Source organism: uncultured Amphritea sp. (assembly GCF_937127095.1).
Lineage (GTDB): Bacteria > Pseudomonadota > Gammaproteobacteria > Pseudomonadales > Balneatricaceae > Amphritea.
The window spans coordinates 173,014-230,684 of sequence record NZ_CAKZLP010000054.1; the positions used below are offsets into that span (position 1 = coordinate 173,014).

Sequence of the window (57,671 nt, forward strand, 5' to 3'; positions counted from 1 at the left end):
TCACTGTGATAGCTGTTAAATGTCGGATGGCTCAGAATCGCATCGCTGCGACGCATCTCCGGCGCGATGCCCGTTACCGCACCCGCAACAATCGCGGCATCCAGATCAGCCACGGACAAACCGTGACCCGCCCCCAGAACAACGTCAAACAGTTCGGCAATATCAGCAGGCCGGGTGGTTTCATCCAGCGAGACGCCCAGCTTATCCACTGCGGTCTGACGCAGGTTGCAACCGGCATCCAGTGCCCGCTGATAGACCTCAGCAGCCGTTTCTGGCAACGTCAGTGTCAGGGTATCAAAGTAGCTGTCATTCACCATCACGCCTTTAGACTTCAAACCGTTGGCAAGAATAGCAGTCAGACGGTGTACCCGCTCAGCGATGGTTTTCAGACCGTCCGGTCCGTGATAGACACAGTAGAACGACGCCATATTCGCCAGCAGCGCCTGAGCAGTACAGATATTGGAGGTCGCTTTCTCACGACGGATATGCTGCTCCCGGGTTTGCATCGCCATCCGCAGTGCCCGGTTACCATTGGCATCAATAGAGACGCCGATAATACGGCCAGGCACTGAACGCTTGAGCTTTTCACTGGCCGCAAAAAAGGCAGCGTGCGGGCCACCAAAGCCCATCGGCACACCGAAGCGCTGGGACGATCCTAACACGACATCCGCTCCCAGCTCACCAGGGGATTTCAGCAACACCAGCGCTAATGGATCCGCTGCGACAGACACCATCGCCTGCTGCGCCCTGGCTTTTTCGATCAAAGTCTTAATATCGGTAATATCACCGTAGGTTCCCGGATATTGCAGCTGAACACCAAAGGCATCACAGCTATCCAGATCGGTCAGAGGGTTGCCGACAACAATTTCAAAGCCAAAATACTCGGCCCGGGTTCTGATCACATCAATGGTCTGGGGATGCACGTCATCGGCAACAAAAAAAGTGTCGCTCTTTTTACGATTTGAACGTTTACACAGCGTCATCGCTTCAGCAGCCGCAGTTGCCTCATCCAGAAGTGACGCATTCGCCAGATCCATACCGGTGAGATCCATCACCATCTGCTGGTAATTGAGCAATGCTTCAAGACGGCCTTGTGAGATCTCTGGCTGGTAGGGTGTATAGGCGGTATACCAACCGGGATTTTCCATCACATTGCGCAAAATAACATTGGGGACCAGGGTATTGTGATAGCCCATACCGATATAGGATCGGTTCACCCTGTTCTGATCTGCCAGACTGCGCAATAGTGCCAGCGCATCGGCTTCAGACACGGCATCCGCCATATCCAGCGCATCATCCAGCCGGATTGAGTCCGGCACTGTCTGTATCATCAGTTCCTCTATAGAACTGATACCCAGCTCAGCCAGCATCGCTGCGGTCTGATCGGTGTCCGGGCCGATATGACGACGGGTAAAGTCAGTCGTCTGCTGAAGAGTGCTTAGCGGAACAGGAGAAGATATCTCAGTAGCCATTACAATAACCTGTTTAAACGGACCAGCAACGCAAGCGGCTGATCATCAATCAAAGAGTGCGGGATGGTTGTGCATACCAGCCCGCGTTGGCGAAACGACCTGATCGGAGTGCAGTCATAAACGCTGTCTCATACGACAATAACGCACCCCCACAGATCAAATCTATTCTGCAATCGTAGCAGCATAAGCTTCAGCGTTCAGCAACCCATCCAGTTGAGCGGCATCAGAAAGCTTAATTTTAACAATCCAGCCGCCATCATAAGGTGCGTTATTAACGGTTTCCGGCTCATTCTCCAGCGCATCGTTGATCTCAACCACTTCACCACTCACCGGGGCGTAGATATCTGACGCCGCTTTTACGGACTCAACCAGAGAAAACTCTTCACCGGCGGTGACTTCACGGCCAAGTTCTGGCAGCTCAACAAAAACAACATCACCCAGCAGATCCTGGGCGTGATCGGAGATACCTACAGTGACGGTACCGTCACCGTTATCCAGAACCCATTCATGACTTGAGGAGAAACGGTAGTTAGATGGAATGCTCATAATTGTATTTCCTTTAAAAATTAACTCCGGCAGATCTCATAGACTCAGCACCGGATTAGCGTTTGTTGAATGACAGGGTTATTGCTGCAGAGCAACGGGTTTAACCTCAACAGGCAACGACGTTAACCGCCAGCCCCCCCTGTGAGGTCTCTTTATATTTATCCTGCATATCGACACCGGTCTGGCGCATTGTCTCAATCACTGAATCAAGAGAGACGTGATGCTTACCATCACCCCGCATCGCCAGCCGCGCGGCATTTATCGCTTTAACCGCCCCCATGGTATTTCGCTCGATACAGGGCACCTGCACCAAACCACCAATGGGGTCACAGGTCAGCCCAAGGTTATGTTCCATACCGATCTCAGCAGCATTCTCTACCTGTTCAATGGTGCCACCCATCGCCGCACAGAGCGCACCCGCCGCCATTGAACAGGCCACACCGATCTCTCCCTGACAACCCACCTCGGCGGCCGAGATAGAAGCGTTCTTCTTATACAACATGCCAATGGCGGCAGCCGTGGCGAGAAAATCAAAAATACCCTGCTCCGTCGACCCATGAACAAAGCGGTCGTAGTACGCCAGTACCGCCGGGATAACGCCCGCCGCGCCATTTGTCGGTGCAGTGACAACACGGCCCCCGGCGGCATTCTCTTCATTCACCGCCATGGCATACAGGTTGATCCAGTCCATCACCGTCAACTGGTCTTTAAAGGAGGCTTCCGGGCTGTTGCGCAGCTCTTCATACAGCTCACGCGCGCGACGCTTAATCCGCAGACCACCGGGCAGCTCACCCTCGACCCCACAGCCACGACGGATGCAGCGATCCATCACCTGCCAGATGTTACGCAGCCCTGCGCGAATCTCTTCGTCACTGCGCCAGGCACGTTCATTCTCCAGCATGATCTGCGCAACACTCAAACCACTCTGCTGACAAAGCTGCAGAAGTTCTGCGCCACTATTGAAGTCATAGGGAATGCTCACACTGTCGTCACTGAGCGGCGGCTCACCGGCTTCGGCATCGCTCAGAACAAAGCCACCACCGATGGAATAAAAAACCGCATCATGCAGCACAATACCCGCAGCATCAAACGCCTGAAAACGAATACCGTTAGGATGCTTAGGCAACGACTGAGCAAAATTAAACTGTAGATCTGTATCCGGGCAAAAAGGGATCATCCGCTGAGCGGCAAGATTAAGCTGCCCACTCTGTTTTATCTCAGCGATAAACAGCGGAACACTGTCAGGGTCGACCTGGTCGGGCTGCTCGCCCAACAAACCCAGCATCACCGCCACATCGGTTGAGTGACCTTTACCGGTCAGCGCCAGCGAACCATAAAGACCCACTTTAACCTGATCAGCCTGATCTAACTGGCCGCGCTGTTGTAGCTCATCAGTAAAGCGGTTAGCCGCCACCATCGGACCCACGGTATGCGAGCTCGAAGGGCCAATACCTACCTTAAAGAGATCAAAAATACTCAACGCCACTGACAGCTACTCCAGTCTTATATGTAACGATTACTCTGATCCTCCGCTGAATTCTTGAACCCGAACATCAACAGCGAACACATTAATAGCTAATTGTGGCCCAGACTAGCAGCGCATTTTCCTAAAATCAACACAAAGTTTCTTTTAGGAAACTTTTCCATAAAAAATTATAAAACTGTAAAATATTGCATTCTTTCAATGCCATGAGCGGTTGTGTACTATTATCGGAAACAGGGAGTGCCTACCCCCTGAACCATGAGAACTAACCCCTAGCGACAGGTTTCAACGGAGCACCCGATGCCAGACAAGCCCTCTTTTCTCAAAGAAGATCAGCAGTTTTTCTCGGTCACCCGGGATAATGCTGACGCCGTCGTGGAGCCGCTTGAGCTGGGTAAGCGGGTGCGGGAGATCCGCCTGAGCCAGAAACTGACGCTGGAGGAAGCCAGTAAACTGACGGGGCTTGCCCGTTCTACACTCTCAAAAATCGAGAATGAGCAGATCTCACCCACCTTTACTGCGGTTAATAAGCTGGTTAAAGGGCTGGGGATCGATATCCCGCAACTGTTTACTCAGCCGAAAAAGAAAAGTCCCAGCAGCGGCGGCCGCCGGGATATAACCCGTCGCGGGGAAGGCAAGCCCCATCCGACACCCACCTATGAACACGAACTACTGGCAACGCAACTGTCCAGCAAGAAGATGATCCCGTTCAAAACCACCGTCCGCACCCACTCATGGGATGAGTATGAAGACTGGGTCCGACACGATGGAGAAGAGTTTCTCTATGTTCTCAGTGGCAGCCTCATGTTCTACACCGAATTTTATGAACCGATTGAGTTAGTTGCCGGAGACAGCGCCTACTACGACTGCGAGATGGGCCATGCACTGGTGTCCACTAGTAAGAAAGATGCTGAGGTGCTCTGGGTTACGGCTTAAAAGCTGAACACCGCTTGCGGCTGCCAGACACGACTCGTGATTCGTGGCGGACAGTTTTATCAGTCTCTACACAACCACTCAACAACCTTCTTACAAAGTATTTATTCCCTAAATGCCCCTGCCCTTAATAAAGAAGGCTGTCGCGAGCAACGAGCAAGTCACGTTTTTTGTGACGTTCGAGCTACGGCTCTTAATAAGTCACGGCTTTAAAAAAGCGCTAAATACGACACCGACGATCCTTTTCACGTAACTTTGTTCTTGCAAACCATTCCCCATTCGATTAACTTTGTTTCCTATAGGAAACTTAATCCCCAATCAAAAGCCGTCATTCGCTATTTTTCAGACTACACTATCAGTCCCGGATAAACAGCACTGACGTTGACCGAACATAACCAATGGAGACTCCCATGTCTGAACTGAACAAAACACCCCTCTACGCTCTACACCTGGAACTGGGCGGCAAGATGGTACCTTTTGCAGGCTTTGAGATGCCTGTTCAGTATCCTATGGGGGTAAAAAAGGAACATATCCACACCCGTGAACATGCCGGTCTGTTTGATGTTTCCCATATGGGCCAGGTAAAACTGACGGGAGCCAATGCGGCAGCAGAACTGGAAAAACTGGTACCGGTCGACATTATCGATCTGCCGATTGGCAAGCAGCGCTACGCCCTGTTCACCAATGCCCATGGCGGCATTATGGATGACCTGATGGTCACCAATTATGGCGATCATCTGTATGTTGTCGTCAACGCTGCCTGTAAGGCTCAGGACATTGCACATATGCAGGCAAACCTCGGCGAAGGCGTCGAACTGGAAGTGCTGGATAATCGGGCACTGGTCGCATTACAGGGTCCTGAAGCCGCTGTGGCACTGTCTCGCATCTGCCCTGAGGTGAACGATATGGTGTTTATGGATTCCCGCCATATCACCATTGATGGGGTTGGATGTTTTGTCAGCCGCTCCGGTTATACCGGCGAAGATGGCTATGAGATCTCTATCCCGGCTGACCAGGCAGAGCGTCTCTGTCGCCTGTTTATTGCGCAACCGGAAGTTGAGTTTATCGGCCTCGGCGCGCGGGACTCTCTGCGTCTGGAATCAGGCCTGTGCCTTTACGGTCACGACCTTGACCCGAACACCACACCCATTGAGGGCAGTCTGATCTGGGCGATCAGTAAATGCCGTCGTGCCGACGGCGAGCGTGCCGGGGGCTTTCCCGGTGCCGATAAGATCTTTGACCAGATCGCCAACAAGAATTGCACCCGTCAACGCGTGGGCCTGATCGCCCAGGGTAAAGCGCCTATCCGCGAAGGTGCTGAACTGTTGAATGCCGATGGTGTGAAGATTGGCGAAGTCACCAGCGGCAGCTTTGGCCCAACCGTGGGTGTCCCCATTGCGATGGGATATGTCGCTTCTGAGTATGCGGCGCTGGAAACAGAAGTATATGCTCTGGTTCGCGGAAAGCAGTTGCCAATGGTGGTGTCAAAAGCCCCCTTCATCGAGCAACGCTATTATCGCGGCTAACCATCCGTTACAACGGCCCGCAAAAAGAGCAAAGGAATCAGGAGTAAAGGAGCTGAGATGTCTGTTTACACACCCGTCACCCGGGAACAACTTGAACGCTACCTGCAGCAATACAGCGTTGGACAGCTGCTCGATTTTCAGGGCATTGAAGCCGGTGTGGAAAACACTAACTATTTCGTCACTACCACGGTGGGTCAGTTTGTACTGACCCTGGTGGAATCGGTCAGCAGTGAACAGCTACCCTTTATCCTTAATTATATTGAGCACCTGACCCAGCATGGTGTTGCCTGTGCTAAACCGATCCATCTGAATGACGGTGGTTTGTCCAGTCATCTCAATGAACGTCCTGCAGTACTGATGTCACGCCTGGCAGGCAGCCCTCTGCACACACCCAACGATCAGCAGGCGAGCATTATCGGCCTTACCCTGGCAAGGATGCACCGGCTGTCAGAACAGCTCAGCAATGAACAGCCGGTGCATATCCATCAGTGGTGTTCAGATCTGGGCACCAGGCTGGCACCTCTGCTGCCGCAAGAGGACCAGCAGACCCTGCAAGACAATCTGACGGATGCGGCACAGATCCCCTGGAAAACCCTGCCGGGTGGCCCCATCCATGCAGATCTGTTTCCGGACAACGCGATGTTTGAAGGTGATAGATTGTGCGGCCTGATCGACTTTTATCACAGCTGTTCCGCGCCCTATCTGTATGATCTGTGTGTCACTCTGAACGCCTGGTGCTATGACGAAAGTGCTGCTCAGTATGATTTCAATAAGGCGCTGCTGATACTCGATAGTTACCAGAGCGTCCGTCCGCTCAACCCTAATGAACAACGTAGTTTCAGCAGCATGTTGCAGGTGGCCGCGATGCGCTTCTGGTTGTCTCGCCTGCGGGATATCCACTTCCCTAAAGAGGGCGAAGTGGTCACCCGCAAAAACCCTGATGGCAAACTACAGCTATTGAGGCTGCTGGGCGAGAATCAACGCCTACAGATGGCAAGCTAACGGTTTAAACCGCGTTAATTACTGCAGCGGCTCAACCTGATAGCCACGTTGTTGCAGCTGATGTATCACGCCCTCATCACCGGCCAGGTGGCCACTGCCCACCAGCACAAACTCCACCGGCCGGTCACGCAACATCGTCTCTATCTGTGGCAACCACTTGCGATTGCGATCAACCATCAACTGACGAAACTCGGCGGGAGAATCCCGGCGCATATCCTCAAGCACTAAATGATCGAGATCGGCCAGGTTACCCCGCCGCCATGCATCCACCATTCCATCGACAAGCCCGCCTGACTGCTTCAGTTCATCCAGTGACGTACTCATAAATTTCTCTTCATCACCGGCGCCCATACCGGACAGCAAGCGGATCTGCTGATCAACCGACTCCAGCCCGCCAACGGGTTTAGCATCTGCGAGCGCGCGGCTGTGATAAAAATCATCAATTCCCTGGGCATCCACACCTATCTGCTGCAGATTCAGCATCGTCAGGGTGATAACGATACCGGATGGACGCAATCCGACCATCGCCTCTGGCGGCAAACCATACTGCGCCCAGACCTTCTCTATACGCTTATAAAGTGCCGCCGACACCCGCTTATCCAACCCGCTAATACCAGCGGGATAGCGCACCGCCTGCTGCATCCGCTGCATCACCTCAGGTGCATGTAGCTGCTCCAGATCTGTTTCAAAATACAACCGGTCCGCTCTGAGATATGCCCGATCAAACTCAACAGGCAGAGGATAATCACTCTGACGCAGAACATGTATGGTGCCACCGACATACAGCACATTATCCCCAGAACTGACCTTCCAGACGCTGGTTGCTGCGGTAGCCGTCAGTGTGACAAAAGACAGGGTTATCAGTAAAACCGACCTGAGCATTCTCTGGGCAAACTTCATCATAATCGTCTCCTTTACTGCACCCTTAAGCGCTGTATTCCCGCACCACTTCAACAATCTGCACCCGGTATGAGCGGTACCATTGTGAGCGACCTTTTGCCTGCGCCGCCAGATGCTCGGCATTCTCTTTCCAGGCACGGATCTGCTCCATACTATCCCAGTACGAAATAGCAATCTCATTGGCGCCCTCGACCACCGCCGTAAACTCCAGACAACCATATTCCTGCAGCGCCAGCTCACGCATTCTGGCGGCCATCTGACTATACTCTTCATCTAACTGAGCAATCTCTGCCCGAAAAATCACCGCATACATAATCAACTCCCTGCTATGCTGCTCTACTTATCTGTTTATCCGTCTGTATATCATCTCCTGTTGAAGATTACCGTAGTCTGAATAAAACAATACAAAAAAAACCGGCACAGGGCCGGTTTTTAAAAGGTTTAGAAAATACGCGCTTTATTCGTTGATATAACGTTTATGCACCCGCGCGGTAATCAGGGTAAACAAGGTGTAGGGAATCGTACCGCAGTACGGAGCCACCTCTGCTGCCGTCACGTTTTTACCCCAGAACTCCACCTCAGTACCCACATCAGCATCGGGAATACCGGTGATATCAATACCCAGCATATCCATCGATACCCGACCAATAATGCGACTGCGATGGCCATTGATCCACACCGGTGTACCGGTCACCGCATGACGGGGATAACCATCGGCATAACCCAATGCAACCGTCGCCACGCGGGTCGGTTCCTCGGCACAGAAACTGCTTGCATAACCGACACACTCACCTGGCTGAACCTCACGCACCGCGATAATTTCAGAGGTCAGGGTCATTGCCGGTATCAGTTTATCCGCATTTTCCTGAGCATCCGGAAACGGAGTTGCACCATACAACATCAGACCCGGACGCATCCAGTCACGCCGGGCATCGCTCCAGGCCAGCACCGCAGCAGAGTTTGCCAGACAATGCGGCGCATCCAGACCTTCAGCGGCCTTATTGAATACCGCAAGTTGCTCATCAGTGGTGCTTTTATCCAGTTCATCAGAGCTGGCAAAATGGGTCATCAGCACGATATCAGAAACATTATCCAGCTGTTTAAGGCGTTTAAATGCAGCCTGATAATCATCCGGATGCACCCCTAAACGGTTCATACCCGAGTTCATTTTCAGCCACACGGTGATCGGTTTACTCAGGGTCGCTACAGCAATCTGCTCAATCTGCGCCAGACTGTGTACCGCGCACCACAGACCATGCTCGCTGATATAGTCCAACTCGCTGGTTTCAAAATACCCTTCAAGCAGCAAAACCGGTTTCTGAATACCCGCGTCAATCAGCTCAACCGCTTCTTCAATACAGGCGACACCAAAGGCATCAGCTTCAGCTTCCAGCGCTTTAGCAACCTTCACCGCATTATGCCCATAAGCGTTTGCCTTAATAATGGCTACCGCGTTACCCGCGGTATTCAGGGAACGTGCTAATCGGTAGTTATGCCGGATCGCATCCAGATCAACCGTTATTTTTGCTGCTCGACTCATTCTATGTTTACCTTACACTTACTGTAGATCGGCTATCTGCGATGATGCCGCAGATAGCTGAATCCCTGAACCAGGGTCTTATGCAATGACCATCACCGCTTCAACTTCGATATCCGCATCCTTAGGCAGCGCTTTGACGGCATAGGCAGCACGGGCTGGATATGGCTGCTCAAAATAACGCGCCATCACTTCATTTACCGTGGCAAAGTTTGCCAGGTCAGTCAGCAGAATAGTGACTTTAACCAGATCATTCATAGAACCGCCTGCGGCTTCAGCAACGGCTTTCAGGTTTTCAAACACCTGCACCGCTTGTGCTTCAAACGACTCGGTAACCATCTCCATGGTTGCCGGCACCAGCGGGATCTGACCAGACATGTAAACAGTGTTATCGACTTTGACAGCCTGAGAGTATGTACCGATAGCAGAAGGTGCATTTTCAGTGGCAATAATAGTCTTAGTTGGCATGGCTTAAATTCCCAATAATAAATTCTTAATAGTGTATGTGTGTGTCGGCGAACAACAGACTCAAATCACCGGATCAGCGTACTTTCCGGCATCAGAGGCTGTTGATTATATCCTGTAAAAAAAAGTGAGCACAGGGGCATGACAAGGTGTTTACGTGGTGCGTAAATTAAGCCCCGGTGCTCAAAAAACCGTTATTTCCTACTTCTGGCCATAACGGGCGACGGAAAGTCCTTCCGGATCAATATCAGTTTTATTACCACTAATAACATCGGCAACAAACTTTCCAGATCCCAGAGACATGGTCCAGCCTAGCGTGCCGTGACCGGTATTCAGATACAGGTTCGGGTAGCGGGTGCCCCCCAGAACCGGAGTGCCGTCCGGCGTCATCGGCCGCAGACCGGTCCAGAACTCAGCTTGCGCAATATCGCCACCACCCGGGAACAGGTCACTGACGGTAAACTCAACATTCTTACGGCGCTTTTCCTGCAATGAAGTATCGTAGGAAGTGATCTCAGCGGTCCCCCCCACACGGATGCGGTCGGCAAAACGGGTGACGGCAACTTTATAGGTTTCATCCATAACCGTAGACACCGGCGCTTTGGTTTCATCAACAATCGGCAGTGTCAGTGAGTATCCTTTAATCGGATAGACCGGCACCACAACACCGACGTTGGCCAGCAGCAGTGTGCTATAGCTGCCCAGACACATCAGATAGCGGTCTGCGGTAAAGGTGCCCTGTTTAGTCTTAACCCCCACGATCTGACTGTCATCGCTGATCAGCCCCTCGATGTCGGTATCAAACTTAAACTCCACCCCCAGCTTTTTACACTCGTCAGCCAGCGCGTTAGTAAACTTAAAGCAGTCGCCGGTTTCATCACCCGGCAAACGCAGGCCACCGACAATCTTCTCTTTAACAAAACCCAGTGCCGGTTCGCGGGATACACAACCTTCGCGATCCAGCACTTCATAACTAACGCCGCACTCTTCCAGCACAGAGATATCTTTGGCCGCCGCATCCACCTGTTTCTGGGTGCGAAACACCTGCAGTGTGCCACCGGTACGACCTTCATAATCAATTTCGATCTCAGAACGAAGATCTTTAAAGCAATCACGGCTATACTCAGCCAGACGCATCATTCGCGCTTTATTGGTGTGGTATGAGGACTCGGTGCAGTTGGACAGCATCTTGGTCATCCACTTCAGGGTGTTGGCATTCACCTTAGGGTTGATCATCAGGGGCGCGAGATCCTGCATCAGCCACTTAATTGCTTTTAAAGGAACACCCGGAGCGGCCCAGGGAGCGGAATATCCAGGCGAGATCTGACCTGCATTGGCAAAACTGGTCTCCATCGCCGGAGCACTCTGGCGATCAATAACGGTAACCTGATGGCCCTGTTTAGCCAGGTACCATGCGCTGGTTACGCCGATAACACCACTACCCAAAATCAAAACTTTCATTAAGCGATACCTATCCGTTTTTATACTTATCATAAACAAATGATTTGCCTAGTGTATTGTATCTTTGACAGATTATTTTTTTGTATTTAAACTATTTTCAAAACTATTACCCTGCATAATCAAACCAATAAAAAAATTTACCTCTTTATGAGATGATGGGCGAAGTAACGTTATGAATAGTAAGCAAAAACGTAAGCTGGATAAGATCGACCTGAACATTCTGAAAACCCTGCAGGAAAATGGCCGCATCAGTTATGTCGACCTGGCAGACATTGTCGGCCTCAGTACTACCCCCTGTATGGAACGGGTTAAGCGGCTGGAAAAAGATGGGCTGATTCTGGGTTACTATGCCCGCATTGACCCCCAGGCGATGGGTTATGGGATGCTGGTGTTTGTTGAGATATCCTTGTCCTATCAGTCACCGGATGCTTTCCTTAAGTTTAATAAAGCAGTTGCCTCCCTGCCCTATGTGCTGGAATGCCACCTGGTCTCCGGCGATGCTGACTTCCTGATTAAGGCACGTATTGCCGATATGTCGGAATACCGGGCGCTGCTCGGAGAGATGCTGCTAACACTCCCCGGGGTGAAAAACTCCAAGAGCTATATCGTCATGGAAGAGGTGAAAGAATCACTCAGTCTGCCGATCAATCCAAGCCAGCCCAGATAGTCTAGCCTGGCTATCTGCCGATTTTAATCAGGCTGCGCATAAGCAAAGCTCAAATTAAAAAGCTCACATAAACAAAGCATTCAGAGCGATCTATGGGTCATATTATCGATACACCGCTAGGACAAACACTCAGTGCCGGCAAACCAGTCCTGTGGCTGAACCCTTCCTTTCAGGCAGAAAGTACAGGGTTTAAAAGCATGGAGGGCAAAGACACGCTCAGCCTCGCCGACATCCATCAGGCTGACCAGCGGTTGCGGCGTTTTGCTCCGCTGTTACAAACGCTGTTCCCGGAACTGCACGATAGTCACGGGCTGATCGAATCAAAACTCCTGTCAGCCGCTAATCTGCACCGGCAACACTACCCGGAGCTATCCGGCAAACTGATGATCAAAGGGGACCATGCTCTGCCAGTGGCCGGATCGATCAAAGCCCGCGGGGGTATCCATGAGGTGCTCTGCCATGCGGAAAAACTGGCACGGCAACATGGCATTATCAGCGGCCCGGATGATGACTACCTGAAACTCCTCAGTCCAACGACGAAAGCACTCTTCAGCGCCTATGAAATTGCCGTCAGCAGCACCGGCAACCTGGGGTTGAGTATCGGCATCATCAGTGCAGCACTGGGTTTTAAAGCGGTCGTGCATATGTCTGTAGAAGCAAAACAGTGGAAAAAACAACGCCTGCGTGACCGCGGCGTGACTGTCGTCGAACACAGCGAAGATTATAGCTCCGCCGTCGCCGCAGGCCGGGCCGCTTCGAACGCCGATGCCAACAGTTATTTTGTCGATGATGAAAACTCTCCCAGACTGTTTCTGGGCTACGCCGTTGCGGCGTTGCGCCTGGAGCAACAACTGATTGAACAGCAGATCAGCGTCGATGCCCAACACCCGTTGTTTGTCTATATCCCCTGCGGTGTCGGTGGAGCCCCCGGCGGCATCAACTTTGGCCTGAAACAGGTTTTCGGACAACATGTTCACTGCTTCTTTGCCGAGCCGGTTCAGGCTCCCTGCGTACTGATTGGCATGCAGGCGGACAATACAGATCAGCCGGAGTCGGTTTATCAGGTCGGGCTTAGCGTCGACACTGAGGCAGACGGGCTGGCCGTCAGCCTGGCATCCGCCTGGGTATGCACGGTCATAGAACAGCTGCTCAGCGGTATTTTCACGGTCACCGACGATGAACTGTTCCGCCACCTTTACCAGCTCAGCCAGAGTGAAGGACTTGAGATTGAACCGTCGGCGGCCGCCGGATTTTCCGGCCCATCCTGGCTGACCGATACAGAACCAGGCAAAGCCTACCAGCGCCAGCAACAACTTGAACCGGTGATGCACAACGCAACGCATCTGCTGTGGACCACGGGCGGTTTGTTTGTCCCGCCAGCGGAGATGCAAAAGTTTCAACAACGCGGTGCGCTGCTCGTGCCTGCCTGAAAGCGGTCATCCTCAACCGGTCTCGTGAGCGGACGGAGTTATCGAGAAAAAAGTCTAACGATCGTTCTATCTGATCCGCTATTTCCGACTACACTTTAAGCTGAATTTGAGTGGGGATAGAGTCGATGACAGAACTAGGACAGCCGGCAAAATTGTCATCTGAGCTGATGCGACGGGTCAGCCCCGATTTTACTGCCCGCTGCCTGCCGGAAATGGCTCAACTGGAACAGCTAATCCACACCCATGCAAAACAGTTAACCGTCAGAACTCTGGCCTTTGTCGAGCATCAGGCCTTACAGCTCACAGAAAGCCAGAGCGAAACTCAGTTATATAAACTACCCATCTACAGCCTGCGCCTCGGCTCAGATGACCCGGCCGCGCCGACACTGGCGTTTGTCGGCGGCGTGCATGGCGTCGAACGGATCGGCACCCGCTTGTTACTCACCTTTCTCAGCTCACTGTTGCAGCGGTTGCAATGGGACCGGGGGCTGAGTCATGAACTGCAACACCTGCGGCTGGTCTTTTGCCCGCTGCTGAACCCTGCCGGCATGGCACTGGGTCAGCGCAGCAATGCCAATGGCGTCGATCTGATGCGCAACTCTCCTCAAAACGCTACCGACAAAGCGACCTGGATGGTGGGGGGGCACCGGCTTAGCAACCGACTCCCCTGGTACCGCGGAGTGAAAGACAGTCCGATGGAAACCGAGGCTCAGGCGCTATGTGACTGGGTGCGGGATGAACTGTTTGACTCGCCGCTGAGTATTGTACTGGATTGTCATTCCGGTTTTGGGCTGCGCGACCGAATCTGGTTTCCGATGGCAGGCTCCCGTGCGCCATTGCACCACCGGGCAGAGATCGCCGCTCTGATTCATCTTTTTGAAACAACTAACCCCCATCATAATTACATTATCGAACCCCAGCACCACAGCTATCTCACCCACGGCGACCTATGGGATTACCTTTATCATCAGTCGCTCAGTCTGGAGGGTAAGGTATTTCTGCCGCTGACACTGGAGATGGGCTCCTGGAGCTGGGTAAAGAAAAATCCCCGACAGTTGATCTCATTTATGGGTCTGTTTAATCCGCTGGTACCGCATCGGGAAAAGCGTACGATGCGCCGCCATCTGCTGCTACTGGAGTTTCTGATCCGCAGCAGTTGCGCCTACGAAGCCTGGTTGCCGGGAACCCCGATGAGCCGACTGCGCTATGAACTGGAGGCTAAGCAACGCTGGTATGGCTGAACAACACTGGATATTACTGCGTGGGCTGTGCCGGGAAAGCCGGCACTGGGACTCCTTCCCACAACAACTACAGAAACGGCTGCCAGCCACCCGGGTTAGCTGTATCGACCTGCCTGGCAATGGTAAACGTCATCAACACCCTACCCCCACCTCGGTTCAGGAACTGATCAACGATCTGCACCGCCGTCACCGCCCTGAACAACCCGTTTATCTGCTGGGTCTGTCACTGGGAGGGATGATCGCCTATCACTGGATGCAGGAATATCCCGACGACCTGCAGGGTATCGTGATGATCAACAGCAGTATGGCCCCCTGGAACGCGCCTCATCATCGGCTACAGCCGGGGGCCCTGCCAAAACTGATGCGGGCGATGCTCACCAAAGGTTACCCCCGGGAAAAAACCATCTTCGATCTGACCTGCGAATCACAGCATTATCGTGAAGAGACGCTCTCATTCTGGCAGATGTATCAGCTGGAATATCCGGTCAGTTTCAGTAACTTCCGCCGCCAGATGCAGTTAGCCGTCACCTGTGAGGGACAACCTTACCCACCGAAAAAGCCGGTTCTGCTGGTGAGCGGTGGCAAAGATAAGCTGGTGAATCCACGCTGCTCTGAACAACTGGCCGACGCCTGGCATATGCCCCATATCCGCCACCCGGAGGCGGGTCATGACCTGCCCCACGACCAGCCGGAATGGCTAATACAGCAGATCAATCAGTGGCTATTGAAGTAAACCGGTTCATTCACGCTCCTGAATATGCGCGCTCAGAAGCTCCATAAACAGATCTCTGGGCTTATTCAGCGGCCCGGAGCGACGACTGATGGCTGCCACCTGAAGGTTGTAGAAACGCTGCTCAGGCAGTAAAGCACGCATCCGCCCTTGCGCCACCCACTGCCGGGCAAATTTTTCTGCCAGAAACCCCACATATACGCCGGACAGAATCATGGTCGCCCGGGTTTCATAATAATAGGCTTCGGCGGCTTTATTCATCTCCGCCAGCTGCAGACTGGCCTCCTGGCTGGTCAACACCCCGGCATGCACCAGCTTACACTGCTTCAGCGCATCATTCAGCAGCCGCTCATCCTGCTCATGAAACAGCGGGTGCCGATCACCGCAATAAAGCAGTGATTTATCCTTATACAGCAACAGGAAATCTAGCCCCTCAAGATCCCGGTGATGGGGAATAAAGCCTACATCCGCGTCACCGTTGATCACCCGCCGCTCGATCTCACCCAGGGGGGCGGTGTCGAAACTGATATACACATCCGGTGCCAGTGCCGCAAATTCTGCCAGCACATCGTCCAGACCGCAGCGCTCATCCAGACTGATGGTATCGGAGGTGAGAATGCGTACCTCACCGGTCATCTGCTGATGCAGCGCATTAACGGTAGAACGAAACTCGGCCAGCCGGGAAAACAGCTGCCGGGTAGCGTTATAGATAGTCAGCCCCTCCTCTGTCAGCGCAAAACCAGAGCGTCCCCGCTGACATAGTTTAAGCTTCAGCCGCGTTTCAAGATTAGACATATGCACCGAGATAGTTGAACGACTGATATTCAGCTCAACCTCGGCAGCCGAAAATCCACCACACTCCACCACTGTTTTAAAAACCCGCAGCAGGCGGATCTCGTAATCCCCTACCTTGCCCATACTTTGCAGCGCTTTACCCGCCATATCACTACCTTGCATTAAGTTTGAATAACATCAATGTAAGCATTCAATGTTTATTATTTATAAGACTTTAACACTGACGTTACTATGACTCCATAAGGCCATTACTTAAATGTGACTGTTCTATGTTGAGCTAACTTCAGCAACTGGCCATTACTAATAACTTAAACAGGGTTTTCCCATGAGCACTAACATCAATATGGATGCGTTCTGGATGCCGTTTACGGCGAACCGGGACTTCAAAAACCAGCCGCGCATTATTGAGCGCGCCGAAGGTGTGATGTATTACACCAACGAAGGTCAGGAGATTCTGGACGCCACTGCAGGCCTGTGGTGCGTTAACGCGGGCCATGGTCGTACTGAGATCGCGGATGCGGTAAGCCAGCAGCTGCGTCATCTGGACTATGCTTCACCGTTCAATTTTGGTCACGAGATCGGCTTTGAGTTTGCTAACCGCCTGATTAAGCACACGCCAGCAGGGTTGAATAAAGTATTCTTTGCTAACTCCGGTTCCGAAGCCGTTGAGTCTGCTCTGAAGATCGCGCTGCAATACCAGAAATCACGCGGTAAAGGTGGAAAAACCAAGCTCTTCGGTCGGGAGATGGCGTACCACGGGGTTAACTTCGGTGGTATATCCGTGGGCGGCCTGACATATAACCGCAACGGTTTTGGTCCTCTGCTGCCGGTTGATCATCTGCCCCACACACTGGATATCGCTAACAACGCGTTTAGTAAAGGTCTGCCTGAACAGGGGATCGATAAGGCTGAAGCACTGGAACAACTGATCCACTTTCACGGCGCAGACAGCATCGCGGCGGTTATCATTGAGCCGATGAGTGGTGCCGGTGGCGTTATTATGCCTCCTCAGGGTTACCTGAAACGGATGCGTGAGATCTGTACACAATATGACATTCTGCTGATCTTTGATGAAGTGATCACTGGCTGGGGACGCCTGGGTTCAGCTTTCGCCTCAGAAGAGTTTGATGTCATACCGGATATGATCACCTCGGCTAAAGGTATCACCAACGGTGTTATTCCTCTGGGCGCGGTCTTTGTTAAAGATGAGATCCATGATCAGATCGTCAATAACGTGGCTGTCGGCGGTATCGAGTTCTACCACGGCTATACCTATTCTGCTCACCCGGTTGCCTGTGCTGCCGGTCTGGCAACCCTGGATATCTATGAGAAAGAGGGTCTGCTGACCCGTGCCAGCGGCGAGATCGGTAAATACTTCGAACATAAACTGCACAGCCTGAACGACGCGCCAAAAGTGATCGATGTACGTAACTACGGCCTGGTCGGTGCACTACAGTTTGACCCATCGGTGGCGGCCAACGGCCCGGTCGGACTGGACTTCCAGAAAGGCTGTTATAAGCGCGGCGTGATGGTGCGGACGATGGGTAACATTGTTGCATTCTCTCCACCCCTGACCATCGAAGCCAACCATATTGACCGTCTGGTCGGCGTTCTGCGCGAGACTGCAGAGGATATGTTCGGCTGAGGGCAGCACTGATCAAGTTTTAAATCTGCCGGAACCGGGGAGTCGTCCCCCCAGCTAATCCGGTCTCTTTATACGGACCTTCTGTTACAGAGGTCCGTTTTTTTTCGCTCGGAGGTGCGCTAACAACGGCCCTACAACACGCAACCCATTTAACCGCCCTAACGACTAGCCGCCAATAGCACCGCGCTGCTCATGCAGCAACTGCTCAAAATCTCCCAGACTGACCGGTTTAGAATAGAGATACCCCTGGCCATAATCACAACCCAGCTCCTGCAGCAGCCGTTCCTGCTGTTCAGTTTCTATCCCCTCCGCAATCACTTTAATACCCAGGTTATGGGCCATCATAATGATCGCTTTACAGAGGGTGTAAGCATCAGACGTAATAGAGAGATTACGCACGAAATACTGATCAATTTTGAGATAGTCGATATCGTACTCACTGATATAGGCAAGACTGGAATAACCGGTGCCAAAATCATCCAGCGAGACCTGTACCCCGGCATCTTTGAAGGCGATCATTTTTGCCCGAACTTCTGCAGAGGAGGTCATCATCATCCCCTCGGTAATCTCTGCAACAATCGAATCTCCGGATAACCCCATCGACTCAAGCTGTCCAAGCCAGTCAGAGATATTGCTATCGAGACTATCAAACTGAATCGGTGACACATTCACACTGATCTGAAAGCGCGAATCATAGCGGCTCTGCAGCATCAGCACCGTTTTCGAGGCTTCTTCAAGCACCCAACTGCCAATCCCGGTGATCAGTCGGGTCTCTTCGGCGATGGCAATAAAATCTCCCGGGAACACCAGCCCCCGATGCGGATGTTGCCAGCGGATCAGCGCCTCGGCCTTAAAGATTGAACCGTCATTAAGAGATATAATAGGCTGATAATACAAAACAAACTGCTGCTCGGTGATCGCCACACGAAGGTCGCTAATCAGTTGCATCCGCTCGATCGCTTCCTGCTGCATCGCCCGGGTAAAATACTGAAAACGGTTGCGCCCTTTCTCCTTAGCAACATACATCGCCTGGTCTGCTGACTTTATAAGGTCAGCCGCATTATCCGCATCATCAGGATATAGGGTAATGCCAATACTACTGGTGATATACGCGGTTTCATCATCCAGCTGATAAGGTTCAGCTAAACTATGAAGTAACTCTTCACAGATGGAATCAACCACATGGGGATTTTTAATCTGGCTGAGGATAATGGCAAACTCATCACCGCCCTGACGCGCGACCGTATCAACCGAGCGCACACAATGCTGGATCCTCACCGCAGCCTGAGCCAGCAGTTGATCACCATATGCATGGCCAAGGGTATCGTTCACCTCTTTAAACAGATCCAGATCTAAAAACAGGATTGCGGTTGGCAGGCCGCTCCGGTCAGTGTGCTGCATCTCCTGCCTGATCCGGTCATTCAGCAATTTCCGGTTGGGCAAGCCGGTCAGCGAATCCAGATTCGCCTGTCGCCAGATAAGATCTTCCGCATTTTTTTTCTCGGTAAAGTCGATAAACATCGCCACCCGCTGCTGCGGATTACCACTACTATCAAAGACAGTATTAACGGTTAACCACTGAGGGTATATCTCACCATTCTTGCGACGATTATAGATCTCGCCCTGCCACTGACCGGTAGTATTCAGCTCGTCCCAGAAAGTCTTATAGAATTCAGGAGACTGATGGCCGGATTTAAGTACTGACGGGCGCTTACCCTGTACCTCCTCGAGGGAATATCCGGTCACTGTCGTAAACGCTGGATTTACCCCGATAATATGACCATTAGCATCGGTCACCATCACCGCCTCACTGATCGAGCTGTAAACGATAGCCGAGAGCAGCAGCGACTCCTCCGCCAGTTCTTTCTCAGTAATATTTCGTACGACCATAATAGACTGAGTGGTTCCGGCAACCTGACTCAAACGTGCTTCAAAGTATTTCACCCCCTCAGGAAACTCGTGGCTGTATTCCCAACTCTGATAGTTTCCATCCTGTTTCATCTGGGTAAAATGGTGCTGAAATACTTCCCACTCAGCTTCAGGTAAAAGGTTGCGTATATTTTTTTTCAGAAACTGACTCGGCTGGAGATACAGATCAGATCTCTCGTTGGCTCTGAAATCAATAATCAAACCATCATTATCCAGCCGGAAATAAAGATCCGGCAGGGCATTAAAAATTGAATTAAGCTCTTCGTTTCTGGCGTTCGAAAGCTGTTCTGCGGCCAAACGTTTATGGGCCATATCGACAAACTGGTTTTGCAGCTGAAGCAACTCAGATGCGCCCTCGGCTTTAGAAAAAGCTGTGAGCTGCCCCTCGGAAAGTAAGCGTGTTGCCTGCATAAGCTGAGCAAGCGGATTAAGGATACTGCGGTTCAGCCCCTTTATCGCCACGATCAGCGCACCGCCTATCAACACAGATACAAACAACAGCGTCAGGTAAAACTGCAGGTTTGCTGCAGCGATTGCATCTCCCACCGGGATCCCGACACTCATAGAGACTGTCCGGCCCGCAGAGGTTGTATAAAGCGGAGCCGTATAAAATATCCGTCGAACTCCATCGGTTCCAGGAACAAGCAGATCTTCAGTTTTCATCCAGTCATCAGCATACTCATTTGCAGATAGCCCGAGACGATCAGGCCGGGGTGGAAAATTAGCAACCACGTTACCGTCGGCATCCAAAATAGTCGCTATAGACTTATCCGGCAGGTTTGCTTTACTTAACTGTGTACTCCACCAATCCAGTGAGACAACGGCGACGACCGCTCCCAGAACTTCGCCCTTGTCGGAAATGACCGGATAAGAAAAGTTGAGGCTCACCATCGCAGCTGCCCGATCGGTTTGAAACTCACCGATCGCAAATGTCCGGTTATTGATAGTTCTTTGAAAATAACCTCTGTCAGCAACATTTACCGCAGAGGTCAAGGGAGATGCGTTGCACAGTAGTTCACCGTCAGCCTTCGGCACCCCCAGGTTTACATAAACTGAATTGAGTCTGAGAATATCAGCTAAATATTGAGAACAGGCTGGATCTGCTGGGTTCTTGACCTGTGTATGACTGGCTAGTTTAATCAGATAAACACGCGTATCGTCAACAAGCTTCTGCTGATGAGCCACTGTATGATCAACGACTAACGCGGCATGGGCACGGCTCTTCTCAATGACGCTCTCTCGTTCCTCCTCAGCATGATAAAAAACCACAACTAAACCGGGCAGTGCTACCAACAAAAACAACCCCAGAATGCGGTTTCTCAACGAGTTGAACATTGATCGTTTTTCCATGTACAAGAAACACTCTTAAGAGTACAAATTTTCACATAGCGGTTAACTATTTTTTACTATCAGTTTAAGGATACAAGCTATCGACAAACAAGCAGGCAATTTTTCAGGAAGAATCCGTTATCATGTGATCTGCATCATGGCTCAACGGCATGAAAGTCAGATAAGACAAACTGAAAAGCCTGGATCAATCATTGGAAACCCCTATGAAACGCTATTTTGAAAATCTGGCAAAAGCACTGCTGGGGCAAAGCTATAGTTCGCTGGCCGAAAATGAGCAGAAAGTCATCAACAGTATTGCCGAGCACACCACTGTTTCTGAAAACGTCAACCACGCCTACAGTGACAGTCTGACGACCGGACAGAAAATTGCAGATATGGTCGCCCGTTTTGGGGGCTCCTGGTGGTTTATCAGTCTCTTTTTTTTGTTTATCATCGCCTGGATTGCCACCAATACCTTTCTGTTGATGGATAAGCCTTTTGATCCCTACCCTTATATATTGCTGAATCTCGGGCTATCAAGCCTTGCCGCATTTCAGGCGCCGATCATTATGATGTCGCAAAACCGTCAGGCCGCAAAAGACCGGATCAAGCAGGACGCCACCTATGAGATCAACCTGAAACTTGAATTGCAGATCATGCGCCTGCATACCAAACTGGACGAGCTGAGTGTAGCCGTCGAAAAAACAGCCGTTCAAAACCCGGAGACCAAAGAGGAATGAAATACCTTATTGTCTTAGCACTGATTATCACCTACACCATCGCACTCCGTTTTATCAATCGAAACATCAATCGATTAGGGGAGCTCAAAGGTACAGATCAGTACCGTATCAAATACATTGCCAAAACACTCAATATCGCCCTGACACTGCTGTTTTTTACTTTGCTGGCACTGCTGCTGGGTATCCACTACACCCAGCTATCGGTATTTCTATCATCGGTATTTGCCGTTATCGGTGTGGCTATGTTTGCGCAGTGGTCAATTCTGAGCAACATCACCGCCAGCCTTATTATCTTCTTTGGCTTTCCCTATCGGGTTGGCGACTATATTAAAATTGTCGAGAAGGACGAAGATATCAGCGGCATCGTCGATGAGATCACCCTGTTTCATGTCATAATCCGCAGGGATGGCGAGATAATCACCTACCCGAACACACTGATTCTACAGAAAGCGGTGATCAAGTTTGATGATAATGTCGATCCGGATAAAACGTTGCCAACCAAAGCAGCTCCCTCAGTCAGCGGAACAACGCCGGCAGACACTATCTCAAAAGAGACTTAAACTGAGGGATTAGCGCTGATTATTTCGCACACCTCAGCAGAGATATTACGAAAACGATGGGGGCGGTTACTGTTGAAATAGTAACCGTCTCCCGCTTTCAGGTGGTACACCTGAAAACCAACGGTCAGCTCGATCTCACCACTGATCACCACACCACCCTCTTCCCCCGGATGCTGTAACATCTCAGGTCCGGTTTCTGCTCCTGGCTCATAACGCTCTTTCAACAGATCCATGGAGCGCCCCTTATTGCGGGCACCAATCAGCTTCAGGCTAAGGTTATTTGAGCCAATGTCAGGCATCTCTTCTGCCTTATATACCACGCTTTCCGGCTCCATATCCTCAATTTCCAGGGTGAAAAAATCACCAATAGAGATAGGAATACCGGACAACACTTTCTTCAATGAACTAACCGAGGGGCTTACCCCGTTTTTCTCAATCATTGAGATGGTACTGTTAGTCACGCCCACCCGTTTAGCCAGCTCCCGTTGCGAAAGCCCTTTCAGCTTACGAATCGCTTTTAAGCGCTCACCCACATCCATCTGTTCCATATCCATTTCCGCCGTCTTGTTTCATTATTAGAGTAATCATCCGCACCAGAACACCACAAGGTGTGCGAAATATTTTATAGAAAGAACAGAGGGGAGTAAAAGAATCGCTCATTGCAGGTCGTTAGAACGTCGCTAGGCGACTCGTCAGAGGCGGCTTCGCCGCCTTGCCAGATGCTAGAAAAAGCATGGTGCGTCAGAATTCAATTTTACAGTTGACCTATCGCGACGAGGGCGTCGCTCCCACAAAAAATGACAGTCTCAATAAAATCCTTGATAGAGGGCGCCGTTCAAATAACAAGCGACGGCTTTCAGATCAAGCCGCCGCTTCAGTTGATACAGGTAAGTTTTACATTAACCCCAGCAATTTTGGAAAAAACAGTGACAGCTGCGGTACTAAACTGGTTACAACCATTACCGGCAGACCGACAAAAGCCATCAACGCTATCGCCGGCATGACTGCTTTGTGAATTGGCACCTGCCCAATACGACAGGCCATATACAGAATCGGCGCCACTGGCGGACTATTGGCTCCGATCACCACAGAGCAGGCAACAATCGAGGCGTAATGAATCGGGTCGACACCACTGGCCACCATTAGCGGCAGAAACAGAGGCGCCACCACAACAGTCACTGAGACATCATCCATAATCATACCGGCAACAATCAAAAAGATGTTTACCGCAATCAGAATCATCAGCGGGTCTTTCACCAGCCCGGTAATCACCTCGGTCAGCTCCTGAGGAATTCGCTCAGATGCCAGTATCCGGCCAATCATAAAACTAAATAGCAGGATAAGAATAACCGTCCCGGTGGTTTCTGCAGCCGCGATCACACTCGCGCTTAAACGCTTGATAGTCAGATCACGATAGACAAAAAAACCGATCACGATAGCCACAAAGGCGGCAATCGCGGCAGCTTCAGTCGGCGTACAGACACCCCCGTAAATCCCCCCCAGAATAATCACCGGCAGCGAGAGAGCCGGCAGCGCCTGAAATGCAGCAGTTCCTTTCGATGGTAACTTTTCCAGACCATCCTGAGCCCCGGCAGTCACCTCCTGAAACAGGCGTCCAACGCTGAACCGATTTGCCATTATCAACCCCGCAATCAGCAGTAAAGCAGGTCCGATTGAGGCCGCAAAACAGGCTGCTACCGACTGCCTTGTTACCACTGCGAACAAAATCATCGTGATCGATGGCGGGATGAGAATTCCCAGAAGTGAGGATATCCCCAACAGCGCAGAAGAATACCCTCGTGGGTAACCCCGCTTTTCAAGGGGACCGATCATAATAGTGCCAATCGAAGCAACTGCGGCGGTTGCAGTACCGGCAATCGCGCCGAAAATACCAGACGCCAGGACCATTGAAGCCCCCATTCCGCCTTTACGCTTACCCACCAACACTTCAATAAAGTTCACCAGCCTCAGGGCTATACCGCCACTCTGCATCAGATAGCCGGTGAGCACAAATAACGGCAGTGCAATCAGAATCACTGAATCAATCGAGCGGTATCCCTGCAACATCAGGGTATTAAAATTAGCGTCATACGCGAATGCCAGATATGCCAGTACGCCGGCAAAAGACCAGGCAACCGGCACCCCAACAATCATCAGGAACAATAAGATTCCTACTGCGATTAAACCTTCCATCAGCGAATATCCTGCTGGTTTGCTTCGGCGATAATGACCGGTTCAGGGTGATAGCCGATCAAACATTGAATAAAGTCCCTGAGGGCATATAGGGAACAGCCAATACTGGCGAACATAATGGCACTCTGAGGTATCCATAGAGGGATCGATAATCCCGGAGTATGTTGCGGTCTACGCAACCCCCAGCTGAGCATCCGATAAGCAAGGAAAACAAAGAAGCCGGTAATCACCAGCGTCACCAATGAGATGAAGCACTGATGCAGCCGACGAATCTGTCGGTCACGAATACTGGTCTGAAGAAAATCCACGACCAGATGTTCCCGTTTACGGCTGGCAATCAGGCCACCCACCATATACAGCCACATACCGAACAACATGATCAGCTCCAGCAGTCCGATAATCGACCAGCCGAATACATAACGGGCCACAACCAGAAACAGCATCAGGCCCACCAGCATCAGGCTGCTGATCAGAGCAACGGTATTGAGCAACCATCCGACCTTCTGGTCTAATCCAATAAAGAAACGCATAATCATGGTACTACCTCAAAAACAAAAACGGCGGAACAATCTCTGTACCGCCGTCCGGGACTTTAAACCTTACAACGGGGTCGCGTTCGCCCGAATGGTGTCCATAATTTCAGAGCCAATCTCCTGATCCATCAACGGCCAGACTTTCTCACGGGCAGCGCGGGCAAACTCTTTTATCTGCTCGTCTGACAGCTCGAAGTATTTCATTCCCGCTTTTTCAGCTTCTGCTACGTAGTGCTGATCCTGCGCCTGCGCTGCTTTAAACTGCGCCATCATCACTTCATTAGCGGCATCAGCTACGATCTTCTGTTCAGCTTCAGTCAGTGCATCAAACGACTCCTGATTCATACTCAGAACACCGGTCATGAAAAAGTGCTTAGAGCGAACGTAGTAATCGAGCAGATCACGGAAATATTCATAGTCCCAATAGATCACGTTACCCGCTTCACCATCGACAACACCGGTTTGCAGTGAGGTGTAGACTTCGCCCCAGTCGATTGCAGCAGTCTGGTAACCCAGTGCCTGCATTGTCTGAGGTGCTGGGAATACGGTCATAGTACGCACTTTAAGCCCTTCTGCTTCGGCAATAGTGGTCGCGTATTTACCCCGGGTTGCGACACCGTTGAAACCTTCAGGCCAGGGGCCAAAGAACTTCAGACCAATATCAGAGTAGATACCACCGAGCATATTATTAACCCAGCCACCCGGACTGTAGGCGGTGAGCGCCTCATCCCAGGAAAGGGTCATATAAGGGGTGTAGATAACACCGATGCGCTTATCATATGAGGTCATTGGCCAGTTAAGCATCACATCAACATCACCGGCAACGTGCAGATCAAATACTTCGTTCTGACTGCCCAGTTCATTCTGATAGAACACTTTAACGTCGATATCACCACCAGAGTTTTTCTCAATCAACTCCGCCCAGTGTTCCAGCGTATCACCCGCTGGAGAACCCTTTGCTCCCGAATCGGTCGCCATTTTCAGCGTCACTGCCTGTGCTGAACCGACCATCAGAGCACTGGTCGCAACCAGGCTGGTCATGAATGAAAGTAAGCCTTTCCGATTAAAGACTGACTTTCTCTTCGGCGTATCTATTCTGCTCATCTCTTTTACTCACCGCTATTCTTATCGTTTGTATAACCGCTGCATCACTGCGGCAGCATCCTGTTTTTTTCCCCGGGAACACATAGATATCAGTAATAAAGATCGATGGTCAATTACAGCTAATACATTAAAATATAACTACATTAATCAAAAAAATAAGTGAATATTTATGTAAAAACAAATAAATTCAGTTTTATAATTCACTTATTTAAATTATGGCAATCTGTTTCACTTAAACTGATTTTGCAGACGCTTCGCAAACAGATAGATAAGGTGTCGTTTCTAAAATAGTTGAAAAAGCAGATATAAAAAAACGACCGTAAAACGGCGGAAAAAGATAAATGTAAAAATGGCGATTAAAACAGCATCGAAAGCGTTAGAACTGAAAGCTAAAAAAGAGCCCTGCGGCTCATTTGAAAAAAGACTGTCGGGGTCGCCCCGGAGAAAGGCCGACTAATAGAGGCCCGCCGGATAATGAAGGTTGCGGTTAGCACAATACGATAGCCGTGTGCCAACTCAACAGATATAAAGAAGGGAGCAGCCAGACAGGGATCTGGCTGCCAGGGGTATGTCAGATAGCTATGGAACCAAAACTGGGCTCTGCCTGCGCCGAATGCAGCACCGCAACAGACCGCTTCATGCTAGCGAAGAAACCGTTTTCCTCCGGCGATTCGATGATGCCGTTCTGTTGTTGCGAAACAGGTAGCCCGCCTTTGCGCTCATCTCGGGGGGAGATTCCGATATGTTTACGATAACAGCGACTGAAATGCGGTGTTGAGACAAACCCGCAGGCAGTGGATATCTCCACAATCGCCATACTGGATTGTTTTAACAACTGCCGTGCCCGATCCAGCCGCAGCTTGAGATAGTAACGCGACGGCGAGCAGTTGAGGTATTTAAGAAACATTCGTTCAAGCTGACGGCGTGAAACATCAACAAATGCAGCCAGTTCATCAAGCCCGATGGGTTCCTCCAGGTTGTTCTCCATCAGTTCGATCACATCCACCAGTTTCGGCTTACTATCACCGCAGTTATGTAACTGCCGCAGAGGCACCCTTTGCTGGTCAAACTCAGTGCGTATGCGGTCGCAGATAAACATATCGGATACCGCCATCGAGAGTTTCGGCCCATGCTGCAGGGTCACCATATGCAGGAACATATCCATTGGTGAAACACCTCCGGATGAGGTCATACGGTTCTTGTCGATGGTAAACAGGCGACTGTTGCAGTTCACTTTAGGATAATGTTCCTGCAGTGACGCCATACACTCCCAATGGGTACTACAATCATAGCCATCCAGCAAACCCGCATGGGCCAGCAGATAAGCACCGGTACAGATGCCACCAAGCGTCACGCCACGACGGTTCATTAACTGTAACCAGCTAACCTGCTTTTGCGTAAAGCTACGGGTGATATCGACGCCACCGCAAACAATCAACAGATCCAGTTCCGGCATATCGGCGATAGAAAAATCAGGCGTAAAACTTAAGCCGTCACTGGCACTGACAGGGGCTCCGGTTTCGGACACCATATGCCAGCTGTATAGCTCATGGCCAGACAACTGATTCGCCATTCTAAGCGGCTCAATCGATGACGCCAGCGCAATCATAGTGAAGTTATTCAGCAGTAAGAAACCCACACGGGTCACTTTTTGGTAATCCTTAATCGGATCCAAAGCCGTAGATGATATAGTCATGGTAGCGCCCCCTTTATAACGCGTACAAGCAGTAGATGCAAAGAGCCAAGCAACGTCGCACCGGTGCTACTCACGTTCGTTTTCTTATTTTTTAGGACAATTTAAAATGGCTGATGAAAAACAGAGCTCTGCTATTTCTTCCGCCGGCATGGTCGTTTTTATTCAAGCATTTTATTGACTAAAGTCTTATCGTTTTGCTCAACCACTGATTGAATATTATTTGATTTAGATCAAACGCAGAATATCTATAAACGACCACGCTCCAGCATTGCTTACCCCTAAGCGACACCATTAACGACATTCATTGATTTACAACAGTTTTCAACCTGCTGCCAACCCACCCAAAAAACACTTTAGCAACGGTATTTTTATCGAATAATCACCTTATGAAGAGGATTAGCATGTCGGTTCTGAACAATTCCAGCGCGGTAGCAGACAGTCGCAGTCAGATACGACAGCCTATGATAGCCATACACTTGTTCGCAGGTGGCTGAATAGCAAAACACAATATTGGATACATTACGGCGGTTTTAAAATACCAAAAAGCCATATTTATGGACTATTGTATCCAACACACCAATCCTAAGGTGTTCCTATAATAATATAACAGGAGTATTACCATGAGTAGCAATCATGCCAACCGTGGTGTTGTCTATAAAGGCCCGGGTGAAGTCGCTGTTGAGGCAATCGCCTTTCCAGAGTTATCACTGGGTAAACGTAAATGTAATCACGGTGTCATCCTGCGAGTGCTGACCACCAATATCTGTGGTTCAGACCAGCATATGGTGCGCGGTCGTACTACGGCCCAATCCGGCCTGGTGCTGGGCCATGAGATCACCGGACAGATCATCGAGTGCGGCAACGATGTCGAGTTTCTCAAGCCAGGCGATATCGTTTCAGTCCCCTTCAATATTGCCTGTGGCCGTTGCCGCAACTGCAAAGAGGGTAACACCGGCATCTGCCTCAACGTTAACCCTGCCCGCCCGGGAGCCGCTTACGGTTACGTCGATATGGGCGGCTGGGTCGGTGGCCAGGCAGAGTATGTGATGGTGCCCTATGCTGACTTTAACCTGCTGAAATTCCCCGACTCGGATCAGGCGATGGAGAAGATCCGCGATCTGACCCTGCTGTCGGATATCTTCCCAACAGGCTTCCACGGCTGCGTGACTGCCGGAGTCGGCCCGGGCTCAACTGTCTATATTGCCGGTGCAGGCCCTGTAGGACTTGCAGCAGCAGTCTCGGCACAGCTACTGGGTGCTGCCTGCGTTATCGTAGGGGATATGATCGAAGACCGTCTGGAACAGGCACGCAGCTTTGGTTGCGAAACCATCGATCTGCGTCAGGAAGGCGAGATGGCCGATAAGCTGGAAGCGATTCTGGGTGAGCGTGAAGTGGATGCATTCGTCGACTGCGTTGGCTTTGAAGCCCACGCCTGTGGTTGCAACCACGGAGTAGAAGCACCGGCAACCGTGCTTAACTCAGCGATGCAGATGACCCGTGCCGGGGGTTCTATCGGTATTCCAGGCCTCTATGTAACGGAAGATCCCGGCGCGATGGATGATGCCGCAAAACACGGTGCTCTGAGCATGCGCTTTGGGCTCGGCTGGGCGAAATCCCATTCCTTCCATACCGGCCAGTGCCCGGTGATGAAATACCATCGCCCACTGATGCAGGCAATTCTGTTTAACAAAGTAGATATTGCGAAAGCGGTTAACGTGCAGATGATCTCCCTGGATCAGGCACCAGAGGGTTATGCTGACTTCGATGGCGGTGCTGCTAAGAAGTTTGTTATCGATCCCCATGGTTCAGTAGCCGCTTAACAGGCCTGCGGTTATCCTAATAAAAAAACCACCGGCCACCCGGTGGTTTTTTTGTTTCAACACAACTAAAAAAAGATCAAATCCAGAGGTCACTGATCGGGGTTGTCTCACTATAGCGATGGCGGATCTGTGCCTGCAACAGCTCGGCAGTCGCAACAGCATCCGTCAATGCATGATGCTGACCATAATGCGGCAGATTATAGCGCAAGCGGCTATCCCCCAGCCGGATGGATTCCGGCTTAAGGCCAGCCAGACGTTTAACTCTGCTAACGATTCCACGTCGATACAACATCGCTTCCTGCTCCATTGTATCGACTACTGGAAAACAGATCCCCTCTCCCAGTCGTCTTTTAACCGCCGCATCAAAAAACTCCCGTTCAATATAGCGGTAATGAACCACGACAATCTTACCGGCAATCTCATCCAGCACCTCATCCAGTATCTGATTAAGATCAGGTGCATCATTTAACTGTGAATGGGTAATCCCATGAAAAGGTACCGAGGTTTCTGTTAACTCCCGGCGAGGTTTAAGCAGCCAGTAGCGACTATCTCGTAGTCGGATCCGGTTCAGGTCAAAAGGAACCAGACCAATACTGATAATCTCATCATGCTCGGCATCCAAACCTGTGGTCTCAAAATCCAGCGCCACGAAAGACACATCTGTAAGCGGTGTCTCTACTCCAGGCAGCCCCTGCTGATAGAATCGCCGGAGCCGCTCATCACGTACATTGAGCGCTAATTTCTGATACTGCACTGCCCATCTTTCCATAGTGTCAGCCATAGTAACCTCTACCGGCCGGAGTACGGATAACGGAACCGCAGAAATCGCTGACTGTTGCTCAGCACCTGAAATGCTTCCTTAAGATTTCGTCGATCAAAATCGGTCAGCATTTCCGGCTTAACATTGTTAGAAGGCTCCTGCCCTGCTTCCAGATCCGCAGCCTGATGACGAATTCTCACCATCGAGATAAATTCCAGCGCATCCCGCAAATCCGCAGCTTTACCGGTCGGCAAAATATTTTCTTTCTCCACATCATCCAGACGTTCAAATGAGTTTTGCACTTTTGAGCCAACCGCCAGTGCGTGTACCCGAATAAGATCCGCCACTGGCGCAGTACCGCGGCGTTTAAGATTGATTGAGTTACGATGCTGCCCATCCTGTTCCATCACAAAGTTTTTAAAAAAGCCCAGTGGCGGGGTACGATTCAGGGCATTACGGGCCAGACTGGCAAGAAATTTTGGCGAGCGCTGAGCCTTGCGGGCAATAAAGGCGTTGAGCTGTCCTGCCCAGTCAGTTTTCCCCCAGACGCCATCCAGATCAAAGAATATTGAACAGTTCAACAGTGCCTCAGGCATAGGGTTCTCAATCCAGTCTGAAAAAGTAGCTTCCCACTGCCGTCGGGTTTTTCGCCATTGAGGGTTTGTGGCCATAATATTGCCTGCACAGTAGGTATAACCACATCTATCCAGACCGTCACTGACAAACTTTGCCAGCTGCGCAAAATACTCGCCGTGCTGTTGTGGCTGATAACTATTATCGAGAATCAGCGCATTATCCTGATCGGTCACCACTAACTGCTCATCCCGGGCCATCGAGCCCAGTGCCAGAAAACAATAAGGCAGCGGCGGAGGCCCCAGATGCTCCTCAGCCAGCTCCAGCAAACGCTGCTTAAAGGTTCGCCCGATAACCGACATCGCGCTACCAATCATATGAGAGTTTGCGTCTTCACTGACCATACGGACAAAACAGGCACTAATCTGCGGCTGCAACTTCGCCAACTCTTCTACATTGGGCTGGCGCATAATATTGCTGACCATATAGAGACTGCTTTGCGACTCATAGCGCACGATATCAGATGTTGCCAGCACCCCAACAGGACGATCCTTTTGCAGGATAGGCAGATGGTGCAGATTAAAGCGCAGCATCGTCAGCATCGCCTCAAAAGCATAAGCATCGGCATCCAGGGTAACAGGGGCAGCAGTCATAACCGCAGTTACAGGGGAGTCCAGATCAAGACCGGGGGCCACCACCCGGGTACGCAGATCCCGGTCGGTAATAATTCCAGCAAGAGACTGGGCAACTGATTCATCAGCGCCTTCCCCTTTTTTAACAACATCGCTGTGCATGATCAGCAGCGATGAGACCCCCTCTTCGGTCATTTTCTGCGCCGCCTGACAAACGGTTGCGGTGGTATCTAACCAGACCGGCGGTCGGGCGATCAGCGCGGTCACTTTAGACACCATCAGATCACTGCTTTCATGCTTACTGGAAACTGCTTGATGCAGACGGTTATCATCCACTTCGACAAAGTAAGCAAATGAATCAAAGCGCTCACAAAGAGAGCTGAACACCGCTTCGGGAATAAAATAAATCAGTGAATCTTCGATCGTTCGGGCCGGAAGCCTCACCCGCTGACTCATCAGCAGACTCAACTGACCAAACAACTCCCCTTCACTCAGGCGGTTATAAAGGTCACCATTACGACGGTAGATCTCCACTGCGCCGCTGCGGATAACACAGAGATCACTGATCTCATCCCCGAATGTAAAAATATCACTATCGGCACGGAAATAACTGATCTCTACCTCACAGGCAACCTCGTCCACCACCTTTTCCGGCAGACTACTAAATGGAGGGTACTGCTTCAGAAAGGTTGCAATTTCTATCTGCTCTGCTTGCATCATAATGTCCGGCTAGTGTTTCGTTAACAACGAAGTGTTACACGATAATCGTTCGAAGCGAAAAAATCGCCCGCAGGCGATTTTTTAATCATCACAACAGCCTGTCAGAAATCAATTACAACATCTGTTTTTGGCACACTACAGCAGGACAAAACATAACCTGCTGCAACATCATCATCCGTGATACCACCATTATGGGACATCTCAGCTTCACCCGATTTAACCAGCACTTTACAGGTGCCGCAGATGCCCATACCGCAGGCTTTCGGGATCAGCAAATCAAGTTTGGCGGCGGCAGTATGAAGTGTTTCACCGGGAGCAACCTGAATGCTCTTACCCTGCCCCTTACCCAAAAACTCTACCCGTAGCATATCTTCCTGGGTAAGTGCATCGGCTTCTTCCTGTGCGATTTCAGCGTTTTCTATCGCTTCTTCTTCGATCTCTACGGGAGTCGCGCCAAAAGACTCTTCATGATAACGACTCATGTCAAAGCCGTTAGCCTGCAGCAGATTTTTAATAGCGTTCATATAAGGCGTCGGGCCACAGCAGAACACTTCACGCTCAAGAAAGTCCGGTGCGATCAGTTCCAGCTTAGCCTGATCCAGATAACCACGGTAACCATGCCATGCTTGACCGTTTTCAATCTTTTCACAGATCAGATGCAGACCAAAGTTACTGATCCGGGAGGACATATGGTCGAGCTCACGTGCAAAGATAATATCTTTTGGCGTGCGGGCACTGTGAACAAAAGCAATATCGACGTCTGCATTAGTATCAAACCACCAGCGCGCCATCGACATCACCGGGGTAATCCCTACGCCACCGGATAGCAGCAACACTTTGGGTGCAGGATAATCGATGCAGTTAAACAGCCCTACCGGACCGTGAACGGCAAGCTCATCACCCTCTTTAAGGTTTTCATGTAACCAGCTCGAAACCTGACCATTAGGGTCTTTTTTCACTGTAATAGAAAAGCTGTAAGGCACCGAAGGAGAGCTTGAGATGGTATAGGATCGCATCACCTGCTGCCCCTCAATCTCAAGCTCCAGGGTGACAAACTGCCCCGGTTTGAAGAAGTACATCACCGGCTGCTCAGACATAAAACAGAAGGTACACACATCCCAGGTTTCATGGATCACTTTGACGCAACGGACATTGTGGCGACCATTGACCCAGGTCTGGGTATTGACCGGGATGAAGCTTTCGGAGCCAACGGTGGCAGGGATGGTATTTGTCATAGCGTATCTCTCATTTGTGCACAGCTAAAAACGGTTCATTCATCTGACTGAATAGCGTATCCCACACTGGGTTTTACTAAAATCAGCCCATTAATCATACTCAATGAATGCATTGTCTGCCCAGCCGGTTTTCAAATATTAACCACAAACGACATTAATTTGCTTATTGCGACCATCCCACTGTCTATGGGCAATACAGGTCGATTTATGTACTCATTCATGTCGTTAATGGTCAATCCTGTAAACGTACCTTGGAGGAGGATTAGCTCGTTCAATACCACAATTCAGGTCAGGGTTATTCCTGATCAACTATAATAAACAGCACAGCAGTGCCGTGAAGGAAGATCCACTGATGAACCAAAATGATCTATTAAACACCACCTGCGCGACTATCCATGATGCGCGACAGGAAATGGCGACCATGCTTGAGGCCCGTCCGGCAAACTACTCCCTGCCTCAGCCCCTGTATAACGATCCGCTGATGTTCCGGATTGATGTGGAAGAAGTCTTCCAGAAAGAGTGGCTGTTTGTCGGTATGACCAGCGAGATTCCAGCCAAGGGCGATTACTTTACAGTCGAGATTGCCCAGAACCCGGTACTGGTAGTACGGGACGCCGATGGCAGTGTCAATGCGTTCCACAATACCTGCCGCCATCGCGGTTCGCGCATCTGCTCTGAACACCGCGGCAAGGTTGCCAACCTGGTCTGCCCATACCACCAGTGGACCTATGACCTGAAAGGCAACCTGCTGTTTGCCGGTACAGAGATGGGCGCATCATTCGAGACCAAAGAACACGGCCTGAAAAAAGCGTTTTGCAAAACTGCCGGAGGTTTCATCTTCGTTTGCCTGGGTAAAGAGGAACCGGAAGGTGATTTCGACGAATTCCTGACGACTCTTGAAGAGTATATGGAACCCTACGATGTTGAGAACACCAAGCTGGCGGTGGAATCCAACATGTACGAGCAGGCTAACTGGAAACTGGTACTTGAAAACAACCGCGAATGCTATCACTGTGTTGGCAACCACCCGGAGCTGCTGAACACGCTACTGGAGTGGGATGACACTAATGACCCGCGCGCTTCTCAGGAGTTTAAAGATTACTGCAAAGAGCAGGCCGATCAGTGGGACGCTGAGGGCATTCCCCATGAACACCGCAGCTTTGGCCCTGGTCTGCGCAACCGTATCGTCCGCATGCCCCTAAAAAAAGGCACCAAGGTAATGACCCTGGATGGCGAAAGCGGCAGTAAGAAGCTGCTGGGGCGCATTAAGAATCCACAGCTAGGCTCCATGCGCATTCTGCACCTGCCTAACTCCTGGAACCATATGCAGTCCGATCACTTTATCGTCTTCCGGGTGCTGCCGATCTCCGCCCAGGAGTCCATGGTAACGACCAAATGGTTTGTGCATAAAGATGCCGTTGAAGGGGTTGATTACGACCCAGAACGCCTGCGTCAGGTCTGGGATGCCACCAACGATCAGGATCGCATTCTGGGTGAAGAGAATCAGCGCGGTATCAACTCTGTCGGCTATCAGCCAGGTCCATACTCTGAAACCTTTGAGTTCGGTATAGTTAACTTTCTGGAGTGGTACAGCGATACCGTGCAGAAAAACCTGAAGGCGAAATAAACATTTTCCATTAAGGCAAAAAAGGCTGATGCGTCATAACATCAGCCTTTTTATTTGCCTGAATTTTTATTTGCCTCAAGCTCTGCGATTCGCGACTGCCTATCCCGGCTGATCTGCCTATCACCCGTTATATACCCGACTACCAATCTGCAGAAGTAACAACATCTATGCTGCTCGGTATGCCATACTTCCGGCAACCTTTGGGACATTCATTTAATCACTGACTGATCCTTTACCCGCAGCACTGTAGCCCCTTTACTTATGATCGAGAGCTACTCCCCTCAGTCAGAAGAACTGCAAACAGAGCGCACTCCACCTGATCTATAATAGCCACTCGGGGAAAACTTTCTGAACTTGTTCGAGATACGCCCCCCAATAAACCAGCTGAGCACTACCCGCCTGCTTGGCGCCCGCTTATTACCGTGAACCTCACAGTAGCCACCAGATAGTTCTACCGCAGTTTGTCTACAGGACATAAAAAAGCCGACGAGCAGCTCATCGGCTTTATAGTGCATCATTTTCAAGCCTGCCAGCAGTTACCTATAAAGCATCTGCCAAAACGGCTAATGCCTCCTGCACCTCAGGCAACATCACCGGTATCTGTTGCTGCAACAACGCAACAGACTCAGCGAACTGAACGCGCACCGGCTCATCCTGAGCGGACAACCATTGCAATGCCGCCTGACTACATTGTTCAGGCGACAGACCCGGCTCAAGCGGCACACCAGCGCCTTGTAGATACTCATAGAAATCATCCTGATCAATCAGGTCAGTAATCATCATCTTGACGTTCTCACGCTCGCTATCCAGAATCACCGTTAAACCATATTTAAACAGAGAAACCTAAACAGTAAAAATTAAACAAAAAAAGCTGGCACCAGGCCAGCTTTTCCTCAACCATAAATCTCAGACTGAATTATAACTCAGTCTTCAATCCCTTGTAGATACTGATACACATCAGTAACAGGATAATGGTGAATGGCAAGCCGGCGGTTATGGCACCAGCCTGCAACGCTTTCAGCGCTTCGGTTCCACCACCATACAGCAGAACACCCGCAATCAGTCCCTCCAAAACCGCCCAGAAGACACGCTGAGGCACAGGTGCATCAACCTTACCACCGGAAGTAATTGAATCAATTACCAGCGAGCCAGAGTCGGATGAAGTGATAAAGAAAACCAGTACCAGCACAATCGCCAGCGAGGAGGTAATCTCCGCCAATGGCAAATTCTCCAGCATCTGGAACATCGCCAGAGACACATCACCCAGACCATTCGCCAGGGCACCAGTGCCACTCTGAATCTGATCCAGCGCCTGCGCACCAAACGCAGCCATCCAGACCGCCGAAACCACGGTTGGAATCAACAATACTGCGATCATAAACTCACGTACGGTACGACCCTTTGATACCCGGGCGATAAACATACCAACGAAAGGCGACCAGGATACCCACCAGGCCCAGTAGAACACAGTCCAGCCACTGTAGAATTTTTCATCTTCACGGCCAACCCAGTTACTCAGCGGCAGAATATCGGTTGCATAGCTGGTAACGGTGAGCAGCAGGTTGCTGAAAAAACCTGACAGCGAGCCAACAACAATCACAAACAACAGTAATACTCCGGCAAGAGCCATATTGATATTACTGAGTATTTTTACACCGCCATCAAGCCCGCGAGCAACAGAGAAAATTGCGATTGCGGTGACTACGACAATAACTGCGATCTGGGTAGCGATAGTATTCTCCACACCGAACAGGAAGTTCAGTCCGCCTGCCGCCTGAGAAGCCCCCAAACCGAGCGAAGTCGCCAGACCAAAGATGGTTGCCAGCACCGCAATAATATCGATAACGTGACCGATCGGCCCCCATACCCGCTCGCCCAGTAGCGGATAAAAAGCAGAACGAATGGTCAGCGGCAGCCCTTTGTTATAGGTAAAGAAACCTAGTGCCAGCGCTACTACACCATAAATGGCCCACGGATGTAATCCCCAGTGGAACATTGTCGCACCCATTGCAGCTGCTTCTCCTGCGGGAGTATTAGCTACCGCGTTCAGCGGCGTTCCCCACCAGTCAGTGTAATAGGCTACAGGTTCTGCGACACTCCAGAACATCAGTCCAATACCCATACCTGCAGCAAACAGCATTGAGAACCATGACATGCGGCTGTAGTCCGGCTTTGCGTCGGCTCCGCCCAAACGAATTTTACCCACCGGAAGAACGATCATTAACAGGCAGAACAACACAAACACGTTGCCTGCTATCATAAACAACCAGTCGAAAGTATCAATTGACCAGGTTCGTGCCCCCTCAAGCATCACCTTGGCGTCAGCCGGGAAAACCAGTGTTAGTGTGATAAAAGCCAGAATGGCCAGTGCACTGGTGGTAAAAACAGGGTTATGGATATCCATCCCCAATACCTGAATATTGTCCTGCCCGGCTTTGTAATCGGAGGTATATTCCTCGGATTTAGGGCGGAAGTGAACGTCTTCATTCATAGAACTACTCCAGTTTCTTTTTATATAGCTATCAAGACTTCGTGCAGATCACCAAAGAATCGCCAGACCAATGGTAAGGAAACCTGCAACCTTTCTGACAGTTCCTGCATCAATCTTTAACTGCTGTAGCCAGAAAGACTCCGGTTAATTATTAAACAGGTCGTTTAGATTCTACGATCAAAGACAGGTTAACAGCTGACTTATAACGACAAAAAGAATCACAAAATACCCATTCTCGACAGACAGTTTTTAATGCAAAAAAAGAAACTAAAGCGACAATACAGACCATAATCACGTAATTAAAACTCATCCACTCATATGTAAGGCTAGCATATAACCGAAGACCTGATACTAGCTTGGCCCTATTAGCAGTTAATTCTGAATAAGCCTAACAAAACAAGAGGAAGCTGGCCAATGCGCCGGAGACAAAGCAAAGCCCAAAAAAAACCACTCCGAAGCCGTGAAACTCGGGAGTGGTAAACAATTGCCTGGTGAATCGGATTAGAGATTCAGTTTTTCGGGTCAGGCTGTTTCACATAGAAACAAAGTGCAAGAAGCAGTGTTAATACTACAGAACTCACCCAACACCAACCCAACTATTAGCGGCAATTCCCATACAATTAGCGACAATTAATCGGATTTAAACCTATTATCGCCAGTATAAATCAAAACTAAATAGCGACCCGGCCGGCTGAAAATCAGCGCAGCACCCCTTCCTCTTTCAGCAGATCAAAAATCGCCTGCGCCTGTTCAACAGCAGACTCATTCTTCATCACTTTACCCCCCTCTCCCTGGGATTTGGCGGTAGCGGCTTTAAAGCGTTCAGCGGCCGTTTTAGCTTTGACAACTTTCAGACGCTTCGGCCGTTTACGGGCCGGAACCTCCTCCCAGGACTCACGCGTCATATCGACTGAGGCGCTGACGACTTCAATATCCATCAGCGCGCGACTGGCAGGGCCGAAGGCGCTTTGGCGGGCCTCAGGCGCTGCAGAATCGACACTGGCGATGAAAGGCAATTGCACCATAACCGATCGTCTCTGACCGCGCGGTAGTGCCTGCAACACCTCTGCAACACCCCCTTCAACAGAAACGATATTAGCCACCCGTGGCACTATCGGCCAGCCGAGTTTTTCTGCCAGCTGGTAGGGCACCATCCCGGAAGACTCTCCGCTCTCAGCCCGCACACCGGTCAGCACAATATCGGCACCGCACTGCAGCAGATGCTGACCTAACGGCAGAATGGCATCGGCGGACGGATCAAGTTGTAACACCCGCACCGATTTTAATCCCATACCCGCATAGCTTCTCAGACTCTGTTCTCTGGGATCACCTGCATGCAGTACAGTCAGGCTTTCGCCTGAGCGGTTATCACCGGTCAGTTTAAGGCCCAGCTCTACAGCACGACTATCCTGATCAGACCGGCGCACCCGACCAGACTGAGGATGTTTACCCACCGATACCAGCGAAACTATTTTCAGCTTGCTGGCCACGTCTACTTTGAATTGATTAGGCTGCATCCCGATCACCTCCGGCAGATTGCTGGGCACGAAAATCCTCTGCCAGCTTTATCAGTTCACCCAGTATTGCTTCACTATCACCAATAACACTGAGCGCGGCACGCTTAACCATGTCGCAACCCGCATCAGTGTTGATCGCGATAACCTTGTCGCATTGGCCAATACCCTGCATATGCTGAATCGCACCAGAGATGCCCACTGCCAGATAAATCCGCGCGGTCACCCAGGTGCCGGTAGCACCCACCTGACGGAAGCGCGGCATAAAGCCATCATCGACTGCCACCCGGCTGGCCCCCTCAGTCGCCCCAAGAACCGAAGCCGCCGAGTGGAACTGATCCCAGTTATGGATACCGTTACCCGCTGAGAGAATAAACTCAGCCTCGGCCAGGGAAATTGCATTCGGATCAACCGCAACCTGCCCCCGATCCCTCAATTGAGCGACCACAACAGGAGCCGCATCAAGTGTCACCGACTGCGCTTCGTGACGGGTTTCATCGATCGGATCAGCGCACTCCTCAGCCAGCATCAACAGCCGAGGCGTGTTTCGGGTTATATCAGTTGTCCCACCGGCACCACGACACACAACAGTCTGATTGTCTGCCTGCCAGACCTGCACAGCCGGACGCTCGCCAATGCGGGCAGCCAGACGGGAACCCAGATCGGAACCACCATTAACACTGTCCGGGAATAACCAGAACTGCGGCTTATAAGCAGATTCAACCTGCACCAGTGCCTCCAGTCGCTGCTCCGGGCAGTAACCTTCATAGCTCTCATCATCAAGCAACAGCAAACGATCAACACCGGCGGTATCGAAATGCTCCTCTTTACTCTGACCAAAGCAGACCGCCAGAACAGCGCCATTACCGTCAATACCGCTAATCAGTTTATGCGCCTGACCAATGATATCTTTATCATGCGCGGTCAGACGTCCACCTACCATATCCGGCACCACAACGATATAAAAGTCTGGATTTTCAACTTTATGCAGTGGCAGCTGTACATCTTTTGCCGCGCCACTACGACGACCTTTACCGGTTGCGGCGGCGTTACCTTTCAGACGATCAATCCGCTTAATGCCATTAGGTCCGATAAAGCCAACCTTGTGCGGGTTTTTGCGCAACAGCCCGCTCGGCCCGCGCACCTCGGCGGTCTCGCTGCTGGCGACAGTGCCATGCAGTGGATGCAGACGGTTACGGGCGATCCACTCAGCCCGGGGATCACGGCGCAACACATCGTTTGAGTTATGATCGGACATCAGTGCACCTCCCGGGCCAATTGACCTACACTTGAATCAGCTGTCGAATCAACGAGCTGATCAACCAGAATCTCGGCGATATCTTTTACTTGCGGACGCGGTTCAACCACCCCCTCAAGCATCGCAGTACACTGCTGGCAACCCACAGCCACCAGCTCAGCACCAGTACTGCTGGCATCCTCCATCCGCATATCGGCGATACGGCGTTCGCCCGGAATATCGGTGATCGGGGCACCACCACCACCACCACAGCAACGGGAACGGAAACCGGAACGTTCCATCTCAGCGATCTCGATACCCATCGAGCGCAGCAGTTCTCGGGGCGCTTCATACTCACCGTTATAACGGCCCAGATAGCAAGGATCATGATAGGTCACTTTCGCGCCAGTAAAAGGACTCAGCTTCAGACTGCCCAGCTGCACCAGCTGATTCAGGAAAGTAGTGTGATGTAACACTTCAACGCGATTCAGCGCATCGGAGCCAAAATCGTTATATTCATTACGCAGACAGTGATAAGCATGAGGATCGGTAGTGACGATCTTACTGAACTTATACTGTGACAATACGTCAAGATTACGCTTAGCCAGACTTTGAAAAGTGGCATCATCACCCAGACGACGGGCAACATCACCACTGTCCAGCTCTTCATCACCCAGCACAGCAAAATCAACATTGGCGGCTTTCAGCAGTTTGACGAAAGCACGCAGGATGCGCTGACTGCGCATATCGAATGCACCATCAGAAACCCAGAACAACACCTCCGCTTCTTTAACATCACGCATCAGTGGCAAATTCTGATCCGCCGCCCAGTTAGTACGGCTAGCCGGGGCATAGCCATTAGGGTTATCAGTGGCGATGATATTATCCAGTACTTCTGCCCCCTTGTTCGGTGTCTTACCCTTCTCCATGGTCAAATAGCGGCGCATATCGACAATCGCGTCCACATGCTCGATCATCATCGGACACTCTTCAACACAAGCACGACAGGTTGTACAGGACCAGAGGGTTTCAGGATCGATCAGGCCATCGGTAATAATATGATCCGGACCGCCTTTAGCATTACCAATCGCTTTACCCGGATATGGACTACCGGCGTAGTTGGCATCGGTGCCACCCGCCAGACCCACCACCATATCCTGAATCAGTTTCTTTGGATTCAAAGGCTGACCCGCAGCAAAGGCAGGACACATCGCTTCACATTTACCACACTGAACACAGGCATCGAATCCCAGCAGCTGATTCCATTTGAAATCAGTCGGTTTCGCCACGCCCAGCACACCACCAATCTCTTGAGCCAGCGACAGATCAACCGGCTTCAGACCGGTCGAACGACCGCCACCAAAGCGTTCCTGACGGCGATGAAACGCCAGATGCAGCGCGCCAGCAAAGGCGTGCTTCATCGGTCCACCCCAGGTCATACCAAAGAACAGTTCGCCCATACCCCAGATAATCAGCGCCGTCAGTACCACGGTCAACAGCACGCCACCACTACCCTCTGGCAGCACGCCAGCAGCAGGCAGTGTCAGCACAAAGAACGCGCCAGCAAACGCCAGCAGACTCTTGGGCAAGCGCATCCATGGACCTTTAGAGATCCGACTAGGGGGATTAAGACGACGCTTAAATACAAACAGCGCTCCGACAAACATCAGCGCCAGCGCTGCCAGCAGCGCCCAGGCCAGAATCTGGCTATCGATACCCAGCAGATGCACCAGGATGACTAATAGCGCAGAGAGGACGAAACCACCACCGGTTGCGGCGTGGGTTCGGGACATATATTTGCCACGCTCGACAATATCATGCAGATCATGCAGATAACGTCCGGGCATCGCCATGAGACCCGCGATCAGATTAATCTGATCCGGTTTACCGGCACGCCACAGATTCACCCGGCGCACAGCACCGATCACCGCCAGCGCCAGGGCTGTCGCAATCAGTAAAGGATGTAACCACTCAACACTCATAGGGTACCCCAACAAAAAACAGCTATCGGGCTGTTACGTCAGCCCTGTTATTCTTACCAGCCCGGTATCACCGTGCTTAATAGTTTTCAGGCTTTGCACAGACTAACAGCGTTACCAGCACAGACAGGGGCAGGAAAAAGCCGACGGGAGACCGGAGCATAGCAGTGCTATGCGAAGTCACCCGGCAGCGTTTAACACCCCTGGCCAAGCGCAGTCGCCTTATAAGTCTTTGCAGAGTCGCAACGCGTCGTACATCGCTGCATGTACGTTACGCTGCGATACACAGTCACCCAGACGCCACAGAATCATGCCGTCACCAGATTCACTCAGCACTGGCTGCGGTTTGATATCAAACAGTGCTTCGTTGTCGATCTGGCCATTATTACGTGACTCACCTTTCAGAGCGTAATATAGCTCCTCATTAGGGCGGGTGCCGTTTTCAACCACCACCTGATCAACCACACGCTCTTCACGCTGGCCGGTGTATTCGTTCTCCAGAACCGCCACCAGACTGTCACCTTCACGGTAGACTTTTTCCAGCAGGAAGTCAGAGGTCATGATCACCTCTTTCTCATACAGCGAGCGGTAATAGGTTGGGAAGGTAGTACCTCCGATACCTACACCCGGCTTAATATCATCGGTAACGATCTCTACCAGTGAACCTTTCGCTGACAGATAATCCGCTGCTGAAAGACCAGAGAATTCACAGATAGTGTCATAGATCAGCACGTTTTTGCCCGGCTCAACCTTGCCGCTGAGAATATCCCAGCTGGAGATAACCAGACCTTCTTCAGCACCCCATTCAGGGTTCTGATCGATAAACGGACGACCACCGGTAGCGATGACACAGACATCCGGCTTCAGTTCACGAACCAGCGCTTCATCGGCTGCAGTACCCAGACGGATATCAACACCCAGACGCTCCAGTTCCATCGCCAGCCAACGGGTGATACCGGCAATCTGATCACGTTGCGGTGCTTTAGAAGCCAGAGTAATCTGCCCACCCAGCTCTTCCTCTTTCTCGATCAGTACCACATTGTGGCCTCGTTCTGCAGCCACACGTGCCGCTTCCAGACCACCAGGGCCGCCACCGATAACAACCACCTTGCGAACCTGTCCGGTAGTTTTTTCAATAATGTGCGGCAACCCCATATACTCGCGGGAGGTCGCTGTGTTCTGGATACAGAGTACATCCAAACCCTGATACTGACGGTCGATACAGTAGTTGGCGCCAACACACTGACGGATCTGATCCACCTGGTCATTTTTGATCTTGGCGATAATATGCGGGTCAGCAATGTGTGCCCGGGTCATACCGACAAAATCTACATAACCGGCTTCAATAATACGTTTAGCCTGGTTAGGATCCTTGATGTTCTGGGCATGGATGACCGGAACAGAAACTACTTCTTTAATACCCGCCGCCAGGTGCAGGAACGGCTCTGGCGGATAACTCATATTCGGAATAACGTTTGCCAGGGTATTGTGGGTATCACAACCAGAGCCTACCACGCCGAAGAAATCCAGCTCACCGGTGGCATCATAATACGCGGCGATCTGCTTCATATCTTCATGGTTCAAACCATCAGGATGGAACTCATCACCGGTAATACGCATACCGACAACAAAGTCACGGCCGACTTCAGCACGTACCGCTTTCAGCACTTCCATACCAAAGCGCATACGATTTTCAAAGGTTCCGCCCCACTTATCAGTGCGCTTGTTCACCCGCGGCGACCAGAACTGATCAACCAGATGCTGGTGTACTGCTGACAGCTCCACACCGTCCAGACCACCCTCTTTAGCACGTCGTGCGGCCTGAGCGAAATCACCGATAACGCGCCAGATCTCTTCCTCTTCAATCACTTTACAGGTAGCACGATGCACCGGTTCACGGATACCGGAGGGAGACATCAGGTTCGGCCAGTTCTCACCATCCCAGCGGGAACGGCGTCCCATATGGGTGATCTGAATCATGATCTTACCGCCGTGTTTATGCACCGCATCTGCCAGATTCTGGAAGTGAGGGATAATCCGGTCGGTAGACAGGTTGACTGAACTCCACCAGCTTTGCGGACTGTCGATGGACACCACACTGGAACCACCACAAATACAGAGGCCACAGCCACCTTTGGCTTTTTCCTCGTAATATTTTACATAGCGATCAGTGGTCATACCGCCGTCGGTAGCATACACCTCGGCGTGAGCCGTACTGACAATGCGGTTACGAATAGTCAGATTGTTAATCTTAAGTGGCTCAAACAGAACATCAAACTGGGACATAGTCACTACCCCGATACATTTTAAATGGGAGGGATTGTTAAAATCTTTACGTTTTTAACAATCTTCTCTGCCGATTTTTAAATTTATTATTTAAGTTTTTACAGTGGAGTTACTTCAAAGTAACCCACCTCACAGCCGTCCTCTGCAGCACACTGAGTCTGCTCAGCTTTAGTCCGCACAGGGTATCCAAGGCTTTCAGCAATCTGATCCAGCGCACCGGCAAACCAGCCAGTAAACATGTAATCTACTTTGCGATTCACCTTGCCATACTGGTAAACAAAGGCAGAGTTTTCCAGACGAACTTTAGCGGTACCGGCTTCGATATCCAGCTCTTCAGTAATAAAGAAACCCCAGCCACGCTGAGACAGACGCTTCATATAGTGATCCCAGACATCTTTACCGGAAATCCCATGCTCAGCCGCTTCTTTTTCACACCAGTAATGTGCTGATTTATAACCTGCTTTGTAGAGAATATCGGCATAACGTTCAGCCCCGATCTCCTCTTCAATTCCCATATGATTATTGACAAAGAAGTGACGCGGCACATACAGCATCGGCAACGCATCCGTGGTCCATACTCCGGTTTCATCATCTACTACAATTGGCATTTCTGGCGCATGTACACCCATCGTCTCTACCTCAAAATTCTTTATGTTTTGTACTAAAAAATATTATTTACTTTGTAAAGCGTTACGAGCGCCGATGAGACAAGGCATCAGGACAGTGAGCGAGCGGAGCTTAGTTTACTAAGTGAGCATCGCGAGCTGGGCTGATAACGCCGTATCATCGAGCGCAGTAGCTTTAAGCGCCCCAGACATCCTTCAACAATGTCACCCAGTTATCACCCATAATCTTGCGCACCTGGGTTTCAGAAAAACCACCCTTCAACAACGCTTCAGTCAGATTGGGGAACTCACCTACGGTACGAATACCCTTCGGATTCACGATCTCACCGAAACGGGTCAGACGACGGGCATAGCCTTTATCGTGGGTCAAGTATTCAAAGAAATCGTGACCGTGGCCCTGGGTGAAGTCAGTGCCGATACCGATAGCATCTTCACCGACGATGTTATAAACGTATTGTATCGCTTCTACATAATCTTCAATGGTCGCATTAACGCCGGCACGCAGGAACGGTGTAAACATGGTAACGCCAACAAAACCGCCCTTGTCAGCAATATATTTCAACTCTTCATCACTACGGTTACGAGGATGCTCTTTCAGACCAGATGGCAGACAGTGGGAGTAACAGACTCGCTGCTTAGATTCATCGATCACCTCTTTCGCGGTGTTCGGGCCAACGTGGGACAGATCACACAGCAGACCATGCTTGTTCATCTCAGCAACGATCTCACGACCGAAACCGGACAGACCACCATCCCGCTCATAGCAACCGGTACCCACCAGGTTCTGAGTGTTGTAACACATCTGTACGATGCCCACGCCCAGATCCTTGAAGATCTTCACATAGCCGATCTGATCTTCAAACGGGTTGGCATTCTGAAAGCCCATCATCACGCCGGTCTTGCCTTCACGCTTGGCGCGCTTGATATCTTCAGTGGTGCGCACCTTGATCAACAGATCACTGCTCGCTTCGATCAGCTCGTTCATCTCGACGATGTTACGCACAGTGCCTTCAAAGTTTTCCCAGAATGCAACGGTGCAGTTAGCGGCAGTCAGACCACCTTTCGCCATATCCTCAAACAGAGCGCGCTCCCATTTGGCGCAGATAAGACCATCAATAACGATGGCATCATTGTGCAGATCAGCTGCATTCATTGTTGTTATCCTTCTGAATCAGAGTTAGCAGCACCCGTTTAACACTCAGGCCTGCAAGAAAAAAAGCCTACATCAGACCTTTTCATCATTAAAGCCAGTGTAGTTATTCAGAAAAATGAAACGGGGCTGGAAACGACTTACACACTACTAAAAGCGACGACAGGAATAAGATTTAGACGGAAACCCGTAAATAGGCTTTAAAGCGGGTCAGATGTTCAAAAAGGGGCATGATTTTGATAGTAGATAGACCGGCATTAGAACTGAAAAGCTGCAGGTATATTTTCTTTCAGCCGCTGCTGCGCCTTCTCAATCAACCCTGTGCAGCATCTCTATTCGCTGAAGCCAGGCGTCTCAGCCTTTAACGGGCAGGGTAATTTTCATGACGTTCAAACGCAATTTGTATATTTTCAACAGCCAGATCCAATGCAAGCGATGGAGACATGCCATTCAGGATATCGTTCATGGCTTTTTTATAACTGGCTGAAATCTCTAAATATGCCGGTGTTTCGGGCCGTAACATAGAAAAACGATTATAAAAATCAAACAGCATGCGCCACTGCCCCTTTTTAGAGTAAATCTCTATCCGTTGGGCGACCTCGGCATCGGAGGGAAAGATACCTACGACAGTCGATATAGCAGACTGCTCTTCTGCTGACATTAAAAAAGTGAGCAGCGCTTTTACACTTTGGGGATACTGACAGCTTTCTGTCATCGCCCAATGCCAGGCTCCGCCACCAGAAATAGGACCATGACCAAAATCTGGCACGGGAAGTACAGCCAGGTCATCTTTAAAAGCACTGTAATAAGTACTTAAAGCCCATGATCCACCATACTGAATGCCGACATCTCCATCAATAAAGCCATTATCGTCCTGTGGCTGAGCGTCCATATAATTCTGACTCACCAGGAGTTGAATCCACTGACCAAACTGAACGGCTTCTTTTGAGTTTAAAACACCCTCTACCGTCTGGTTGTCGCTTCGATCAATCAGGTCTGCCCCCCAGGAGATCATAAAAGGCAGCCAGGCGTAAGGTATCCATTCGGTTGTATCCTGGGCTCTCATATCAAACGGATATTGATATTCACCGGTCGCTTTGACCGCATCCAGAAATGACATAAATTCATCTTTATTCCATGGATGTTCGATCGTTGGATAACGCGCCCCGATTTTTTTTATCAGCGACTTTCGCGTAAACAGGGCTAAAGAAACATCATACGACCCCACAGAATAAACCCTTCCCTGATACATCCCTTTGCCTGACCTGTTGATTGACGCCAACAGATCTGCATCGAGCAGCTCATCCAAAGGTTTGATATAGCCACTCCAGGCGAAATTAGGTACCAGAGGTTGATCAATTTCTATAATGCAAGGCAGCTGTTCCGCCTGAGCTGCAGCCTGTATCGATAAGCTATAGGATGCTTCCGGAATAAAATCTGGCACGATATTCCACTGATCCTGACTCTCATTGAATCGCTTGATTGCCGCTAAAGATGCCTGTATCTCAACATCACTGGCCATATGACGCCAAAGTGGAACATCCCGAGGCGCGCCCATCAGGTTTCCTGCAAAAAAACTAAAGACTATTAGCACCATCGTCGAAAGCTTCATAAATACCCCTAGCCACAACTATCATGGATCACTGGAATTCATAATTCTGGCTTCGCTTACACTTTGCAGGTCTGCATTTTTTCAGACAGCTGTTCTATGGTTAAAGGGCGATCAAAGTAATACCCTTGAACCAGATCGCAATCATAGTTTAGCAGCTTATCGAGCTGAGGCTTCGTTTCTACCCCCTCAGCCACGACCACCAGGCCACACAAACGGCCAATGCCGACAATCATTCGTACAAGCATGTCACTTTGATAAAAATCTAAGAACTTATTAATAAAAGAACGGTCAATTTTTATCTCTGTCAGCGGCAGACTGTTTATATAACTAAGGGAGGAGTAGCCTGTACCAAAATCATCTAGCGACAATCCAAATCCGTGTTGTCTTAACTTAGAAAATAATGGCTTCACGACATCAAAACCATGAATGAAAATATTCTCAGTGATCTCCAGAGTAATCCGCTCAGGGGCAATACCAACACTCGTACAAATATCGACTAAATTACTAAAAAAATCCGGCTCGGTTAATTGTACAGGGGAAATATTAACTGACAATTTCAGCGCACCTTCACCATTAGCAGAAAGTGCATAGATATCTTCACATGCCCTTCTAAAAACAAAAAGATCGAGGTCATGAATCATTCCCGACTCTTCCGCTACAGAAATAAACTCGTCTGGAAAAACATTACCTAAAGATGGATGAAACCAACGAGCCAGGGCTTCGACGCTAACAAGCTTCTCTTCACGTGTACTCATTTGAGGCTGATAATGGACCGACAACTCCCCTTTTTCAAGCGCACGGGCCAATTCATGCTGAATTTCCATTTTCCGCATAATCTGCACACTGATAATACTACTATAAAAAAGATACTGGCCCTTTTTATCAGCTTTCGATTTATATAATACAGTGTCTGCATTTTTTATCAGTGTTTCAGCTGTAAGACTATCATCAGGACAGATAGATACCCCTATACTGCATGCGATGGTAAGTGTTCGACCCTCGATTACAATAGGCGAGTTAAGGGCATTGCGTACCTGCTCTGCTTTATCCTGCGCTGCTTTTTTATCCTTCAATTGAGGAAAACAAAATACGAACTCATCCCCCCCAAAGCGCGATACACTGTCACGCCCGCCCATCAACTCTTTGAACCGCTGACTAACAGCTATGAGCAACAGATCGCCAACATAATGACCATATAGATCATTGATATTTTTAAAATTATCTAAATCAACAAACATAACCGCTAACTTTTCATTTTTTTCCTTTAATAAGTTAATATTCTCCTTAATCTCCTTCAACATCAAAATACGGTTAGGCAGTCCAGTCAAAGCGTCATGCAACGCCATATATTCCATTTTATCTTTTGTATTATTAAGCTCATCAAAGTCGGCATTTATTTTACTTTGAAACATTTCAAATCGTTTGGCGATTAAATTCCCAACATATAAAGAGGACAGCGTCAGCAATATCATCGAGGCAATTGTCAGATAAACCAGACGCATTAGGTTTTGGTAGTTCAATTCATTAATCTGTTCCTCTTTTAGCCTTAAATTCTTTTCAAAGGCCTGAGAGCTGAATCCTGTACCAATAATCCAACCCCATTCACTAACCTCTTTAACATAACCAACCTGATCCAGGATAATCATTCCACTTAACGTAAGTGGCTTTGAGTAGCTGATATAACCGCCACCTCCGTCCTTAACCTTATCCTTAACATCTTTTATAAGATCAATATTAACCTTTTCTCCTAAAACGAAATCCAGACCTAAAAAATCATTTATATGATGCGCTAACAACACACCATTTTCATCCAGCACAAAGAAGTATCCACTTTCCCCATACTTATATTGAGAAAACCATTTTAACAATTCTGTTTTAACATCTTCTTCATAGTCGACAAGATAATCTGCTATAACAATCGACCAGTTATAGGGCTCAAATTTTTTAACATACCCTATTTTCTCAAACTCTTTATTATCAGCAGATCCTGGCTTTTTAAATTTCCACCTGAGAACTCCTTCTCCATTTTTTTGGTTAACCGACAGAACCTTTCGAACAACATCAACTTCTTCATTCTGCAGCGCCCGATCATTGGTCCCTTCTGAGTGAGCATTAGTAGCATTCATAATGCTCTTTCCCTCACTATCTATAATGTAGAAGGAACCTCGACCATCAAAAAGCCATACAGACCTCAGCGCCTCGATAATAATTTTGCTAATCTCAGCTTTGGACTTACCAACATTTTGCGCATAGATATGATTCGCAATACCATATGCTTCATAAACACGCTGTTTATCAGCGTCCTTTAAGTTACTTTCAGCTTTGGATTTTTCAACAAGAAGATGTGTATACACTTCATGAACTTGAGAACGAATCGACTCTTTACGTTGAAAGGTGAGTTCTTCACGAAGGGTTTCAATACTCTGAGCGGCTTGCTCACGATTGCCCTGAATAGCGATGAGGTTAACGGCCAGGGCAAACACAAAAACAACAGCGACGGGTGCATAGCGCATCAAGTTTAATAACTGTTTATTATCAAGCGCTGACATTTAAGGCTACCCATTCTATTACGTAGCTCAAATGAGCTTTTCCTAGTCACACTAGTATAGACAACAGGACAGCCATTTACATGAGCGTTGTTACTGCTTTTGCTCAAACTGGGGAGCATACCGACACCCTGATCCCCCATAGCGTGCGTTCTTATAGCTGCGCGATCCGTCCGCCATTCAAGCAACCAATGAGCAGAGGACTGGCTAACCCTCTATACGCAACCGCAACCCTGTAGTCAGGGCAACAGCGGACACCAATCACACAACATCCTCAGCCCCCCAGTTACGAGCGTTGGTTATGAAGCCAGAACCTCTCCGATGGTCTTCTGGCTCTTTTGATCCCCGTTTCACCTGTACTTAATCTACAAATAGCCCTATACACAAGAACACTCAAAATGGGCCGTCTGCCTGAAAAATACAACAAGCTTGCTGGATATGTGTCGCCAAGCTGCTGCGTGGTTGCGTCAAGGAAACGACTTATCATAAGGCGTCGCTAAGGTAGGGCTCAGGTCATAGAAAAAGCCATAATTAAGGCCATTTGGCCATGACTTTCTGGCGTAAGACGGGGGCACGTGGTCGTAAATGCCATCATTTTTAACGATGGAAATAACCAGCAGAATCAAGCATATTCACAATCCATACCCGCAATAACAGCACAGAGCAGGACAGCTATTGCTTCGTTCTGCTTGCCGGCTAGAGTATCACCGCATTTTCTGTTCTATCCGAGCATGAACAGAGGCTATTTATCCCGCTTCCCCTTCAGCGTAATCGAGCCAAAGGTTGACTCTGTTTTGGCTTCGCTAAAAGCCTCTCTTGAAACAAACTCTTTTGTGTCAGGGAGTGGCGGGGATATCAAACCAAGCTGATCTCTTTCGCCTTCAAACAGCTCATCTTCGTCACTCTGATTCACCACCAACCGTTCATCACGGGGAGGAATCCCCATCTGTTCGCGGTAGCATTTGCTGAAGTGGGGGCTGGAGACAAAACCACAGGCGGCAGCAATATCAATAATCGACATTGAGGTCTGTTTCAATAGTTGCCGTGCTCTGAGCAATCTCAGACGAAGGTAATAGCGGGACGGGGAGCATTCGAGGTATTTCTGAAACAGCCGCTCCATCTGTCGTCGGGACAGATCAACATAGCGTGCCAGTTCATCCATCTCGATTACTTCTTCGATATTGGCCTCCATGAGTGCGACGATCTCCAGCAGTTTTGGCTGCGTGGTACCCAACACATGTCGCAGAGGAATTTTTTGCTGATCGCTCTCATCGCGGATACGGTCGCAGATAAACATCTCCGAGATCGCTGTAGAAAGCTGATAACCATGTTCCAGCTTAATCATGTTGAGCATCATATCCAGCGGCACGGTGCCCCCGGTACAGGTCATCCGGTTGCGATCAAAGCTGAACAGGCGACTAGAGCATTTAACTCGCGGAAACGCTTCCTGCAGTGCAGCAAGATACTCCCAGTGGGTGCTGCACTCATACCCCTCCAGGAGTCCGGCTGCCGCCAGCAGATACGCACCGGTACACAGCGCACCGAGTTTACACCCTTTGCGCTCCATATCCTGCATCCAGGCAATATGACTACGATCATACGCTTTGGTGATATTCAGCCCCCCCGCAACGATGACCGTGTCCAGCTGAGGACAGCTGACGGTACTGGAGTCCGGGGTTATGGTAATACCATCACTGGCAGTAACGGGCTGACCATCCACGGTCACTGTATACCAGTAGTACAACTCCTCGCCACTGAGCTGATTGGCCATCCGCAGCGCTTCAACCGCGGAGGCCAGGGATATCAGGGTAAAATTATTTAGTAGTAAAAAACCGATAGTACGCGGCCGGACGGCGTTAATCCCATTTGTCATACATAAACCCGTGCCCATACCGCACTCCCTGCGTCATTGAAAGGCTGTTAATTGGTATTCAAACAGCGGCTCAGAATCACTCTCCTACTCAATCATTACGCCGCTGTTCAGAGCCACAGATTCAAAGAAAAATCTTAAACTAAAGCCATTATAACAAGGGCTGCTACGCTCGCAAGATCAACACTCTATCGCGTTTACAGCGAGGCCGCCACGGGAGGTCTCTTTGTACTTATCCTGCATGTCCATGCCGGTATCACGCATGGTTCTGATCACTTTATCCAGGGAGATGAAATGTTTACCATCACCTCTGAGTGCCATCTGGGTGGCGTTGATCGCTTTCATCGCGCCAATAGCGTTACGCTCAATACAGGGCACCTGCACTAAACCACCCACCGGATCACAGGTCAGTCCCAGGTTATGCTCAAGGCCGATCTCTGCAGCGTTTTCAACCTGTTCCGGAGTACCCCCCAGCACTTCACACAGACCCGCTGCCGCCATCGCACAGGCGGAACCCACCTCCCCCTGACAACCCACTTCAGCGCCGGAGATAGAGGCATTTTTCTTACACAGCGCGCCGATAGCCGCCGCGGCCAGCATAAAATCAACCACATTTTCTTCAGTCGCGTTCGGGGTAAACTCGGTGTAATACATCAGCACTGCGGGAATGATTCCCGCTGCACCGTTGGTGGGCGCTGTCACCATCCGTCCACCCGCAGCATTCTCTTCATTCACCGCCAGTGCATAGAGGTTGATCCAGTCCATCGCTCCCAGGGTCGAACTGATAATATTGGGCTTAGTGGAACGGATCAGTGACTTATGCAAACTCATCGCCCGGCGTTTGACATGCAACCCACCCGGCAGGATGCCCTCATGGTGGAGGCCGTTAGCGATACAGTCTTTCATCGCCGCCCAGATATCCATCAAACCATCACGAATCTCTTTCTCCGTGCGCCAGACCTTTTCATTCTCCATCATCAGCTGACTGACACTGAACTTGTTCTCTTCACACAGTTTAAGTAGTTCAACCGCATTATTAAAGTTATAAGGCAATTCAACCTGTGGCACCAGATGAGCATCAGCCGTTGCCTCACTTTCATCGATGACAAAACCACCACCAATTGAGTAATAAACATTGTCATATAACAGGTTACCGGCGGCATCGAAAGCACTCAGACGCATCGCATTCGGATGGTAGGGAAGGTTTTCCTCCAGCAGCTTCATATCCCGCTGCCAGATGAACTCAATGGAATACTGTCCCAGCAGGTTGAGGCTGTTGCTCTCTTTCACCGCAGCAACCGCAGGTAGAATCATCTGCGGATCGATGCTATGGGGACGTTCCCCCATCAGGCCAACGATGATCGAATTATCGGTACCGTGACCGATCCCGGTGGCACTCAGAGAGCCGTACAGATCAACCCGGATCTGCATTACCGCTTGCGCCAGTCCCTGTTGTGCCAGATGCTCAGCAAAATTTGCCGCGGCCACCATCGGGCCAACGGTATGGGAACTGGACGGACCGACGCCTACTTTAAAAAGATCAAAAACAGAGATAGACATAGAGTCTCCACAGCGCCTTCTGAGCGCAGAAATTTGTACGAAAAGCCAATTATCTGCTGATATAAGTGTAGCTGTATGTCAGTTTACGACCTGAAATTTTCTTAAAACGTTTTTATAACGACTTCAGGCGAAAAGAACAGACAATGACAGGAAAGTCAGCCAGAAAAAAAGGAGGTCAGTCAGGATGAGCCACACACTACATACCTCTCTGGAAGAGATAATCCTAACTGTCCTCGAAAAAAACGTTTCCCAACGATTTGAAAAACGTAAAACAGTGATAGAAAGGGAAACTATCAGCTGGAAAAAACGACCGTCCGTCCACCATTGAGAAATACCCGCTTCTCAATGTGGTAGCGAATCGCATTAAACAGGGTGACCCGTTCAACATCCTGACCTTTGGAGATCAGGTCTTCAGGATAGAAGGCGTGATCAACGGTCTGGATGCCCTGGGTTATAATCGGCCCTTCATCCAGGTCATTATTCACATAGTGAGCGGTTGCCCCGACCATCTTCACCCCTTTTTCCCAGGCCTGATGATAAGGCCTTGCGCCCTTAAAGCCTGGTAACAAAGAATGGTGAATATTGATCGCTTTGCCGTTCAGCTGATTACACATCCAGGGTGACAGCACCTGCATATAACGAGCAAGTACTACCAGCTCGATATCATATTGCTCAAGCAGCTTAACGATCTCCGCTTCCTGGTAGGGTTTAGTCTCCGGAGAGATCGGCAGATGGTGGTAAGGGATACCGTGCCACTCAGCCAGATGCTCAAGATCCGGATGATTAGAGATAATCACCGGCACCTCGATATTCAGCTGACCGGTGCGGTAACGGTATAGCAGATCATTCAGGCAGTGATCATACTTAGACACCAGAATCGCCACTCGGGGGCGGTGATCCGGTTCTGTCAGATCCCACTCCATACCAAATTCAGCGGCACGGGTCGCAAATTCAGCATCAAATTTTTCAGCGCTAAAGCCCTCATTGATCGGCTGAAATTCTACACGGATAAAAAAGCGTTTCGAGACCCGGTCGTCAAATGAATGGATCTCATCGACGTAGTTCGCCGCTTCAGCCATATAGCGGGTGACCACATCAACCGTACCCAGCATGCTTGGGCAGCTGGCAGTGAAGATCCAAGGTTTTGGTTTTGTTATATTTGTCATTAAAGGACTCCTGCTTTGATCTGTGTTTACCCAGTATAGGGTTCAACAGAAAAAACGGACAAAGCCAGCCCCGTCCGGGGCTGGCTTTATATTCATTCAAATCAGGCGTCAATCACCAGACCAAACTCGCGACTGGCATCCTGTAACCAGAGCCAGATGTAATCCGAAAACGAACGACGGATAACCAGCTCATAGCGCTGTTCACCAGAACGACGGATGGTCGCAGTGCTCTTGGCAAATAGCGTTGAAACCACCTTACCCACTGGGAACTCCTTCGGATGAAGGTCCACAGGGGTCGACTTCTTCAACACCTCAAGCACGTTGTCGCCTGACAGTTCCAGCACAGTTGAACCACCACTGCTGTTTACCAGAGAGTAGTGACCCGGCATCTCATCGCGGAACTTCGCTTCAATCTCGAAAGTTTCCAGACCAGGCACCAGAATCAGCCACTCGTCCGGTGACATCCAGCGAATAGAGTAACCACCATTCTCAGTAGACGTCAGCGGCTGAAGTGGCAACGCCACACCCAGCACACGTTCAACAGCGGCCAGCTGATCACCATTAGCGGGGTTACAGCGCAGGGTCAGATGACCCAACAACTTCAGTTCACGCAGATGCACGCCGCCGGTTTTCGGGCCTTGCTTTGCAAGGCTTTCCAGCTCCGCATGGTGCAGCGGAGACTGCCCCTGAATCTCAGGTCCAGGAACCTGGTCCATCACTGCCGCTTTAGTGGCTGCGCTCTCTTCAGGAGTCATTACATTCAGATCAGACATTTTGACGCTCCCCTTTCGGATCAAAGAAGATCGGGCTGCAAATTTCAGCTTCAATCACAGTGCCATTAGCCAGTGGGTAATAAACAGTTTCACCCATCTTATCCAGGCCGCCTTTAATAAAGCCCATCGCAATCGAGTGGCCCAGGTTTTCACTCCAGTAACTGGAGGTTATATGACCTTCTATCGGCATCGGAACCGGTCCGTTAGGATCAAGCACCGCCTGAGAACCTTCCGGAATCACCTGTTTAGGATCTTTAGTTTTCAGACCCACCATCTGCTTACGGTTTTCACGGGTACAGTCACTCCGGCTCATACCGCGCTTACCGATGTAACTGAAAGGCTTCTGGTTGGATACACACCAGCCCATACCCAGATCGAAAGGATGCACCGAACCATCGGTGTCCTGACCCGCGATAATGAAGCCTTTTTCGGCCCGCAGAATATGCATGGTTTCAGTACCATATGGCGTCAGACCATACTTAGCACCCGCTTCATGCAGCTTCTCCCATACATGCATACCGTAGTTTGCCTGTACGTTGATCTCGAACGACAGTTCGCCAGTGAAGGAGATACGGAACACCCGGGCAGGTACGCCAGCAACGGTGATCTGTTTCCAGTCCATGTAACTGAAGTTTTCATTACTAACATCCGCATCTGTCAGCTCAGCCAGCAGTTTGCGGCTATTCGGACCGGTAATGGTCGCTGTTGACCAGTGATCGGTTACCGTGTTGAAGTACACTTCCAGTTCAGGCCACTCGGTCTGATGGTAGATTTCCAGCCACTCATACACCCGTGCTGCACCACCAGTCGTGGTGGTCATAACGAAGTGGTTCTCACCCAGACAGGCGGTAACACCATCATCAAACACCATGCCGTCTTCGCCACACATCAGGCCATAACGACACTTGCCCACCGCCAGCTTAGCCCAGGCATTGGTGTAGACACGTCCGAGGAATTCACGGGCATCTTTACCCTGAACGTCGATCTTACCCAGCGTTGAGGCATCCAGAATACCGACGGAATTTCGTACCGCCAGACACTCACGGTTAAGCGTCTGCTGCATGGTTTCGCCTGCTTTCGGGAAGTACCATGGACGTTTCCACTGACCGACATCCTCAAACTCTGCACCATGTTCAACATGCCACTTGTGCATAGCCGTAAAACGCTTCGGTTCAAACAGAGCACCGCTGTGGCTGCCAGCAATCGCACCGAAGGCAATCGGCGTGTAGTTCGGCCGGAAAACCGTGGTACCGGTCTCAGGAATAGACTGGTTCAGCGCTTTCGCTGCCACCGCCATACCATTGATGTTACCCAGCTTACCCTGATCGGTACCAAAACCCATCGCAGTGTAACGCTTGACGTGCTCAATCGCTTCAAAGCCTTCACGACACGCAATCTCGATACCCGCAGCCGTCACATCGGTCTGATAATCGACAAACTGTTTTGGTGCCTGCGACGTTGGCTTCAGATGCGGAATGTGGAACAGGCTCATTGGCGCTGCCACTTTCAGCATCTGCGCTTGCGGCAGAACCACTTCTGCGGCTGCCAGACCCACTTCAGCCAACGCTTTCTGACCC

At 50.3% G+C, this 57,671-nt stretch carries 46 protein-coding genes (2 of these 46 only partly in view); 13 read left to right on the forward strand and 33 right to left on the reverse strand.

Features of this window, described 5'->3' with window-relative positions:
- From gcvP to Q0499_RS12540, 3 genes are all read right to left on the reverse strand, one after another.
- Positions 1 to 1,472, reverse strand: the 5' portion of a protein-coding gene (gene gcvP / locus Q0499_RS12530) for an aminomethyl-transferring glycine dehydrogenase (RefSeq protein WP_299199862.1). Its footprint begins 1,435 nt before the window's first position; the window shows 1,472 of its 2,907 coding nt (coding positions 1–1,472); it begins with the start codon at positions 1,470 to 1,472; its stop codon lies off the left edge, out of view.
- A gap of 162 nt (positions 1,473 to 1,634) precedes the next feature.
- Positions 1,635 to 2,021 carry a glycine cleavage system protein GcvH gene (gene gcvH / locus Q0499_RS12535; RefSeq protein ID WP_299200207.1) on the reverse strand — a complete coding sequence of 129 codons (387 nt, stop codon included), beginning with the start codon at positions 2,019 to 2,021 and terminating at the stop codon, positions 1,635 to 1,637.
- Between the two features lie 103 nt (positions 2,022 to 2,124).
- Positions 2,125 to 3,504 (reverse strand): L-serine ammonia-lyase, encoded by a 1,380-nt coding sequence (locus Q0499_RS12540; protein ID WP_299199864.1) that lies wholly within the window; start codon positions 3,502 to 3,504, stop codon positions 2,125 to 2,127.
- A 297-nt stretch (positions 3,505 to 3,801) separates the two neighbouring features.
- On the opposite strand from Q0499_RS12540, the gene Q0499_RS12545 reads away from it, so the two are divergent.
- The 3 genes from Q0499_RS12545 (at position 3,802) to Q0499_RS12555 (ending at position 6,962) form a co-directional block, all read left to right on the forward strand.
- On the forward strand, positions 3,802 to 4,437 hold the full coding sequence (locus Q0499_RS12545; RefSeq protein ID WP_299199866.1) for an XRE family transcriptional regulator: 636 nt from the start codon (positions 3,802 to 3,804) through the stop codon (positions 4,435 to 4,437).
- Between the two features lie 407 nt (positions 4,438 to 4,844).
- Entirely contained in the window at positions 4,845 to 5,960 is a 1,116-nt protein-coding gene (gene gcvT, locus Q0499_RS12550) for a glycine cleavage system aminomethyltransferase GcvT (protein WP_299199868.1), read from the forward strand.
- Between the two features lie 57 nt (positions 5,961 to 6,017).
- Positions 6,018 to 6,962 carry a homoserine kinase gene (locus Q0499_RS12555; protein ID WP_299199870.1) on the forward strand — a complete coding sequence of 315 codons (945 nt, stop codon included), beginning with the start codon at positions 6,018 to 6,020 and terminating at the stop codon, positions 6,960 to 6,962.
- 18 nt (positions 6,963 to 6,980) lie between these two features.
- Here Q0499_RS12555 and Q0499_RS12560 read toward each other — a convergent pair whose 3' ends face one another.
- The 5 genes from Q0499_RS12560 to Q0499_RS12580 form a co-directional block, all read right to left on the reverse strand.
- Positions 6,981 to 7,865: a TraB/GumN family protein gene (locus tag Q0499_RS12560; RefSeq protein WP_299199872.1), complete on the reverse strand. Its 885-nt coding sequence runs from the start codon at positions 7,863 to 7,865 to the stop codon at positions 6,981 to 6,983.
- A gap of 22 nt (positions 7,866 to 7,887) precedes the next feature.
- Positions 7,888 to 8,175, reverse strand: a complete 288-nt coding sequence (locus Q0499_RS12565; protein WP_299199875.1) for an antibiotic biosynthesis monooxygenase — start codon at positions 8,173 to 8,175, stop codon at positions 7,888 to 7,890.
- Positions 8,176 to 8,319: 144 nt separating this feature from the next.
- Positions 8,320 to 9,402, reverse strand: coding sequence for an alanine racemase (alr, locus tag Q0499_RS12570; RefSeq protein ID WP_299199877.1), 1,083 nt, complete (start codon positions 9,400 to 9,402; stop codon positions 8,320 to 8,322).
- Between the two features lie 78 nt (positions 9,403 to 9,480).
- Positions 9,481 to 9,867 carry a RidA family protein gene (locus Q0499_RS12575; protein ID WP_299199879.1) on the reverse strand — a complete coding sequence of 129 codons (387 nt, stop codon included), beginning with the start codon at positions 9,865 to 9,867 and terminating at the stop codon, positions 9,481 to 9,483.
- 198 nt (positions 9,868 to 10,065) lie between these two features.
- On the reverse strand, positions 10,066 to 11,325 hold the full coding sequence (locus Q0499_RS12580) for a D-amino acid dehydrogenase (RefSeq protein WP_299199881.1): 1,260 nt from the start codon (positions 11,323 to 11,325) through the stop codon (positions 10,066 to 10,068).
- Positions 11,326 to 11,497: 172 nt separating this feature from the next.
- Between Q0499_RS12580 and Q0499_RS12585 the strand changes: the two genes are divergently transcribed.
- The 4 genes from Q0499_RS12585 (at position 11,498) to Q0499_RS12600 (ending at position 15,396) form a co-directional block, all read left to right on the forward strand.
- Positions 11,498 to 11,992, forward strand: coding sequence for an Lrp/AsnC ligand binding domain-containing protein (locus Q0499_RS12585; protein ID WP_299199883.1), 495 nt, complete (start codon positions 11,498 to 11,500; stop codon positions 11,990 to 11,992).
- Positions 11,993 to 12,084: 92 nt separating this feature from the next.
- Positions 12,085 to 13,422: a D-serine ammonia-lyase gene (locus Q0499_RS12590; protein WP_299199886.1), complete on the forward strand. Its 1,338-nt coding sequence runs from the start codon at positions 12,085 to 12,087 to the stop codon at positions 13,420 to 13,422.
- A gap of 125 nt (positions 13,423 to 13,547) precedes the next feature.
- Entirely contained in the window at positions 13,548 to 14,663 is a 1,116-nt protein-coding gene (locus Q0499_RS12595) for a M14 family zinc carboxypeptidase (protein WP_299199888.1), read from the forward strand.
- Complete coding sequence (locus tag Q0499_RS12600; protein ID WP_299199890.1) at positions 14,656 to 15,396, forward strand: alpha/beta hydrolase; 741 nt, start codon at positions 14,656 to 14,658, stop codon at positions 15,394 to 15,396. The genes Q0499_RS12595 and Q0499_RS12600 overlap by 8 nt, the downstream gene beginning before the upstream one ends.
- 6 nt (positions 15,397 to 15,402) lie before the next feature.
- Here Q0499_RS12600 and Q0499_RS12605 read toward each other — a convergent pair whose 3' ends face one another.
- Positions 15,403 to 16,335: a LysR family transcriptional regulator gene (locus Q0499_RS12605; RefSeq protein ID WP_299199892.1), complete on the reverse strand. Its 933-nt coding sequence runs from the start codon at positions 16,333 to 16,335 to the stop codon at positions 15,403 to 15,405.
- A gap of 178 nt (positions 16,336 to 16,513) precedes the next feature.
- Here Q0499_RS12605 and Q0499_RS12610 point away from each other — a divergent pair, with 178 nt between their 5' ends.
- Entirely contained in the window at positions 16,514 to 17,833 is a 1,320-nt protein-coding gene (locus tag Q0499_RS12610) for an aminotransferase class III-fold pyridoxal phosphate-dependent enzyme (protein ID WP_299199894.1), read from the forward strand.
- A gap of 165 nt (positions 17,834 to 17,998) precedes the next feature.
- On the opposite strand, the gene Q0499_RS12615 is transcribed toward Q0499_RS12610, so the two are convergent.
- Positions 17,999 to 21,112 carry an EAL domain-containing protein gene (locus Q0499_RS12615; protein ID WP_299199896.1) on the reverse strand — a complete coding sequence of 1,038 codons (3,114 nt, stop codon included), beginning with the start codon at positions 21,110 to 21,112 and terminating at the stop codon, positions 17,999 to 18,001.
- A gap of 203 nt (positions 21,113 to 21,315) precedes the next feature.
- Between Q0499_RS12615 and Q0499_RS12620 the strand changes: the two genes are divergently transcribed.
- Together Q0499_RS12620 and Q0499_RS12625 are read left to right on the forward strand one after the other, a co-directional pair.
- The gene (locus Q0499_RS12620) at positions 21,316 to 21,831 is read left to right on the forward strand and encodes a DUF1003 domain-containing protein (protein ID WP_299199898.1); all 516 of its coding nucleotides are present in this window, start codon (positions 21,316 to 21,318) and stop codon (positions 21,829 to 21,831) included.
- Complete coding sequence (locus Q0499_RS12625; protein ID WP_299199900.1) at positions 21,828 to 22,391, forward strand: mechanosensitive ion channel domain-containing protein; 564 nt, start codon at positions 21,828 to 21,830, stop codon at positions 22,389 to 22,391. The genes Q0499_RS12620 and Q0499_RS12625 overlap by 4 nt, the downstream gene beginning before the upstream one ends.
- On the opposite strand, the gene Q0499_RS12630 is transcribed toward Q0499_RS12625, so the two are convergent.
- From Q0499_RS12630 to Q0499_RS12650, 5 genes are all read right to left on the reverse strand, one after another.
- Entirely contained in the window at positions 22,388 to 22,930 is a 543-nt protein-coding gene (locus Q0499_RS12630; RefSeq protein ID WP_299200211.1) for a cupin domain-containing protein, read from the reverse strand. The genes Q0499_RS12625 and Q0499_RS12630 overlap by 4 nt on opposite strands.
- 355 nt (positions 22,931 to 23,285) lie before the next feature.
- Positions 23,286 to 24,584, reverse strand: coding sequence for a TRAP transporter large permease (locus tag Q0499_RS12635; protein WP_299199902.1), 1,299 nt, complete (start codon positions 24,582 to 24,584; stop codon positions 23,286 to 23,288).
- On the reverse strand, positions 24,584 to 25,120 hold the full coding sequence (locus Q0499_RS12640; RefSeq protein WP_299199904.1) for a TRAP transporter small permease subunit: 537 nt from the start codon (positions 25,118 to 25,120) through the stop codon (positions 24,584 to 24,586). The genes Q0499_RS12635 and Q0499_RS12640 overlap by 1 nt, the downstream gene beginning before the upstream one ends.
- A gap of 63 nt (positions 25,121 to 25,183) precedes the next feature.
- The gene (gene dctP / locus Q0499_RS12645; protein WP_299199906.1) at positions 25,184 to 26,158 is read right to left on the reverse strand and encodes a TRAP transporter substrate-binding protein DctP; all 975 of its coding nucleotides are present in this window, start codon (positions 26,156 to 26,158) and stop codon (positions 25,184 to 25,186) included.
- Between the two features lie 634 nt (positions 26,159 to 26,792).
- A complete protein-coding gene (locus Q0499_RS12650) occupies positions 26,793 to 27,917 on the reverse strand; it encodes a GlxA family transcriptional regulator (protein ID WP_299199908.1) in 1,125 nt (374 codons plus the stop codon).
- A gap of 620 nt (positions 27,918 to 28,537) precedes the next feature.
- Here Q0499_RS12650 and fdhA point away from each other — a divergent pair.
- The gene (gene fdhA / locus Q0499_RS12655; protein ID WP_299199910.1) at positions 28,538 to 29,737 is read left to right on the forward strand and encodes a formaldehyde dehydrogenase, glutathione-independent; all 1,200 of its coding nucleotides are present in this window, start codon (positions 28,538 to 28,540) and stop codon (positions 29,735 to 29,737) included.
- A gap of 76 nt (positions 29,738 to 29,813) precedes the next feature.
- On the opposite strand, the gene Q0499_RS12660 is transcribed toward fdhA, so the two are convergent.
- The 3 genes from Q0499_RS12660 to Q0499_RS12670 all read right to left on the reverse strand — a co-directional run bounded on the left by Q0499_RS12660 (position 29,814) and on the right by Q0499_RS12670 (position 33,657).
- On the reverse strand, positions 29,814 to 30,506 hold the full coding sequence (locus tag Q0499_RS12660) for a 3'-5' exonuclease (RefSeq protein WP_299199912.1): 693 nt from the start codon (positions 30,504 to 30,506) through the stop codon (positions 29,814 to 29,816).
- Between the two features lie 20 nt (positions 30,507 to 30,526).
- Positions 30,527 to 32,419 carry a DUF294 nucleotidyltransferase-like domain-containing protein gene (locus tag Q0499_RS12665; RefSeq protein ID WP_299199915.1) on the reverse strand — a complete coding sequence of 631 codons (1,893 nt, stop codon included), beginning with the start codon at positions 32,417 to 32,419 and terminating at the stop codon, positions 30,527 to 30,529.
- A 104-nt stretch (positions 32,420 to 32,523) separates the two neighbouring features.
- Positions 32,524 to 33,657 carry a hybrid-cluster NAD(P)-dependent oxidoreductase gene (locus tag Q0499_RS12670; RefSeq protein WP_299199917.1) on the reverse strand — a complete coding sequence of 378 codons (1,134 nt, stop codon included), beginning with the start codon at positions 33,655 to 33,657 and terminating at the stop codon, positions 32,524 to 32,526.
- A 352-nt stretch (positions 33,658 to 34,009) separates the two neighbouring features.
- Here Q0499_RS12670 and Q0499_RS12675 point away from each other — a divergent pair, with 352 nt between their 5' ends.
- The gene (locus Q0499_RS12675) at positions 34,010 to 35,284 is read left to right on the forward strand and encodes an aromatic ring-hydroxylating dioxygenase subunit alpha (protein ID WP_299199919.1); all 1,275 of its coding nucleotides are present in this window, start codon (positions 34,010 to 34,012) and stop codon (positions 35,282 to 35,284) included.
- A 540-nt stretch (positions 35,285 to 35,824) separates the two neighbouring features.
- On the opposite strand, the gene Q0499_RS12680 is transcribed toward Q0499_RS12675, so the two are convergent.
- The 10 genes from Q0499_RS12680 to Q0499_RS12725 form a co-directional block, all read right to left on the reverse strand.
- Positions 35,825 to 36,100 carry a hypothetical protein gene (locus Q0499_RS12680; RefSeq protein WP_299199921.1) on the reverse strand — a complete coding sequence of 92 codons (276 nt, stop codon included), beginning with the start codon at positions 36,098 to 36,100 and terminating at the stop codon, positions 35,825 to 35,827.
- 100 nt (positions 36,101 to 36,200) lie between these two features.
- A complete protein-coding gene (locus tag Q0499_RS12685) occupies positions 36,201 to 37,775 on the reverse strand; it encodes a BCCT family transporter (RefSeq protein ID WP_299199924.1) in 1,575 nt (524 codons plus the stop codon).
- Positions 37,776 to 38,473: 698 nt separating this feature from the next.
- A complete protein-coding gene (locus Q0499_RS12690) occupies positions 38,474 to 39,292 on the reverse strand; it encodes an electron transfer flavoprotein subunit beta (protein WP_299199927.1) in 819 nt (272 codons plus the stop codon).
- Positions 39,282 to 40,547, reverse strand: coding sequence for an electron transfer flavoprotein subunit alpha/FixB family protein (locus Q0499_RS12695; RefSeq protein WP_299199929.1), 1,266 nt, complete (start codon positions 40,545 to 40,547; stop codon positions 39,282 to 39,284). The genes Q0499_RS12690 and Q0499_RS12695 overlap by 11 nt, the downstream gene beginning before the upstream one ends.
- A complete protein-coding gene (locus tag Q0499_RS12700; RefSeq protein ID WP_299199931.1) occupies positions 40,547 to 42,508 on the reverse strand; it encodes a (Fe-S)-binding protein in 1,962 nt (653 codons plus the stop codon). Before Q0499_RS12700 ends, Q0499_RS12695 begins: the two co-directional genes overlap by 1 nt.
- Positions 42,509 to 42,727: 219 nt before the next feature.
- Positions 42,728 to 44,791: a dimethylglycine demethylation protein DgcA gene (gene dgcA, locus Q0499_RS12705; RefSeq protein ID WP_299199933.1), complete on the reverse strand. Its 2,064-nt coding sequence runs from the start codon at positions 44,789 to 44,791 to the stop codon at positions 42,728 to 42,730.
- Between the two features lie 98 nt (positions 44,792 to 44,889).
- Positions 44,890 to 45,420 carry a 4-vinyl reductase gene (locus Q0499_RS12710; protein WP_299199935.1) on the reverse strand — a complete coding sequence of 177 codons (531 nt, stop codon included), beginning with the start codon at positions 45,418 to 45,420 and terminating at the stop codon, positions 44,890 to 44,892.
- Between the two features lie 172 nt (positions 45,421 to 45,592).
- Positions 45,593 to 46,570, reverse strand: a complete 978-nt coding sequence (locus Q0499_RS12715) for a dipeptidase (RefSeq protein ID WP_299199938.1) — start codon at positions 46,568 to 46,570, stop codon at positions 45,593 to 45,595.
- A gap of 358 nt (positions 46,571 to 46,928) precedes the next feature.
- Positions 46,929 to 48,179 (reverse strand): extracellular solute-binding protein, encoded by a 1,251-nt coding sequence (locus Q0499_RS12720; RefSeq protein ID WP_299199941.1) that lies wholly within the window; start codon positions 48,177 to 48,179, stop codon positions 46,929 to 46,931.
- Between the two features lie 56 nt (positions 48,180 to 48,235).
- Positions 48,236 to 50,728: a cache domain-containing protein gene (locus Q0499_RS12725; RefSeq protein WP_299199944.1), complete on the reverse strand. Its 2,493-nt coding sequence runs from the start codon at positions 50,726 to 50,728 to the stop codon at positions 48,236 to 48,238.
- Positions 50,729 to 50,808: 80 nt separating this feature from the next.
- On the opposite strand from Q0499_RS12725, the gene Q0499_RS12730 reads away from it, so the two are divergent.
- On the forward strand, positions 50,809 to 50,964 hold the full coding sequence (locus Q0499_RS12730) for a hypothetical protein (RefSeq protein ID WP_299199946.1): 156 nt from the start codon (positions 50,809 to 50,811) through the stop codon (positions 50,962 to 50,964).
- A gap of 503 nt (positions 50,965 to 51,467) precedes the next feature.
- Here the strand turns inward: Q0499_RS12730 and Q0499_RS12735 are convergent.
- The 5 genes from Q0499_RS12735 to Q0499_RS12755 all read right to left on the reverse strand — a co-directional run.
- Positions 51,468 to 52,598 (reverse strand): GlxA family transcriptional regulator, encoded by a 1,131-nt coding sequence (locus tag Q0499_RS12735; RefSeq protein ID WP_299199947.1) that lies wholly within the window; start codon positions 52,596 to 52,598, stop codon positions 51,468 to 51,470.
- Positions 52,599 to 52,775: 177 nt separating this feature from the next.
- Complete coding sequence (locus tag Q0499_RS12740; protein ID WP_299199948.1) at positions 52,776 to 54,155, reverse strand: L-serine ammonia-lyase; 1,380 nt, start codon at positions 54,153 to 54,155, stop codon at positions 52,776 to 52,778.
- Between the two features lie 293 nt (positions 54,156 to 54,448).
- On the reverse strand, positions 54,449 to 55,321 hold the full coding sequence (purU, locus tag Q0499_RS12745; protein ID WP_299199949.1) for a formyltetrahydrofolate deformylase: 873 nt from the start codon (positions 55,319 to 55,321) through the stop codon (positions 54,449 to 54,451).
- 101 nt (positions 55,322 to 55,422) lie between these two features.
- Positions 55,423 to 56,094 (reverse strand): sarcosine oxidase subunit gamma family protein, encoded by a 672-nt coding sequence (locus tag Q0499_RS12750; protein ID WP_299199951.1) that lies wholly within the window; start codon positions 56,092 to 56,094, stop codon positions 55,423 to 55,425.
- Positions 56,087 to 57,671, reverse strand: the 3' portion of a protein-coding gene (locus Q0499_RS12755; RefSeq protein ID WP_299199953.1) for a sarcosine oxidase subunit alpha family protein. It continues 1,433 nt past the right edge of the window; only the last 1,585 of its 3,018 coding nucleotides appear in the window; its start codon lies off the right edge, out of view — the gene reads right to left on this strand; its stop codon occupies positions 56,087 to 56,089. The genes Q0499_RS12750 and Q0499_RS12755 overlap by 8 nt, the downstream gene beginning before the upstream one ends.

Bases quoted from the DNA above. Each gene is read 5' to 3' on its own strand.
- Q0499_RS12590 (WP_299199886.1), top strand. From the start codon at position 12,085: ATGGGTCATATTATCGATACACCGCTAGGACAAACACTCAGTGCCGGC.
- Q0499_RS12610 (WP_299199894.1), top strand. From the start codon at position 16,514: ATGAGCACTAACATCAATATGGATGCGTTCTGGATGCCGTTTACGGCG.
- Q0499_RS12660 (WP_299199912.1), bottom strand. From the start codon at position 30,506: ATGGAAAGATGGGCAGTGCAGTATCAGAAATTAGCGCTCAATGTACGT.
- Q0499_RS12695 (WP_299199929.1), bottom strand. From the start codon at position 40,547: ATGTCCGATCATAACTCAAACGATGTGTTGCGCCGTGATCCCCGGGCT.
- alr (WP_299199877.1), bottom strand. From the start codon at position 9,402: ATGAGTCGAGCAGCAAAAATAACGGTTGATCTGGATGCGATCCGGCAT.
- Q0499_RS12600 (WP_299199890.1), top strand. From the start codon at position 14,656: ATGGCTGAACAACACTGGATATTACTGCGTGGGCTGTGCCGGGAAAGC.
- Q0499_RS12720 (WP_299199941.1), bottom strand. From the start codon at position 48,179: ATGAAGCTTTCGACGATGGTGCTAATAGTCTTTAGTTTTTTTGCAGGA.
- Q0499_RS12715 (WP_299199938.1), bottom strand. From the start codon at position 46,570: ATGAATGCAGCTGATCTGCACAATGATGCCATCGTTATTGATGGTCTT.
- Q0499_RS12605 (WP_299199892.1), bottom strand. From the start codon at position 16,335: ATGGCGGGTAAAGCGCTGCAAAGTATGGGCAAGGTAGGGGATTACGAG.
- Q0499_RS12630 (WP_299200211.1), bottom strand. From the start codon at position 22,930: ATGGATGTGGGTGAGCGCTTAAAAGCGATTCGTAAGCTGAAAGGGCTT.
- purU (WP_299199949.1), bottom strand. From the start codon at position 55,321: ATGACAAATATAACAAAACCAAAACCTTGGATCTTCACTGCCAGCTGC.
- Q0499_RS12750 (WP_299199951.1), bottom strand. From the start codon at position 56,094: ATGTCTGATCTGAATGTAATGACTCCTGAAGAGAGCGCAGCCACTAAA.
- Q0499_RS12740 (WP_299199948.1), bottom strand. From the start codon at position 54,155: ATGTCTATCTCTGTTTTTGATCTTTTTAAAGTAGGCGTCGGTCCGTCC.
- fdhA (WP_299199910.1), top strand. From the start codon at position 28,538: ATGAGTAGCAATCATGCCAACCGTGGTGTTGTCTATAAAGGCCCGGGT.
- Q0499_RS12675 (WP_299199919.1), top strand. From the start codon at position 34,010: ATGAACCAAAATGATCTATTAAACACCACCTGCGCGACTATCCATGAT.
- Q0499_RS12640 (WP_299199904.1), bottom strand. From the start codon at position 25,120: ATGATTATGCGTTTCTTTATTGGATTAGACCAGAAGGTCGGATGGTTG.
- Q0499_RS12700 (WP_299199931.1), bottom strand. From the start codon at position 42,508: ATGAGTGTTGAGTGGTTACATCCTTTACTGATTGCGACAGCCCTGGCG.
- Q0499_RS12620 (WP_299199898.1), top strand. From the start codon at position 21,316: ATGAAACGCTATTTTGAAAATCTGGCAAAAGCACTGCTGGGGCAAAGC.
- Q0499_RS12545 (WP_299199866.1), top strand. From the start codon at position 3,802: ATGCCAGACAAGCCCTCTTTTCTCAAAGAAGATCAGCAGTTTTTCTCG.
- Q0499_RS12625 (WP_299199900.1), top strand. From the start codon at position 21,828: ATGAAATACCTTATTGTCTTAGCACTGATTATCACCTACACCATCGCA.
- Q0499_RS12690 (WP_299199927.1), bottom strand. From the start codon at position 39,292: ATGCAGCCTAATCAATTCAAAGTAGACGTGGCCAGCAAGCTGAAAATA.
- Q0499_RS12665 (WP_299199915.1), bottom strand. From the start codon at position 32,419: ATGCAAGCAGAGCAGATAGAAATTGCAACCTTTCTGAAGCAGTACCCT.
- dgcA (WP_299199933.1), bottom strand. From the start codon at position 44,791: ATGTCCCAGTTTGATGTTCTGTTTGAGCCACTTAAGATTAACAATCTG.
- Q0499_RS12555 (WP_299199870.1), top strand. From the start codon at position 6,018: ATGTCTGTTTACACACCCGTCACCCGGGAACAACTTGAACGCTACCTG.
- Q0499_RS12615 (WP_299199896.1), bottom strand. From the start codon at position 21,112: ATGGAAAAACGATCAATGTTCAACTCGTTGAGAAACCGCATTCTGGGG.
- Q0499_RS12560 (WP_299199872.1), bottom strand. From the start codon at position 7,865: ATGATGAAGTTTGCCCAGAGAATGCTCAGGTCGGTTTTACTGATAACC.
- Q0499_RS12585 (WP_299199883.1), top strand. From the start codon at position 11,498: ATGAATAGTAAGCAAAAACGTAAGCTGGATAAGATCGACCTGAACATT.
- Q0499_RS12580 (WP_299199881.1), bottom strand. From the start codon at position 11,325: ATGAAAGTTTTGATTTTGGGTAGTGGTGTTATCGGCGTAACCAGCGCA.
- Q0499_RS12710 (WP_299199935.1), bottom strand. From the start codon at position 45,420: ATGGGTGTACATGCGCCAGAAATGCCAATTGTAGTAGATGATGAAACC.
- dctP (WP_299199906.1), bottom strand. From the start codon at position 26,158: ATGACCAGCCTGGTTGCGACCAGTGCTCTGATGGTCGGTTCAGCACAG.
- Q0499_RS12725 (WP_299199944.1), bottom strand. From the start codon at position 50,728: ATGTCAGCGCTTGATAATAAACAGTTATTAAACTTGATGCGCTATGCA.
- gcvT (WP_299199868.1), top strand. From the start codon at position 4,845: ATGTCTGAACTGAACAAAACACCCCTCTACGCTCTACACCTGGAACTG.
- Q0499_RS12575 (WP_299199879.1), bottom strand. From the start codon at position 9,867: ATGCCAACTAAGACTATTATTGCCACTGAAAATGCACCTTCTGCTATC.
- Q0499_RS12565 (WP_299199875.1), bottom strand. From the start codon at position 8,175: ATGTATGCGGTGATTTTTCGGGCAGAGATTGCTCAGTTAGATGAAGAG.
- Q0499_RS12635 (WP_299199902.1), bottom strand. From the start codon at position 24,584: ATGGAAGGTTTAATCGCAGTAGGAATCTTATTGTTCCTGATGATTGTT.
- Q0499_RS12670 (WP_299199917.1), bottom strand. From the start codon at position 33,657: ATGACAAATACCATCCCTGCCACCGTTGGCTCCGAAAGCTTCATCCCG.
- Q0499_RS12730 (WP_299199946.1), top strand. From the start codon at position 50,809: ATGAGCGTTGTTACTGCTTTTGCTCAAACTGGGGAGCATACCGACACC.
- Q0499_RS12650 (WP_299199908.1), bottom strand. From the start codon at position 27,917: ATGACTATATCATCTACGGCTTTGGATCCGATTAAGGATTACCAAAAA.
- Q0499_RS12685 (WP_299199924.1), bottom strand. From the start codon at position 37,775: ATGAATGAAGACGTTCACTTCCGCCCTAAATCCGAGGAATATACCTCC.
- Q0499_RS12735 (WP_299199947.1), bottom strand. From the start codon at position 52,598: ATGACAAATGGGATTAACGCCGTCCGGCCGCGTACTATCGGTTTTTTA.
- Q0499_RS12595 (WP_299199888.1), top strand. From the start codon at position 13,548: ATGACAGAACTAGGACAGCCGGCAAAATTGTCATCTGAGCTGATGCGA.